The organism is Bergeyella porcorum (genome assembly GCF_042427575.1).
Lineage (GTDB): Bacteria > Bacteroidota > Bacteroidia > Flavobacteriales > Weeksellaceae > Bergeyella > Bergeyella porcorum.
This window is the reverse complement of sequence record NZ_JBHMFD010000013.1, coordinates 148,602-206,272: the sequence shown is the minus strand read 5'-3', so window position 1 is coordinate 206,272 and position 57,671 is coordinate 148,602. Positions and strand designations below refer to the sequence as shown.

At 38.7% G+C, this 57,671-nt stretch carries 43 protein-coding genes and 2 other RNA genes (2 of these 45 cut by a window edge); 22 read left to right on the top strand and 23 right to left on the bottom strand.

The genetic code is table 11. The annotated features are described in order from the left end of the window. Window positions 1-279, bottom strand: partial view of a copper resistance protein CopD gene (locus ACFFUE_RS09010; RefSeq protein WP_376834604.1) — the 5' portion only. 171 nt of this gene lie to the left of the window's left edge; 279 of the gene's 450 nt are visible here — the first part of the coding sequence; its start codon is at window positions 277-279; its stop codon lies off the left edge, out of view. Between the two features lie 266 nt (window positions 280-545). Here ACFFUE_RS09010 and rnpB point away from each other — a divergent pair. Beyond that, window positions 546-855: RNase P RNA component class A (rnpB, locus tag ACFFUE_RS09005), an RNA gene on the top strand. 63 nt (window positions 856-918) lie between these two features. On the opposite strand, the gene ACFFUE_RS09000 is transcribed toward rnpB, so the two are convergent. Continuing rightward, window positions 919-1,308, bottom strand: coding sequence for a DUF1573 domain-containing protein (locus ACFFUE_RS09000; protein ID WP_376834602.1), 390 nt, complete (start codon window positions 1,306-1,308; stop codon window positions 919-921). Window positions 1,309-1,445: 137 nt separating this feature from the next. Here ACFFUE_RS09000 and ACFFUE_RS08995 point away from each other — a divergent pair, with 137 nt between their 5' ends. Beyond that, on the top strand, window positions 1,446-4,061 hold the full coding sequence (locus ACFFUE_RS08995) for a valine--tRNA ligase (RefSeq protein WP_376834600.1): 2,616 nt from the start codon (window positions 1,446-1,448) through the stop codon (window positions 4,059-4,061). A 155-nt stretch (window positions 4,062-4,216) separates the two neighbouring features. Here the strand turns inward: ACFFUE_RS08995 and ACFFUE_RS08990 are convergent, their stop codons facing one another. From ACFFUE_RS08990 to ACFFUE_RS08975, 4 genes are all read right to left on the bottom strand, one after another. Further along, entirely contained in the window at window positions 4,217-8,677 is a 4,461-nt protein-coding gene (locus tag ACFFUE_RS08990) for a S8 family serine peptidase (protein ID WP_376834598.1), read from the bottom strand. Between the two features lie 268 nt (window positions 8,678-8,945). Further along, entirely contained in the window at window positions 8,946-13,367 is a 4,422-nt protein-coding gene (locus ACFFUE_RS08985) for a S8 family serine peptidase (RefSeq protein ID WP_376834596.1), read from the bottom strand. A 265-nt stretch (window positions 13,368-13,632) separates the two neighbouring features. Further along, the gene (locus tag ACFFUE_RS08980; protein ID WP_376834594.1) at window positions 13,633-18,081 is read right to left on the bottom strand and encodes a S8 family serine peptidase; all 4,449 of its coding nucleotides are present in this window, start codon (window positions 18,079-18,081) and stop codon (window positions 13,633-13,635) included. A 383-nt stretch (window positions 18,082-18,464) separates the two neighbouring features. Then, the gene (locus tag ACFFUE_RS08975; protein WP_376834592.1) at window positions 18,465-19,262 is read right to left on the bottom strand and encodes a hypothetical protein; all 798 of its coding nucleotides are present in this window, start codon (window positions 19,260-19,262) and stop codon (window positions 18,465-18,467) included. A gap of 625 nt (window positions 19,263-19,887) precedes the next feature. Here ACFFUE_RS08975 and ACFFUE_RS08970 point away from each other — a divergent pair. The 8 genes from ACFFUE_RS08970 (at window position 19,888) to ribA (ending at window position 26,864) form a co-directional block, all read left to right on the top strand. Next, a complete protein-coding gene (locus ACFFUE_RS08970) occupies window positions 19,888-21,315 on the top strand; it encodes a lipopolysaccharide biosynthesis protein (RefSeq protein ID WP_376834590.1) in 1,428 nt (475 codons plus the stop codon). Between the two features lie 63 nt (window positions 21,316-21,378). Further along, a complete protein-coding gene (locus ACFFUE_RS08965) occupies window positions 21,379-22,401 on the top strand; it encodes a sugar phosphate nucleotidyltransferase (RefSeq protein WP_327985033.1) in 1,023 nt (340 codons plus the stop codon). Between the two features lie 116 nt (window positions 22,402-22,517). Next, window positions 22,518-23,327 carry a lipoprotein insertase outer membrane protein LolB1 gene (gene lolB1 / locus ACFFUE_RS08960; RefSeq protein ID WP_376834587.1) on the top strand — a complete coding sequence of 270 codons (810 nt, stop codon included), beginning with the start codon at window positions 22,518-22,520 and terminating at the stop codon, window positions 23,325-23,327. Beyond that, complete coding sequence (locus ACFFUE_RS08955) at window positions 23,324-24,943, top strand: peptidoglycan DD-metalloendopeptidase family protein (protein WP_376834585.1); 1,620 nt, start codon at window positions 23,324-23,326, stop codon at window positions 24,941-24,943. Before lolB1 ends, ACFFUE_RS08955 begins: the two co-directional genes overlap by 4 nt. A gap of 38 nt (window positions 24,944-24,981) precedes the next feature. Beyond that, complete coding sequence (tatA, locus tag ACFFUE_RS08950; protein ID WP_327985030.1) at window positions 24,982-25,164, top strand: Sec-independent protein translocase subunit TatA; 183 nt, start codon at window positions 24,982-24,984, stop codon at window positions 25,162-25,164. A gap of 11 nt (window positions 25,165-25,175) precedes the next feature. Continuing rightward, window positions 25,176-25,787 (top strand): DUF4254 domain-containing protein, encoded by a 612-nt coding sequence (locus ACFFUE_RS08945; RefSeq protein ID WP_376834583.1) that lies wholly within the window; start codon window positions 25,176-25,178, stop codon window positions 25,785-25,787. A 56-nt stretch (window positions 25,788-25,843) separates the two neighbouring features. Further along, window positions 25,844-26,242, top strand: coding sequence for a hypothetical protein (locus ACFFUE_RS08940; RefSeq protein WP_327985028.1), 399 nt, complete (start codon window positions 25,844-25,846; stop codon window positions 26,240-26,242). A 13-nt stretch (window positions 26,243-26,255) separates the two neighbouring features. Continuing rightward, window positions 26,256-26,864 (top strand): GTP cyclohydrolase II, encoded by a 609-nt coding sequence (gene ribA, locus ACFFUE_RS08935; protein WP_376834581.1) that lies wholly within the window; start codon window positions 26,256-26,258, stop codon window positions 26,862-26,864. Window positions 26,865-26,889: 25 nt separating this feature from the next. Here the strand turns inward: ribA and deoD are convergent, their stop codons facing one another. Both deoD and ACFFUE_RS08925 read right to left on the bottom strand, forming a co-directional pair. Continuing rightward, window positions 26,890-27,597, bottom strand: a complete 708-nt coding sequence (gene deoD / locus ACFFUE_RS08930; RefSeq protein WP_376834579.1) for a purine-nucleoside phosphorylase — start codon at window positions 27,595-27,597, stop codon at window positions 26,890-26,892. A gap of 98 nt (window positions 27,598-27,695) precedes the next feature. Continuing rightward, window positions 27,696-28,205 carry a hypothetical protein gene (locus ACFFUE_RS08925; RefSeq protein WP_376834577.1) on the bottom strand — a complete coding sequence of 170 codons (510 nt, stop codon included), beginning with the start codon at window positions 28,203-28,205 and terminating at the stop codon, window positions 27,696-27,698. Between the two features lie 94 nt (window positions 28,206-28,299). Between ACFFUE_RS08925 and ACFFUE_RS08920 the strand changes: the two genes are divergently transcribed. Genes ACFFUE_RS08920 through ACFFUE_RS08900 form a run of 5 tightly spaced genes read left to right on the top strand, consistent with a single transcriptional unit; the run spans window position 28,300 to window position 33,199 of the window. Then, window positions 28,300-30,000, top strand: coding sequence for a glycoside hydrolase family 3 protein (locus tag ACFFUE_RS08920; RefSeq protein ID WP_376834575.1), 1,701 nt, complete (start codon window positions 28,300-28,302; stop codon window positions 29,998-30,000). Window positions 30,001-30,010: 10 nt separating this feature from the next. Further along, window positions 30,011-31,147: an N-acetyl-alpha-D-glucosaminyl L-malate synthase BshA gene (gene bshA, locus ACFFUE_RS08915; RefSeq protein ID WP_327985048.1), complete on the top strand. Its 1,137-nt coding sequence runs from the start codon at window positions 30,011-30,013 to the stop codon at window positions 31,145-31,147. 14 nt (window positions 31,148-31,161) lie between these two features. Then, window positions 31,162-32,430, top strand: coding sequence for a DUF2851 family protein (locus ACFFUE_RS08910; protein ID WP_376834572.1), 1,269 nt, complete (start codon window positions 31,162-31,164; stop codon window positions 32,428-32,430). Next, window positions 32,427-32,663, top strand: a complete 237-nt coding sequence (locus ACFFUE_RS08905) for a PspC family transcriptional regulator (RefSeq protein WP_376834570.1) — start codon at window positions 32,427-32,429, stop codon at window positions 32,661-32,663. The genes ACFFUE_RS08910 and ACFFUE_RS08905 overlap by 4 nt, the downstream gene beginning before the upstream one ends. Window positions 32,664-32,683: 20 nt before the next feature. Beyond that, window positions 32,684-33,199 (top strand): GNAT family N-acetyltransferase, encoded by a 516-nt coding sequence (locus ACFFUE_RS08900; protein WP_376834568.1) that lies wholly within the window; start codon window positions 32,684-32,686, stop codon window positions 33,197-33,199. On the opposite strand, the gene ACFFUE_RS08895 is transcribed toward ACFFUE_RS08900, so the two are convergent. Further along, a complete protein-coding gene (locus tag ACFFUE_RS08895; RefSeq protein WP_376834565.1) occupies window positions 33,196-33,984 on the bottom strand; it encodes a hypothetical protein in 789 nt (262 codons plus the stop codon). The two genes, ACFFUE_RS08900 and ACFFUE_RS08895, sit on opposite strands and share 4 nt — an antisense overlap. 199 nt (window positions 33,985-34,183) lie before the next feature. Between ACFFUE_RS08895 and ssrA the strand changes: the two genes are divergently transcribed. After that, window positions 34,184-34,585: a transfer-messenger RNA gene (ssrA, locus tag ACFFUE_RS08890) on the top strand. A 223-nt stretch (window positions 34,586-34,808) separates the two neighbouring features. Here ssrA and rny read toward each other — a convergent pair. The 4 genes from rny to rimO all read right to left on the bottom strand — a co-directional run bounded on the left by rny (window position 34,809) and on the right by rimO (window position 38,821). Further along, window positions 34,809-36,380: a ribonuclease Y gene (rny, locus tag ACFFUE_RS08885; protein WP_376834563.1), complete on the bottom strand. Its 1,572-nt coding sequence runs from the start codon at window positions 36,378-36,380 to the stop codon at window positions 34,809-34,811. 308 nt (window positions 36,381-36,688) lie between these two features. Then, window positions 36,689-36,976, bottom strand: coding sequence for a cell division protein ZapA (locus ACFFUE_RS08880; protein WP_376834562.1), 288 nt, complete (start codon window positions 36,974-36,976; stop codon window positions 36,689-36,691). Beyond that, window positions 36,976-37,278: a hypothetical protein gene (locus ACFFUE_RS08875; protein ID WP_376834559.1), complete on the bottom strand. Its 303-nt coding sequence runs from the start codon at window positions 37,276-37,278 to the stop codon at window positions 36,976-36,978. The genes ACFFUE_RS08880 and ACFFUE_RS08875 overlap by 1 nt, the downstream gene beginning before the upstream one ends. A 241-nt stretch (window positions 37,279-37,519) precedes the next feature. After that, window positions 37,520-38,821 carry a 30S ribosomal protein S12 methylthiotransferase RimO gene (gene rimO / locus ACFFUE_RS08870; RefSeq protein ID WP_376834557.1) on the bottom strand — a complete coding sequence of 434 codons (1,302 nt, stop codon included), beginning with the start codon at window positions 38,819-38,821 and terminating at the stop codon, window positions 37,520-37,522. A gap of 289 nt (window positions 38,822-39,110) precedes the next feature. Between rimO and ACFFUE_RS08865 the strand changes: the two genes are divergently transcribed. Both ACFFUE_RS08865 and ACFFUE_RS08860 read left to right on the top strand, forming a co-directional pair. Further along, window positions 39,111-41,369: an inorganic phosphate transporter gene (locus ACFFUE_RS08865; RefSeq protein WP_376834555.1), complete on the top strand. Its 2,259-nt coding sequence runs from the start codon at window positions 39,111-39,113 to the stop codon at window positions 41,367-41,369. Between the two features lie 117 nt (window positions 41,370-41,486). Beyond that, complete coding sequence (locus ACFFUE_RS08860; protein ID WP_376834553.1) at window positions 41,487-42,701, top strand: glycosyltransferase family 4 protein; 1,215 nt, start codon at window positions 41,487-41,489, stop codon at window positions 42,699-42,701. Window positions 42,702-43,087: 386 nt separating this feature from the next. On the opposite strand, the gene prmA is transcribed toward ACFFUE_RS08860, so the two are convergent. The 3 genes from prmA to ACFFUE_RS08845 form a co-directional block, all read right to left on the bottom strand. Next, window positions 43,088-43,912, bottom strand: a complete 825-nt coding sequence (gene prmA / locus ACFFUE_RS08855; RefSeq protein ID WP_376834551.1) for a 50S ribosomal protein L11 methyltransferase — start codon at window positions 43,910-43,912, stop codon at window positions 43,088-43,090. A 104-nt stretch (window positions 43,913-44,016) separates the two neighbouring features. Then, complete coding sequence (tpiA, locus tag ACFFUE_RS08850) at window positions 44,017-44,775, bottom strand: triose-phosphate isomerase (protein WP_376834549.1); 759 nt, start codon at window positions 44,773-44,775, stop codon at window positions 44,017-44,019. Between the two features lie 112 nt (window positions 44,776-44,887). Then, window positions 44,888-45,661: a T9SS type A sorting domain-containing protein gene (locus ACFFUE_RS08845; RefSeq protein WP_376834547.1), complete on the bottom strand. Its 774-nt coding sequence runs from the start codon at window positions 45,659-45,661 to the stop codon at window positions 44,888-44,890. Between the two features lie 379 nt (window positions 45,662-46,040). On the opposite strand from ACFFUE_RS08845, the gene ACFFUE_RS08840 reads away from it, so the two are divergent. Then, window positions 46,041-49,034: a DUF8818 domain-containing protein gene (locus ACFFUE_RS08840; RefSeq protein WP_376834816.1), complete on the top strand. Its 2,994-nt coding sequence runs from the start codon at window positions 46,041-46,043 to the stop codon at window positions 49,032-49,034. Window positions 49,035-49,183: 149 nt separating this feature from the next. Next, on the top strand, window positions 49,184-50,167 hold the full coding sequence (gene dusB / locus ACFFUE_RS08835; RefSeq protein ID WP_376834545.1) for a tRNA dihydrouridine synthase DusB: 984 nt from the start codon (window positions 49,184-49,186) through the stop codon (window positions 50,165-50,167). Here the strand turns inward: dusB and ACFFUE_RS08830 are convergent. Further along, complete coding sequence (locus tag ACFFUE_RS08830) at window positions 50,164-50,286, bottom strand: hypothetical protein (protein ID WP_376834543.1); 123 nt, start codon at window positions 50,284-50,286, stop codon at window positions 50,164-50,166. The two genes, dusB and ACFFUE_RS08830, sit on opposite strands and share 4 nt — an antisense overlap. Window positions 50,287-50,302: 16 nt before the next feature. Here ACFFUE_RS08830 and ACFFUE_RS08825 point away from each other — a divergent pair, with 16 nt between their 5' ends. Both ACFFUE_RS08825 and ACFFUE_RS08820 read left to right on the top strand, forming a co-directional pair. Beyond that, the gene (locus ACFFUE_RS08825) at window positions 50,303-50,479 is read left to right on the top strand and encodes a hypothetical protein (RefSeq protein ID WP_376834541.1); all 177 of its coding nucleotides are present in this window, start codon (window positions 50,303-50,305) and stop codon (window positions 50,477-50,479) included. A gap of 304 nt (window positions 50,480-50,783) precedes the next feature. Continuing rightward, entirely contained in the window at window positions 50,784-51,695 is a 912-nt protein-coding gene (locus ACFFUE_RS08820; protein WP_376834539.1) for an ABC transporter ATP-binding protein, read from the top strand. A 70-nt stretch (window positions 51,696-51,765) separates the two neighbouring features. Here ACFFUE_RS08820 and ACFFUE_RS08815 read toward each other — a convergent pair whose 3' ends face one another. From ACFFUE_RS08815 to ACFFUE_RS08790, 6 genes are all read right to left on the bottom strand, one after another. Then, the gene (locus ACFFUE_RS08815; protein WP_376834537.1) at window positions 51,766-52,437 is read right to left on the bottom strand and encodes a porin family protein; all 672 of its coding nucleotides are present in this window, start codon (window positions 52,435-52,437) and stop codon (window positions 51,766-51,768) included. A 24-nt stretch (window positions 52,438-52,461) separates the two neighbouring features. Beyond that, window positions 52,462-53,334 (bottom strand): succinate--CoA ligase subunit alpha, encoded by an 873-nt coding sequence (gene sucD / locus ACFFUE_RS08810; RefSeq protein ID WP_327984097.1) that lies wholly within the window; start codon window positions 53,332-53,334, stop codon window positions 52,462-52,464. Window positions 53,335-53,502: 168 nt separating this feature from the next. Next, window positions 53,503-54,057 (bottom strand): hypothetical protein, encoded by a 555-nt coding sequence (locus ACFFUE_RS08805; protein WP_376834535.1) that lies wholly within the window; start codon window positions 54,055-54,057, stop codon window positions 53,503-53,505. 26 nt (window positions 54,058-54,083) lie between these two features. Next, window positions 54,084-56,468 carry a TonB-dependent receptor gene (locus ACFFUE_RS08800; protein WP_376834533.1) on the bottom strand — a complete coding sequence of 795 codons (2,385 nt, stop codon included), beginning with the start codon at window positions 56,466-56,468 and terminating at the stop codon, window positions 54,084-54,086. 147 nt (window positions 56,469-56,615) lie between these two features. Then, a complete protein-coding gene (locus ACFFUE_RS08795) occupies window positions 56,616-56,957 on the bottom strand; it encodes a hypothetical protein (protein ID WP_376834531.1) in 342 nt (113 codons plus the stop codon). Window positions 56,958-57,230: 273 nt separating this feature from the next. Continuing rightward, window positions 57,231-57,671, bottom strand: partial view of a TonB-dependent receptor domain-containing protein gene (locus ACFFUE_RS08790; RefSeq protein ID WP_376834529.1) — the 3' end only. 1,572 nt of this gene lie beyond the right edge of the window; the window shows 441 of its 2,013 coding nt (coding positions 1,573-2,013); its start codon lies beyond the right edge, outside the window; it ends in the stop codon at window positions 57,231-57,233.

The window sequence follows — 57,671 nt, the reverse complement described above, 5'->3', positions numbered from 1 at the left end:
CGAAAGTTTTAGGGACACTACCGTTTCTATCGCATTGGAAAAATGAAACCATTGTTTCCAATCTACACCCATCTGATACGCCATCCATATCCCTGTGATGACCATAATGAGAAGTGCAGGCATCCCGATTTTCTCATACTTCCTTTCAAAATTGAGCAGTATTTCTGGATCTTTTTTTCGTAATACTTCGGGTAATATTCCCAATGCTAATACCAGATGACCGCCCACCCAGATGGTAGCCCCCAGCAAATGAAAAACGAGTAATAAATGATGAGACATTGTTTCCTATTTTTAAAAGAACAAATTTAGATATTTATCCTAAAAAGAAGATAGGTTAAACGCACGAAATTTATAAACTACTAATAACTAACGATTTGTATTTTCGTCACTTTCTACAAAAGTAATCAAGATTAAAATGAAATAAATTGATATTCAATATATAATTTATCAAGTGTCTTCAAAATATAATTTCGTGCGTTTAACCTAAAAAGAAGATTGGAAGATAAATTTCTAATTCAAAAAAACATTACCTTTGCATTTTTCCATAAGAAATTCGGCTTGTTGATATTCCAATTGGAGTATAGGAAAGTCCGGACACCATAGGGCAACATAGCGGATAACATCCGTCCGTAGTGATACGAGGACCAGTGCAACAGAAAGCAAGTACAGTTAGGCTGTAGTGAAATCAGGTAAACTCTATGTGGTGCAATGCTAAGTATATCATCAGTTAAGGGCGGCTCGTCCGTTGATGAGGGGTAAGCAGCTAAAGCTTTGTAGCAATACCAAGCGGAGATAAATAACAAGCGATTTGCCATTGGCAAATAACAGAATCCGGCTTATAGAATTTCTTATGGTTTTTCAGTTTAAAATAAAAACGCCCCATTATGAGGCGTTTTTTCTATTAAGTTGGGAAATAGTTTATTTTTTTGTAGCTTCTGCAGCATTAGCATCTACTTTTCCTTTGATGTGGAGAACAGCTCTTCCATTCTTAGGGTCATTAGAATAAACTTCTATCAGCTTTTGGAAATCTCCTACCAACTCGGTATTATATCCTACTTTAATTTGGGCAGATTTTCCAGGTAAGATAGGCGTTTGGCTCCATTCTGGTGTTGTACATCCACACGATGCCTGCACTCTAGAGATTACCAATGGCTTATCACCAGTATTTTTCACAGTGAAAAAACGATGTCCCTCAGAGCCTTTCTTCACAGTACCGTATTCTATTGTAGTTTTATCAAAAGAGATGGTCTGTGCAGTTGCCAAAGCAAAACTTCCTATCACAAACATTCCAGCGAATAATTTTTTCATAACTAATAAAATTTAAATTAAAATAATTCCTTTTTTGGATTAATTTTAAGGTGCAAAGTTAAAAATATTTTTGATAAACGAATTTTTAAATTTTTGTTTTCGTTATTTTTGCAAAAATAAAGCCAAAATAAAATCGTATGCAGATATCAGATAAATACAATCCTCAGGATACAGAGCAAAAATGGTACAACTTCTGGTTGGAAAACAAATTCTTCCACTCAGAGCCAGATGATAGACCGGCTTATACCATCGTAATTCCACCGCCCAATGTTACGGGAATCCTCCATATGGGACATATGCTGAATAATACCATTCAAGATGTGTTGGTTCGCCGTGCTAGGATGCAAGGGTTTAATGCCCTTTGGGTGCCTGGGACAGACCACGCTTCCATTGCAACAGAAGCCAAAGTGGTGGCAAAACTAAAATCCGAAGGGGTCAATAAATCTGATATTACCCGCGAAGAGTTCCTGAAACACGCTTGGGATTGGACACATCAATATGGTGGAACTATTTTAGAACAATTAAAAAAACTCGGTTGCTCTTGCGATTGGGACAGAACCCGCTTTACAATGGAGCCGAAATTATCGGAGCAAGTAATTAAATCTTTTGTGGATTTATACAACAAAGGTCTGATTTACAGAGGTTACAGAATGGTTAATTGGGACCCAGAAGCTAAAACCAATATCTCTGATGAAGAAGTAATTTTCAAAGAACAAAACGGAAAACTCTATTTCCTTAAATATCAAATTGAAGGTTCGGAGGAGTTTTTAACTGTTGCTACTACGCGTCCAGAGACTATTTTTGGTGATGTGGCTATTTGTGTCAATCCGAATGATGAAAGATATACCCATCTAAAAGGTAAAAAAGTGATTGTTCCGATTGTCAATCGTGCAATTCCAATTATTGAAGATGATTATGTGGATATAGAATTTGGTACAGGTGCTTTGAAAATCACGCCTGCCCACGATTTGAACGATTATGAAATCGGACAAAAGCATAATTTACCAATGATTGATGCCCTTGATGATGATGCCAATCTAAACGAACACGGATTGCATTATGCAGGGAAAAACAGATTTGAGGTAAGAAAACTTATCGCAAAAGAATTGGAAGAGAAAAATCTTTTGTTAAAAGCAGAAGATTATGTGAATAAAGTGGGAACTTCCGAGAGAACAGGAGCGGTAATTGAACCTAAAATCTCCCAGCAATGGTTCTTGAAAATGGCTGAAATTGCCAAGCCAGCCCTTGATGTGGTGATGAATGACGAGGTGAAATTCCACCCAGAGAAGTTCAAAAATACTTATAAACATTGGATGGAAAATATCCGAGATTGGAATATTTCTCGTCAATTGTGGTGGGGACAACAAATTCCTGCTTACTATTATGGCGAGGGCGAAAATGATTTCGTGGTGGCGGAAAATATTGAAAAAGCTCTTGAATTAGCAAGGCAAAAGGCTAATTGCCAATCGCTAACGGCTAATGACCTTCGTCAAGATGAAGATGCTTTGGATACTTGGTTCTCATCTTGGTTGTGGCCAATGTCGGTATTTGATGGCTTGCTAGACTCTGAAAATAAAGATATTAATTATTATTATCCAACGGCAGACCTCGTTACAGGGCCAGATATTATTTTCTTCTGGGTTGCTCGTATGATAATGGCAGGATTGGAATGGCGAGGCGAAATACCTTTTAAAAATGTGTATTTCACAGGGATTGTAAGGGATAAACAGAGAAGAAAAATGTCTAAATCTTTGGGTAACTCGCCAGACCCAATAGAATTGATTGATAAATACGGAGCAGATGGCGTAAGAGTAGGTATTCTATTGAGTTCTGCGGCAGGGAACGATTTGTTGTTTGATGAAGATTTAATGCTTCAAGGGCGAAATTTCGCTACCAAAATTTGGAATGCTTTCCGCTTGACTCAAGGTTGGAACAAAGAAAACAAACCAGCAGGAGAAGCTGAAAAACAAACAATAGAATGGTTTAGAAATCAGCTTGATAAAACAATTTTGGAAATTGAGGAGCAGTTTGAAAAGTTCAGAATTTCCGATGCCTTGCATTTGATTTATAAATTGATTTGGGATGATTTCTGCTCGTGGTATTTAGAAGCGGTAAAACCTAATTTCGGGGAAGCCATTTCGCAAGAAGTCTATGATGAAACGATGAATTTCTTTGGCGAACTGATGAAACTCTTGCATCCATTTATGCCGTTCTTAACGGAAGAATTGTGGCAAAACATCGCTGAAAGAAAAGTGACAGAAGCCCTTGTGGTAGCTCAGCAAAGAAAAGCAAAAGGTTTTGAAGAAAAAACGATTACAGATTTTGATTTTGCTAAAGAATTGATTTCAGGGGTGAGAAACTACCGTCAAAGCAAAGGAATTTCACCGAGAGAAGAGGTGGAGATTTTTACCAATGCAGAGCGTTTTGAAAACGAAGCTATTGTAAGAAAATTGGCGAATGTTTCCGAAATTCACTTCGCAGGAAAAACCGATAAGCCGAGCTTTACTTTCTTGGTGGGGGCAACGGAAGTTTCCATACCACTCAGTGAACATCTGGATTTAGCAGAAGAGAAAAAGAAAACCGAAGAGGAATTGGCATATCTAAAAGGCTTCTTGGTTTCGGTGGAGAAAAAACTAAGCAACGAAAAGTTTATCGCCAATGCCAAACCAGAAATTGTAGAAAACGAACGCAAAAAACAACGCGACGCCCAAGAAAAAATCGCTCTATTAGAAGAGAAATTGAAGGGGTTGTAATTAGCAAATCATCGTTTTTATAAAAAAGGCTGTCCGAAAAAGGATAACCTTTTGGTTTAGTCTTTCAACATTTTATCCTCACATTTAATAATTGCTAAAATCAAAAAAAGAGACAGCTTATGCCGTCTCTTTTCTCTTTCATTGATAATAATCTTTTATTTTATCATCAACTTAGCAGATTGTTTTTTACCGTTGTTATCCACTAGATTAAGGATATAAACCCCTTTTGGATATTGGGTCAGGTTCAAGTCTGCTTTGTTATCTCTAACATCTTGCTTATAGATTTGCTTACCACTCATATCGTAAACTTCTGCTTTCAGCGAAGTAACGCCAGAGCCTGCTTCTACTACAAATCTTCCATCGGATGGGTTTGGATAGATTTTCAAGCCTTCATTCTTCACATCGGATGTGGAAAGATTGGTGATATTTACTTCTACCCTCTTCGGTTCTGAAATCTTACCATCAGAATACAATGCATACACATCATAAGCATAGAGTCCGTTGGCTGTTACCACCTCATCATAGCTTTTATCCGCAACATCATTGGTTTCTTTCACTACCCCTGTATTGACTTTCTCTACTTTATAACCAACTAGTTTTGGCAAGTCTAACACTCCCATAACAACATTGGTATTAGCAGTAGCTAAAGATGGATCTTCAAAATGAGCTGCAATCTCTTGCTGAGTTACCAACTCCTGTCCCTCTTGGAACTTCACCAATGGATTATCTACCAAATTAACCCCAGATACCTTACCTGCAGCCGCGGTAGTAGTTTTATCATTATAACCTACCATGATATCATCTAGTGCCAACTCTCTTCCTGCATCTTCTGCTTTAGTTCTGTGATGGAACACTAGATAGAAATCTTTTCCTGTATAATTTTTGATATCTATTGTTCTGGTCACAAATTTTCCAATACCTTGTGTCAGCTCTGTACCTTCAAACGAATACACCTTATGCCCCGCTTTCAAGTAGTCTTCATCTATGGCTCTACCATCTTCTACCTCTACGATATAGACATCATATCTTTCTAGTCTTCTATGTCCCGCTGCAAATTTTAACACCTCTGCTCCAGATCGTATCCTAGGCGTAACGAACCAATCGTCTGAATCTATATTTTCATAATTATACCAAGATTGACTCATCAACCCGTTTCCAGAAGTGGCAAATAAACTCTGTACAGACCAAGTAGCACGCTGATCTCCTTTATTAATCACCGTAACACCAGCAGGTCTGGTTGGCGTACCCGTACCAAAGTTCTCTTCATAATCTGGATTCATCAATGGTCTTTCCCAAGTAAGTGCTACTTTATCAGTTTCCAATTGCCCTGCTAAGTCTTGCACTGGATTATAAAGCCCTTTTACGGTAATCAAATCAGCTTTTGTAACAGTTGCTGTATTCACCAAAGATTTCACTTCTAATGCGACGCTATATTTTCCTTCTTTAGCAAACTTAATATCTGGGTGAGTAGATGCAGCTGTTGTACCATTGGCAAACTCTACCCCATCGCTAGGGGTTACCGTCCATTTGAATTCCGTTGGCAAAGGATTTCCTGTAGAAGTATTGGTAAACTTCACCACTTCTCCCTCATAAATAACAGGAGAGGTATTGGTAAACCTTGCCACAGCCGCTGTATTTTTTGCTGTGATATAAGCTGTTTTGGTTTCTACTGTTTCCCCTTCTGAATTGCTCACCTTCAAGGTTACGGTATATTTTCCTTCTTTGGTGAACACCCCTTTTGGACTTTCAGAATTTTTATCAAAACCATTAGAATAGACAAAGTCTTCCGCAGCACCTCCTACTCGCTCTATCACCCACTCACGAGACAAAATAGGTTGCGATGCTGTAGTTACCACATCACCTACCAATGTTACCTCTTCAAATGTATTAGGATTAACTTTACTTGCTCTAAAATCCACCATTGGTTTTCCTTGAGCATATCGAAGATCTACATTATCCAGCAATACGGCATAAGACTCTTCCTCTGCCTGCATTTTATGATGGAATCCTAAATAAATCACCTGATCCGCATCTGGTGTAAATTCATACACATATCTTTTATAAGCCGCTGAAGGCGTTTCTACAGCGATACTACCCAGCTGATTCATTCCTGCTTTATCAGGATTATTACCCCAATAAACCGCCACTTTTTCGTTCATTGATTGGGCTCTTCCCAAATAGAATGATAATCTATAAGGTACGCCTCCTTTCACTTTTAGCGGATTAGAATACATCCAATCATCTGTTCCTTTTCCTCCTCCTGGGAAGCTTACTGCAATTGAAGTTCCTGCATAAGCCAAATTAGCATCCACATATTTCATCCAAGCTCTACCATCACCATTCACATCCTCTGCCGTCCAGCCTCTGCTTGCAAAATCCTCTTCATAACCGAAAGAAAACGACTTGTCTTGAGCCGTAACATCTACCAAATAACTGTACGCATTGATTTCATCTCTATTGTTTACACTTACTTCATCGCCATCAAACTCTACAGTTGCCACAAATTTAAAATCTACAAAAGGCTCTGTAAGATTCACATTAGCGGTTACTTTCTGTACCTCTTTAGATGCAATTTCAGATAAAGGCAACTCTCCTGAAGACACTACTTCTCCTGTTGCTACTTTAATAAATTCATACTTAACTTTAGCCCCCGTTACTGATTGAGCTCCTTTATTTTCCACTTCAATCTCTACGGGCGTTGCAGCAGTGTATTGAACATTAGGTACGGCTACTTTTATTCCTTTAAGGGCCAAATCTATATTAACACCTGCATTGACACCTGTGGCAACCAATGAATATTCTTGAGTAGTGGTTTTCTCCAAATCTACCAACAGATTACCATCTGCGTCATAAACAAACTTATTTTTTCTAAGGTCTGCTTTGTGAGACACCTCTATTTCATAAGTAGCCCCTGCTTCAGGATTTTCTATCACCACTTGCTCCACATTATCCACCACATTATTCCCTTTTACAGCAGGATTATTTGGATTTACAGGGTCTAATGTCCACGGCAAATATTCCACTCCATTTTTAGTAATTTTAATATCCAAATCATTCACCAAAGTAGGCAGTCTATTATTCAGTTCGCCATCACTTGGTAAATCTTTCGGAGCAGGATCCGTCCAAGCAACAGTCACTACAAGAGGCTCGGAACCCGACGCCACAACTTGGATTCTATCTGAATTTTTATTCCTTAGGGTTCTTTCCGAAATCAAAGCATACTGCCCGTTGGTAGAAATGGTTACCGCTGCTTTATGAGCATCAAGCAATCCCCAACCACTTTTATAATCTGGTCCTACCGCATCTCCCGCTTCATTAGCCGTTCCAATAGCTAAAGCACGCAATGTAGCTGCTTTCATAAAGGTACCATTGTTCAAGTTTTTATAATGCTCTTGAAGCAAGATTAAAGACCCTGCCACATTAGGAGATGCCATAGAGGTTCCATTAGAAGCCGCATAAGATGTAGCATTAGGCGTCACAGAAGAAACCACTCCTACCCCAATCCCAGAAAGATCTGGCTTGATTCTACCATCATCTACAGGTCCAAAGGCACTAAAACTCGCCATCTTCACATCAGAAGCAGTTTTGTAGCCATTTGCCATTTTTTCTGCAGCCCCTACAATAAGAATGTTTTTTCCTAATGCACCTTGATTCACACTATCAAACCCAAACTCCCCACCATTCTTCTGACGCGTTTTGGTAGATTCTCTCCACTCCCATTTTTGAGTATCTTCATTAAAGACCTGAACATAGTGTACACCACCCGGCTCTGGTCCCATTCCTCTTGGGTTTCCAGCTGCCTTTACGGGTAAATAATATGGAGCATTCTGTGCAATAACATCCCAATTTCTATCACTCTCTGTATATTTTCCATAGTACTTAAACTCCGTATCATCATCCGAACCTACCCAGTGCCAGCCCGTAGTCCCCGAATAGTTTCCCCAAACAAATCCTCCAAGAAATCCATAGGAGTGATTAGACACCAATGCACCATCTAAAGCCGCCTGCACCATCTCTGCTGCATCATCTGTCCAATCGTAAGCATCCAAGTTAGCCTTTGGTGCCATCCCTTTAGCCCTTGCATCTACTCCAGAAGCCACCAAAGTTCCTGCCACGTGCGTTGCGTGAGAATTAGCCCCCGCTGCCAAATCTTTCTGTTTCACTCTACCCCCAAACTCCTGATGCGATGTCAATACACCACCGCCATCCCATTCGTGAATTTTCATTCCATCCCCATCAAGATTAAAAATTCCAGCAGAGCTATTCAACTTATTGGTTCCTGTTCCTAGAGCCGCCCCTACATTTGTCGTAACATAATAAAGGGGTCTTCCCGTTTTTCTATCAAAGCCTTTCAACTGGAAGTGCTGCCCATTAGATTCCCCCGAAAACAAAAGTCCCTTCTCTTGAGCTTTTGCTTGCAACTGCTTTGTAGTAAGCGTGTTTTTTTTCAAATTCTTTTGCAACGCCTGCAATGCTTGCAAATTAGTTTCTTTCTTAATTAACTGCACTTGCTTTTCTGTCTGTGCAAAAAAGAAAGACGGCATTAGCATAAAGCCCGCTGCAATAGGCAAAGTACTATTCATTCCTAGTATTCTACCAAATGTAGATTTCTTCATATAAATGTTTGTTTAAAATTACCCAACAATATTAACCATATCTTACCATATACGCAAGATAAAAAACAAACAAAATAAAAATATTATAATAAACAAACATTTGTTTAACAAAAAGAAAATACAAAAACAATAACCTAAATTTATCATTTTATCAATAGAAAAATCACTATGCAAAACACAACATAAAACCATCTCCACATCGACCATTAAACAAAAGAAGCCGTCCATTACTGGACGACCTCCTTGTTATTGATTTAATAATAAAAACTTATTTTATCATCAATTTCGCAGATTGTTTTTTACCATTATTATCCACTAAATTAAGGATATAAACCCCTTTTGGATATTGGGTCAGGTTCAAGTCTGCTTTGCTTCCTCTGAAGTCTTGCTTATAGATTTGCTTACCACTCATATCGTAAACTTCTGCTTTCAGCGAAGTAACGCCAGAGCCCGCTTCTACTACAAATCTTCCATCGGATGGGTTTGGATAGATTTTCAAGCCTTCTTTCTTCACATCGGATGTGGAAAGATTAGCAATATCTATGGTTACGCTTACTGGTTCAGATTCTTTGCCATCAGAGTAAACGCCATAAACTTTATAAGTATATGAACCATTTTCTGAAATAGCATCGGTATGCGTTCTATTATCCACACCATCCTTAGTAACAAGAGCTACATCATTCTTCTCAATTCTATAACCTGTGAGGCGAGGGATATCTATGAATCCAAATGGCTGAATGACTTCCGAAGTCATTACTTTAGGTTTAGAAAACTCTTCAGATGTCACCACTCTTTCCTTTGTTTTGATGATAGACTTATAATCCTCATACTGCGTAGCATCAACCTGTTTTCCTGAATTAGACTTTGGTAATGTATTATCATACCCTATTTCTAGTTCATCAATAATCAAAGCAGAACCATCATCAGAAGCTTTAGTTCTATGGTGGAATGCAATAAAGAAATCTTTATTGGTATGGTCTTTTATATTAAACTCTTGAAGCGTATAGGTTTTAATAGTGCCTTGTGCTTCATTAGTCAGAAATTTATATCCTGCTTTGAGTTGTTCCACTGTAGGGGTTTCACCAGATTCTGGAGCTTCTACCACATAGAAATCATATCGCTCTGGATATGGCACTCTCATCATAAACCTTAATACTTCAGCTCCTGCTCTCATCTTAGGTGTTATCAACCAATCATCTGCATCGAAGGGCCCACCATAAAACCAAGATAACGATGCGATTGCCTTTCCTTTGTAACCTGCCCCTAGTGGCACCCAAGTATAACCATCTCTGTTTTCATTAATAACTGTCCATCCACTAGCATTAGCATCTGTTTCAAAACTTTCCTGATACAGAATGTTCATAATAGGTCTTTCCCAAGTTAAATGAACCTCTTTAGAAGCATTGTCAAGTGAATATTTCAAATCTCTTGCTTCATTATAGATTCTATTTACTGTGATATAATTCTCTCTTATTATGGAATGGGTATTCTGTTCAGATTTTACTTCCAACGCTACCGAATAAGTTCCCATCTTATTAAATTTCACTTTTGGATGAAGAGATGCATCTGTAGAATCTACAAACTCAACACCTTCACTTGGCGTAATAGTCCACTTAAATTCAGTAGGCAATGGATTCCCCGTAGAGGTGTTTCTAAAGGCAATCTGTTCTCCTTCAAAAATAGAAGTAACGGCGGCATTAAAGCCAGCTCTAGCAGCAACATTTTTCGCTGTAATATAGGCCTCTTTCACCGCTTCAGCTTCACCTTTAGCATTAGTCACTTTCAGTATCACTTTATAAGTCCCTTCTGCTGTAAATCTTACTTTTGGATTTTCTGAAGCAGCAGATGTATTTTCTTTAAACTCAAATGTTGCGGGTTCAATAATCCATTGACGAGACAATACTGGCTGAGTAGAAGCTACCAAAGTTTTATCTTGAAAAGATACGGTTTCATAAGTATTAGGATTTACTTTACTTGCTGCGAAATCTACCACTGGCTTCATCTCTGCGTGTTGCACCACTACTTCGTCCAATGCCACAGCATAAGTTTCTATATCTGCCGCCGCCAAGTGATTAAATCCTATATAAACGGTCTGATCACTAGGTACTGTAAATTCAAAATGATTCTGGGTATATTGATTAAAATCTGCTACTTCTATCCTTTGTCCTATTGGATTAGTCATCGCAGTAACTTTAGGCTCAGTTCCCCAGAACAGTTGAACCCCTTCTTCCAACTCTTGGAATTTTCGGGTATGAAGCACCACTCTATATAATGCTCCACCTTTAAGTTTAATTGGATTAGAAAACAACCAGTCATTTGTTCCCTTTACACCGCCAGCCAAATTGATAGCGAAATTGGTTCCTTTGTAAGCTAATCCAGAAGACTCATATTTTCTCCAAGTACTGCCATCTGCATCCACATCTTCTGATTGCCATCCATTTTTTGTAAAATCATCTTCAAAACCAAAGGTATGCGTTGTTTCGTCTGGTCTAAGGTCTGCCACAATACCATACACCAAAGCTTCTTCTTTATCATTAACAGCCACCTCATCTCCTGACAATAGGACCTGTGCCACAATTTTGTAATTAACAAAAGAACGGCTCAAATCCAATGTTTTCTCGATCTTCAGAACACCTCCTGCAGGAATGTCAGTTAAATTTTCTGAACCCGAAGTTACCGATATCCCCGTATCTACATTGATTAATTCATAATTCAACACGCCACCTGATGTGGATTCTACACCTTTATTTTCAATCTCAAATTCCACTGGTGTCTGTGAACCATATTCTGCTAATTCAGCTTTTACATTGATTTTCTTAACTGTTAGGTCTTGCTTTACTCCTGCATTAACTCCCGTTACTACCAAAGAATAATCTTGAGTTGTGGTATTTTCTAAATCAATTTGCAAATCACCATTAGCATCAGTAATCAGTTTATTTTTTCTCAGATTACCTTTGTGTCCTACTACAATTTCATACACTGCTCCTGCCTCTGGACTTTCTATCACGATTTGCTCTACATTATCCACCGTATTATCCCCTTTCTCCGCTGCATTAGCAGGATGCTCAGGGTTTAGTTTCCAAGGCAAAAACTCTTCCCCGTTTTTTCTTACTCGCACATCTAGGTCATTCACCAATGTAGCTAATCTTTCATTCAAGGTATCTTCTGATGGTAAATCCTTAGGCGCTGGGTCTGTCCAAGCAATGGTTACCACCAAAGGTTCTGAACCAGAAGCCGTAACAGAAATTTTATCTTGCGTTGAATTTCTAAGGGTTTTCTCTGAAATCAACGCATATTTTCCATTGGTAGATATTGCCGTTGCTGCTTTGTAGGCGTTTAACAAGCCCCAACCACTTTTATAATCTGGTCCTGGAGCATCGCCAGCTTCATTGGCAGTAGCAATGGCCAAAGCTTTCAGCGTAGCCGCTTTCATAAAAGCTCCATTATTCAGATTTTTATAATGCTCTTGTAGTAATAATAAGGAACCCGTAACATTAGGAGATGCCATAGAAGTACCACCCATAGTGGTATAAGCCGCCACCCCTCCTGTATTGGTAGAATAGATGCCCACACCAATCCCCGAAATATCAGGTTTGATTCTACCGTCATCTACCGGACCGAAGGCACTAAAACTTGCCATCTTCACATCGGAAGATTTCTGGTAGCCACCATTGATTTTTTCAGCTGCTCCTACCACCAAAATATTTTTACCCAATCCTCCTTGATTCACACTATCAAATCCAAATTCGCCTCCATTTTTTTGTCTATTCTTAGTAGATGATTTCCACTCCCATTTTTGAGTACTTTCATTATAAACCTGTACATAATGTGTTTCTCCTGGCTCTGGTCCATCACCTCTTGGATTTCCAGCAGCTTTTACGGGTAAATAAAATGGTGCATTCTGTGCAATAACATCCCATTCTCTATCGCTTTGGGTATATTTACCATAGAGTTTATATTCTGTATCTTCATCACTTCCTATCCAATGCCAACCCGTCATCCCAGAGTAATCTCCCCATACAAATCCACTTAGATAACCATAAGAATGGTTAGATAATATAGCTCCGTCCATTGCAGCAGAGACCATTTCCGTTTCATCATCTGTCCAATCATAGGTATCCAAAAGTGCTTTAGGAGCCATACCTTTGGCTTTAGCATCCACCCCAGACGCTACCATTGTCCCTGCCACGTGTGTAGCGTGAGAACTATTGCTAGATGGCTTATCTTTCTGCACTACCCTTCCTCCAAATTCTCTGTGAGCCACATTAACAGCACCACCATCCCACTCGTGAACTTTCATCCCCTCTCCATCAAGATTGAAAATTCCAGCAGAGCTGTTCAGTTTATTGGTTGCAGTACCTAATGCTGCTCCCGCATTGGTGGTAATGTAATAGATAGGTTTTCCTGTTTTTCTATCGAAGCCCTTCAACTGAAAATACTGCCCCTTGGATTCTCCTGAGAATAATAGCCCCTTTTCTTTTGCTTTTAATTGCAACTGTTTCGTAGTAAGAGTATTTTTCTTTTTATTGGCTTGAAACACCTTTAAAGCCTGAAAATCTGTCTCTTTTTTTATTGCTTGAAGTTGCTTCTCCGTTTGAGCAAAGAAAAAAGACGGCATCAGCATAAAACCTGCTGCAATGGGTAAAAGCCCGTTTCCCAACAAAGCTTTAACTTTCGTAGATTTCTTCATATAAATGTTTATTTAAATTTCTGTTACAATTTTATGAATTATTTTTTTACCATACAATATAAAACTTTACAAAAACAATCGATTTTAAACATTTTAAACGATTGTTTAGTTAAAATACAATAAAATTAACAGTAAAAAATTTCGATTATCACAAAATAAAAATAACAAAAAGAAACAGCATAAAACCATCTACACATCGACCATTAAACAAAAGAAGCCGTCCCCTATTGGACGACTTCCTTGTTATTGATTTAATAATAAAAACTTATTTTATCATCAATTTCGCAGATTGTTTTTTACCGTTGTTATCCACTAAATTAAGGATATAAACCCCTTTTGGATATTGGGTCAGGTTCAAGTCTGCTTTGCTTCCTCTGAAGTCTTGCTTGTAGATTTGCTTACCGCTCATATCGTAAACTTCTGCTTTCAGCGAAGTAACGCCAGAACCTGCTTCTACTACAAATCTTCCATCGGATGGGTTTGGATAGATTTTCAAGCCTTCATTCTTCACATCGGATGTGGAAAGATTGGTAACATTTACCTCTACTCTCTTCGGTTCTGAAACCTTACCATCAGAATATAATGCATACACATCATAAGCATAGAGTCCGTTAGCTGTTACCACCTCATCATAGCGTTTATCCGCAACATCATTGGTTTCTTTCACCACACCCGTATTGACTTTCTCTACTTTATAACCAGTAAGCCTTGGCAAGTTAAGAACCGCCATAGTTGTTTTATGATGGCTTGAAACCTCAGATGGAGCTGCTATATGAGCCGCTACATCCTTATAGGACACTAATTCTTTAGCTTCCTGAAGTTTCATAAGAACATTCTTCTCAGTTTTTCTAACTTCCTCGGTAGTCTTGCCTGTAGCCACTTCATTATCGTATCCTACAAGTATATCATCAATAGCCAACTCATATCCTTCATCTTCTTTTTTAGTTCTGTGATGAAATGCTAAATAGAAATCTTTACCTGTATAGTCTTTAATATCTATTTTTCTTTTCACAAAGCTTCCGAAGCTTCCCGTGAGCTCTTTTCCATCGAAGCTATAAACTTTGTGCCCAGTTTTCAGATATTCTGGAGTTATTTCTCTACCTTCTTCTGCCTCTACGATGTAAACATCATATCTTTCAAATCTTCTATGTGCTACCGAGTAAGTCAATAACTCTGCTCCTGAGCGTATTCTAGGCGATACAAACCAATCATCCGTATCAATATGATCAAAGAGATACCAAGATTGATTCATTAGTCCGTTTCCTGTGGTACTAAATAAACTCTGAACCACCCAGGTAGATCGCTCATCTCCACCATTGATAATTGTAACACCTTCTGGTGCTACCGCTACACCAGTTCCAAAGTTTTCTTCATAATCAGGATTCATCAATGGTCTCTCCCAAGTTAAAGACACTTTATCTTCACTGAATGCACCTTCAATATTTTTAACTGCATTGTGAACACCTCTTACAGTAACAAGATTTTCTCTTCTAACTTTTGCGGTATTTACTTTAGAAGTCGCCTCCAATTCCACAGTGTACTGACCTGCTTGAGTAAACTTAACTTCCGCATCCCTAGTAGCAGATGTAGTACCATTAACAAACTCAACACCTTCACTTGGAGTGATTGTCCATTTGAATTCCGTTGGCATTGGATTACCTATAGAAGTATTCCTAAACTTCACCACTTCCCCTTCATAAATAGTAGGAAGAGTATTGGTAAATCTTGCTACTGCTGGCGTGTTTTTAGCTACTATATAACCATTTTTAGTTTCTACAGTTTCTCCTTGCGAATTAGTTGCTTTTAAAGTAATGTTATAAGCTCCTTCTTTATTAAATATTATTTTAGGATTAGCTGAATTTTTATCAGTTCCCTCAACAAAATCAAATGTAGAAGGCTCTACAACCCACTCCTGAGAAATAACAGGCTGAGAAGCAGTTGTAACTATATCACCTACCAAATCTACCATTTCAAAAGTATTAGGATTAACTTTACTTGCTCGGAAATCTACCATCGGCTTTCCTTTAGCATAGCGCAAATCCAGATTATCTATCGCTACAGCATATGAAATTTTATCTGCATCTACTTTATTATGAAAACCTAAATAAATGATACCATCCGTCTGAGGCACAAATTCGTACACATAGCGTTTATAATCTCCTGGCTCGGTAGGTATTTCTATTTTTTCAAACAAATTGGTCATCGCTTCTTTATTCGGACTAGTACCCCAATATGCTGAAACATTTTCATCTAATGGCTGAAATTTACTAGCAAAGAAAGACACTCGGTATGTTTCACCACCTTTAACCTTAAATGGATTAGAATACATCCAATCATCAGTTCCTGCTGTTTCTCCAGGAAAATTAAGAGCAAATGAGTTACCAGCATAAGACAATGCTGGATCTGTATATCTCATCCAAGTTTTTCCATCTCCATTCACATCTTCAGAAGTAAAACCTCTTGTTGGTAAATTTTGTTCAAAACCATAAGAGAATGCTTTATCTGGTGAAGTAACATCTACTAAATAACTATGAATAGTGATTTCATCCCTATTATTCACATCTATTTCATCACCTTCAACCTCTACTGTTGCCACAAACTTAAAATCCACAAAAGACTCTGTAAGATCTACCTTTACCTGAAGTGTTTTTGTTGTTCTAGCTTCTATTGAGTCTATAGCAAGATTTCCCGAAGAGACCACTCCTCCTGTACTAGCATTGATAAATTCATACTTTACAACAGCTCCAGATAGCGACTCCATACCTTTGTTTTCAACTTCAATCAACACTGGTGTTTCCGATGTATATTCCACATTCGGCACTGGAACTTTTATAGATTTAATGCCTAAATCTTTCCCCACCCCTTCATCAACACCTGTAATCACTAAAGAGTATTCTTGTATTGTAGTTTTTTCTAAATCAACCTGCATTGTTCCATCTGCATTATAGATAATCTTATTCTTTTTAAGATCGCCTTTATGAGAAATTTCAATCTCATAAGTAGCTCCCGCCTCCGGCTCTTCTATCACTACCTGCTCCACATTATCCACGGCATTATTACCTTTAGTAGCGGCATTATTCGGATTAGCAGGGTCTAGCTTCCACGGTAAATATTCCGCACCATCTTTAGTAATTTTGATATCAAGATCATTTACTAAGGTGGCAAGTCTATTATTCAATTCTTGTTCACTCGGCAAATCTTTAGGTGCTGGATCTGTCCACGCTAGAGTTACCACAAGCGGTTCAGAACCAGATGCTACAACCTTCATCTTATCTACCGCTGTATTTCTCAATGTTTTTTCTGATATTAAAGCGTATTTACCATTGGTAGAAATAGTTACAGCCGCTTTATGAGCATTTAACAATCCCCAACCACTTTTATAATCTGGTCCAGGAGCATCCCCAGCTTCATTAGCCGTTCCAATAACTAATGCTCTAAGTGTAGCAGCTTTCATAAAAGCACCATTGTTCAAATTTTTATAATGCTCTTGAAGCAAGATTAAAGACCCTGTCACATTTGGAGATGCCATAGATGTACCACTCAAAGATGCATACGAATTATCATAAGGTGTTGCCGATGAAATGAGCCCAACTCCAATTCCCGTAATATCAGGCTTAATTCTACCATCATCTACGGGACCAAACCCGCTAAAACTAGCCATCTTCACATCTGTTGCAGCCTTATACCCATTGGTCATTTTTTCTGCAGCTCCAACAATGAGTATATTTTTTCCTAAAGCACCGTGATTAATAGTATCAAACCCTAACTCTCCTCCATTTTTCTGGCGAGGTTTGGTAGATTCTTTCCATTCCCATTTTTTTGTTTCTTCATTATATATCTGAACATAGTAAACTTCACCTGGCTCAGGACCTGCTCCTCTTGGATTTCCAGCCGCTTTTACGGGAAGATAATATGGAGCATTTTGAGCTATAACATCCCAATCTCTGTCACTATCTGTATATTTTCCATAATATTTATATTCCGTATCATCATCAGAACCTACCCAATGCCAGCCCGTGAGACCTGAATAACCTCCCCAAACAAATCCGCTGACAAATCCATAAGAGTGATTAGAAACCAAAGCCCCATCTATAGCAGCCTCTGTCATTTCTATAGTGTCATCCGTCCAATCATACGCATCCAAATTAGCTTTAGGTGCCATCCCCTTCGCTCTAGGATCTACTCCAGCCGCAATCATTGTTCCTGCCACATGGGTAGCATGTCCATTAGCTCCTTGTGCTTGATCTTTTTGAGTAACCCTATTACCAAACTCTTGATGAGTTTTCAAAACAGCCCCACCATCCCATTCGTGAACTTTCATCCCCTCTCCATCAAGATTAAAAATCCCAGCCGAACTATTGAGCTTATTAGTTCCCGTTCCCATTGACGCTCCAACATTGGTGGTCACATAGTAAAGTGGTCTCCCTGTTTTCTTATCAAATCCTTTCAACTGAAAAAACTGCCCATTAGATTCACCAGAATACAATAATCCTTTCTCTTCTGCTTTCGCCTTAAGCTGTTTTGTAGTAAGGGTGCTTTTTCTCAACCCCTTCTGCAACTGCTGCAATCCTTGAACATTCGTTTCTTTCTTGATAACTTGAATCTGCTTCTCAGTCTGAGCAAATACAAATGTTGGCATCAGCATAAAGCCTGCTGCAATTGGCAACAAACCTCTCATATTGAGATTTCGTTTTACCAAAGTAGATTTCTTCATAACAAATTAAAATTTAAAATTCACCCAGCAATATTAACAACTAAAAACCAAACAAACAAGACATTTTTATAAAAAATATTTAAAAAATTACATAATTAAACAAACATTTAATTTATATTTAAACAAAAGTTTAACTATAAATTAAACAACCACAAGCAATATATCAAACCTCCCCCTCCAAATTTAACACCAACTTAAAAGACAAAAAAAGTCGTCTTACAATTAATTGTAAGACGACTTCTTATATTTATTTGTAATACCTTCTAGATATTCTATTCATAAGATTCTCCCCTCCGTATAGCTAACTTGTGAGACAAGTTTTTTTACATCTTTTATGAGGATCTCAAAAAATCCCTACACCTGAGAGAGACTTACCCCCCCCCTTATTGGTACTGATAATAAGTTTCTCCTTCGCCACTTATCCCCCAGTTTTTCACCATTAGTACGCCGGCTGTCTTCATTGATTCTAAACCTACAACCAACGATACTTTATAGTACTTTCCTTTTTTGAATGTTTGTTGTAAGCGTTCTGAATAGGAAGGAGTCATCCCAACTCTATGATAGTTACCTGAAATTGCTTTGTTGATATTAGAAAAAGAAGTCATATAGATAGTCTTTGTATAATTTACTGTACTATTAGCCACAGGAGTACCATTCTTATCTGTTTCCTGATATTTTAAATAAAATCTAAAACTCCCTCTATCTGTATCAGTAATATCTCTTGGTGTTATCTCAAACCATGTATTCCAACTAATTTTAGTAAGGACATTAGTATTCGCTATATCAGGTACTTCAATAAATAATTCTGAATTAGGAATTTCCCAACAATTTGCAGGCAGAGTTTCATCAGCAGTAATTTGATTAGCTTCAGGTAGAGTACGTTCAATATCTGACCTTGTATTAAAAGCAGACTCATAAAGATTCCATCTTCTTCTCGACACTAGTTGTCTAGACAAAGTCCCATCTTCTTGAGCTACTACATTATAAAGAAAGCCTTGTACTTCCTTATTATTGTGGAGCTCTTTTTCTGGCAAGTCTCTCACACGAACCATACCATTTACATCTAATGTTCTTGTTGGATCTTCTGTATTGATCCCCACATTCCTTGTCTGTGCATAAGACATCATAGAAAAACTCAGCAAAGACAATAATCCTAATTTTAATAAATTCTTTTTCATCATATTTTAATTTTTGCGCGCAAAGATAGTAAAAAAATAATACAACTTTATCTTTTTTTAGATTAGATACACAAAAAATACAAAACATTGATAATAAATAATTTACACTTCACAAACTCAATCAAGGCTAAATTCCCCATACGCTGATATTCAATATATATTTGCAAAATGTCTTCATTTGGCATCTTTTGTCATTAATTTACCTTTACATTGTCCTTCGTTGGCATTTCCTGTCACTTTCTGTCCCTTCTTGTCCTATATTTTAGGTAGTTTCTTCGGGAGTTCTTCGGGAATCCTTCCCAAATCTTCCCAAAAAACGCGATTTTTGGGAAGAATTCCGCAAGGAGACTGCAAGAAGAGTGAGAGAAAGCTCTTCCCAATATTATTTCAAAGTGTAGTAAATTTTATTCTATTACTTTGTAAGTAAGTTAAACCAACACTACTGTTTGATAATAATTTATAGATTTCAAGCGTTCCGTTTATCATTTTTAAAAACCACACCTCATTATAAACCCAAAACCCAATAGCAACTCTATTCATTATAGACTTATAAAACATTTTCCTTTCTTTATTTCCACTCTCCACATTATTTCAAAATCTATGTTTACCTTTGCAAAAAATAGCTACATTGAAAAAACTTCTAGGAGAAACCATCATCTATGGTATCGGAGCCATTTTACCAAGGGTTATTACCTTTTTGCTCAATCCATTTTACATTCACTTCATCAGTGCAGAATCTTTTGCGGTGTTTACCAATCTTTATGCGTGGATTGCTTACATCAATATCATTCTCACCTTCGGATTTGAAACCTCTTTCTTTAGATTTTCTGCCGATGAAAATGAACGAGAAAAAAACTTCAACACCTCTTTTTGGTTCGTATTTGGCGTAGCTGCCACCTTCCTACTGATGGTTGTTCTATTCAACAATCCTATCGCTATGCTGATGCAGTACGGCAATCACCCAGAGTTTATCCTTTGGCTTGCCATCATTGCATTTTTAGACGCCATCTGTATGATTCCTTTTGCGTGGCTAAGGTTTCACAACAAGCCCGTCATTTACTCTGCCATTCGCGTTAGTTCCATCTTAGTTCAGACTTTGGTCGTGTTGGCATTATTCCTTTTCATACCGAAAGACACCGCTTTAAAACTAGGACTGAAAGACCAAGTTGCCTATCCATTCATCAGCAACCTATTGGGAAGTCTTGCCGCATTGCTAATGCTACTCCCTATTATTTTAAAGGTAAAATTTCAGTTTAGCAAACCCCTCTTCATCAAAATGCTAAAATACTCTTGGCCGATAATGGTCGCAGGGTTTGCCTTTCAAATCAATGAAAACTGGGACAAGCTGGTTCAGATATACACCATACCACAAGTAGATGCAGGTGCCTACGGCGGATGCTATAAACTAGCGGTACTGATGACCCTCTTCGTTACCGCCTACCGAATGGGAATAGAGCCTTTTTTCTTCAAACAAATGAACAATGAAAACGCCAAACAGACCTATGCCAAAGTTACCGAATACTTTACTCTATTTGCATCAGTAGCAGCACTAGGCATTATTACCAATCTGGAATGGCTCAAGCGACTTTTCATCACCGATAGTTCTTTCTGGATTGCCATAGACATTGTACCCATCATTGTCATTGCCAATTTATTTTTCGGGATTTATTATAACCTCTCCACTTGGTATAAGGTAACCGATAAAACCTATTATGGACTCATCATTTCGTGGATTGGAGCGGCATTAACCATCGTTTTACATTTCCTATTTTTAGAAAAATATGGTTTTATGGTTTCGGCGTGGGTTACCTTCGTGGCATATTTTATAATGATGATACTGTCCTACTTTCTGGGACAGCAGCATTACCCTATTCCCTATAAAGTGAAGAAAATTTCAATATTTTTAATCTTATTGATGGCTTTCAGCTATATTTCTGTAGAGGTTTTGGATTCTCATATCGTGTGGAGCAATGTCCTTTTAGTATCTTATTTGATGCTAATGATTTACGGCGAAAGAACACTGATATTAAGCAAAATTAGCCGCATATCTAAGTAAATTTTGTAAATTTGCTTCCGTTAAAATAAATTAAATTTAATAACTATATAAAAAAACACATCAATGAAAATCATTGTACCTATGGCGGGAAGAGGTTCCAGACTTAGACCGCATACTCTTACCGTACCAAAACCCCTTATCCCTATTGCTGGGAAGCCCATCGTGCAAAGATTGGTAGAAGATATAGCCAAGGTAGCGGGCGAACCTATTGAAGAAATTGCTTTTATCATAGGCGATTTCGGAGACGAAGTGAAGGAATCCCTCATTGCTATCGCTGAAAAATTAGGAGCTAAAGGGAGCATCTATACACAAGATGAGCCATTAGGAACGGCTCACGCCATCAAGTGTGCAGAGCCTTCTATGCAAGGTGATGTAGTAGTAGCATTTGCCGATACACTATTCCGTGCAGATTTTCATTTAGACAAAAATTCCGATGGGGTAATCTGGGTAAAAAAAGTAGAAGACCCATCAGCATTTGGCGTAGTGAAATTGGATGACTATGGCTTCATTACAGATTTTGTAGAAAAACCAAAAGAATTTGTTTCAGACCTCGCTATTATCGGGATTTATTATTTCAAATCTGCGGAAAAATTGATGGATGAAATCAATTACATAATGGATAACAACATTATGGTAAGTGGAGAATATCAGCTCACCACCGCTCTGGATAATCTCCGCGAAAAAGGTGCGAAGTTCTCTCTTGGCAAGGTGGACGATTGGATGGACTGTGGTAATAAAAACGCTACAGTAGAAACCAATGGTAAGATTCTAGAATATGAAAAAGCTGAATTTAGCCAGCATCCGTCCTCTGCAAAGATTGAAAACTCACTCATCATTCAGCCTTGCTTTATAGGAGAAGATGTAGAGGTGGTAAACTCTAAAATAGGACCTTATGTTTCCTTGGGTAATGGTACCAAAGTGATTAATTCTAACATCGAAAACTCACTCATCCAAGAGAAAACCGTTATCAACCACGGCAACCTTAGCAACTCTATGATTGGGAGCAATGCCCAATACTTCGGTGTTTCTAGAGAGATTTCATTGGGAGATTATTCCGTTTTGGATTTCTTCTCAAAGGAGCAATAAAAATAATGGTTTACAATAGTTTATCATTAACAATTGATATTTAACAATTCAAAACACACAAACCAGATTTGTGTGTTTTGGCTTTAATATTGCAGAGCATCATTTAAAATCTAGATATGAAACTATACATTAGTACCGCATTGGTTGTCGCTACACTATGGTCTTGCCACACACAAAAGCCCGTAGTACAAAAGCCCGTAGTACAGAAACCCGTAGATATTAAAACACCTGTTAGCCATCACGCTTTATTCACAGAGCTGAAGAAAAAATCACAATTTAGTCAAGTGAAAATCAACAGCAAGATTGATGCTCAGACAGGCAATTTTATTCCCACCATAGACGCTACCATCTACATAGAAAACAATCAGAAAGTATGGATGAATCTATCCGCACTATTCCTCAATGTTGCTAGAGGTATCGCTACCCCAGAAGGCATCAAAGGCTATGAAAAATGGAATAAAACCTATATTGAATCAGATTTTTCCTACTTGAATCAATTGCTGAATGTTAACTTCATCAATTATAACGCTTTCCAAAATCTTTTGGTGGGTAAAACCTTTGTCCCAATTAATGAACAAGATTTTATCCTTACCCAGACATTACAAGGCTACAACTTGGTTTCCTCTAAAAATCAAAAGGTAACTGTAGATAAAAAGACCACAGAATATAAAATTAGTTTGGATTACGCTTCCAATTTTGATTTAAATAAAGTATTATTGCAAGAAATTAATAACAACAATAGCTTAGAAGTACAGTACAACCAATGGAATTCTTTCGGGAACGAGCGATTTCCTCAAAATGTTAAAATAGTTATAAAAGGAGAAAAAAATAGTCAAATATTAATAGAAAACACGAAATTTGACTTTTCAACAATGCCAACACCTTACACTGTACCCAACGGCTACTCTAAAGTAAATATTAAATGACGAACAAAAGAGTTTATTTATTCTTAGCAACGATATCTTTTTGCCTTGGCTTTGGGCAGAGCAAAACCCAGCTCCAACAGCAAAACAATGAGCTGAAAAAACAGATTGCTGCCATTAATCAAAAATTGGCAAAAACCAAAAACGAAGCAAAACTTTCCGTGGCTTACCTCTCCGATGTGCAAAAGAAAATCGCCCTTAGAGAGAAGGTATATAACAATACCCAGAAAGAAAAAAAACTCATAGAAGACGATATCTATCTGAAACAGCTTGAAATCAATCGTCAGAAAAAAGAATTGGCAATCTTAAGGAAAAACTACGCCGATGTCCTTGTGAAAGCCTATAAAAACAAAGGTGTACAAAACAAAGTTACCTTCATCCTCTCTTCTGGCAACCTTGGTGAAGCCATCAGAAGGGTGCAATACCTTAAAAATTACTCCGATTATCAGGATAAAAAAGCCGCAGAAATAATGGGAGCCGCAGAAAAGCTCCAGAAAAACATTGCTTCTAGAGAAAAATCTGTAAGTGAAAAAAATACCGTTTTGGCTTCCCAAAAGAAAGAACTTTCTACCATAGAGGCGGAAAGAAAACAAAAGGAAATCTTACTAGAAAACTTTAAGAAAAACGAAGCCCAGCTTACCGCAGAGCTTAAACAAAAACAAACCGAATCCAAAAACCTTGAAGCCAAGCTAAGAGCCATCATCGCAGAGGAAATTCGCTTAGCTAAAGCCAAAGAGGAAGCCGAAAGAAAAGCCAGAGAAGAAAAAGAACGATTGGCAAGAATAGCAGCAGAAAAGGAAAAAGCAAGGATAGAAGCTGAAAATAGAGCCCGTATTGCTGCTGCCGCAGAAGCCAAACGAAAAGCCGATGAAGAAGCAAGAAAACTAAAAGAAATCGCCGATAGAAAAGCAGCAGAAGAAGCCGAAAAAGCGAGGTTGGCTGCAGAGGCTGAAGCTAAAAGATTAGTCGCGGCTAAAGAAGCCGCAGAAGCCCAGCGAGCTGAAGATGCAAGGAAAATAGCAGAAGCGGAAAAGGCAGAAGCCAGAAGGTTAGCCGCTGCTAAAGAAGCTGCAGAAGCTGCCGCTAAAGCCAAAGCTGCCGCTGACAGAGCTGCAGAAGCCAAAAAAGCAGAAGCTGAATTAGCGAAACGCAATGAAGACGCTAAAAAAGCCGCAGAAGCCAAGACAATGTCTGCCTATGGTGTAGGAACTACCGCTGCAGGAAACTTTGCCGCCAACCGAGGCAACCTTTCAATGCCAGCATACGGGACTATTACCCACCGATTTGGAAGACAACCTCACCCTGTATTCAAAAACATTGTAGAAGAAAACAATGGCATCAAAATCGCAGTAGCAAAGGGAACCGTTGCCAAGTGCATCTACCCTGGTGAGGTATCCAAAGTTTTCGTAGATGGAGGCAGCAAAACCGTAGTGGTACGCCACGGCAGTTACTTTAGCATTTACTCTAATCTGGAAAGCACTTCCGTATCTCCTAATCAGAAAGTGGTAGCAGGCACTCCTATAGGAACTGTAGGTGCAGATTTTGATGGTTCCTATACTTTAGATTTCCAAATTTGGAATGGTACTACGCCAGTGGATCCACTCGGTTGGGTAAGATAAAAAAAAAACATTACATTTGCATTTAAAATTATATCAAAATGGGACTAGGTTTTAAAGAAATACTGATATTAGCCATCATCGTGATTCTCCTTTTCGGAGCAAAGAAAATTCCTGAACTGATGCGTGGCGTAGGCTCTGGCATCAAAGAATTTAAAGATGCTGTAAAAGAAGAAGATAAAGAAAAACAAAACGATAAAAACAATCCTTCTACTACAAACTAAGCGTTAGATTTATGACTTTTACAGACTTGGCTTGGGGTATTTTTAATACCTCAATAGAAGACTATCACCTTACAGATGATGTAGATGCAACGGAACCTATTCGCTATGATGATGGGAGTTTGGAACGACTTTTGTATTCAAAGAATTGGATTGATACCGTTCAATGGCATTTGGAAGACATCATTAGAGATGAGAATATTCATCCCGAAGAAGCCTTAAAAATCAAAAGAAGAATTGATTCCTCTAATCAGAAGAGAACCGATTTGGTAGAATTCATCGATAGTTGGTTCTTACAAAAGTACCAACACATTACTCCGAAAAGTGATGCTAAAATCAATACCGAGACACCCGCTTGGGCTGTGGATAGATTGTCTATTTTAGCATTGAAGATTTATCATATGGCTTTAGAAGCCAATAGAGATACCGCGAGTGAGGAACATAGGATGAAGTGCCAAGAGAAGTTAGATGTTCTATTGGAGCAGAAAAAAGATTTATGCCAATCTATAGACCAGCTTCTTGCAGATATAGAGAATGGGAATGTTAAGATAAAAGTTTATAAACAGATGAAGATGTATAATGACGAAAGTCTTAACCCAATCCTATATAGAAAGGAAATAAAATGAGTTTTGTTTTAAGGGTTATTATTATTTGTACGATATTTTTCTCTTGCTCATCAGAGATGTCCACACTTTCTCCGATGAGTAGTGGTTTTATGGCAACCACTACCACACAGAGCCCAGCTCTTTCAAACAAGTTTAAAAATAAGACAACTGAGGTTTTTTATGCATCAGAATTACTCTCTCAGATTTCTACTTTTCCAAAATTTCAAAATTCTGATTTGAATCAAGAGGTTTCGTTGCTAAAAAATAATATATCCGAATATGTCTATGCTGTACAAAATCATAACCTTATAAGACAAGAAGAGTATCTGTATCGGATAGAGAAATCTTATAAAAAAATACAAAGTATAAGAAAAACGCTTTCTCCAAAAGATGATGAAATTATCAATAGACATCTTGTGAGAATTAAGAGTAATCTGTATCAATTACAATCAATAAAACGGGATTCTTTAAAGTAAAACCTATATTTCAATGGTAAAACAGCAAGCAGAAGCCAATGTTCCCACCGATTTTGGCATCTTTCGTATGGTGGCATTCTCGGAAGTAGAAACCGATTGGATGCCGCACATTGTCCTCATTGCTCAAGGAACTGATTTTTCTAAAACCGTTAATGTAAGATTTCATTCAGAATGTATCACTGGGGAAGTTTTTCATTCTAGAAAATGTGAGTGTGGACAGCAGCTGGACTACGCTATGAAATATATCCAAGACAATGGAGGTATCATTATCTATCTAAGACAAGAAGGCAGAAATATTGGTATCATCAATAAACTGAAAGCTTACGCCCTACAAGAAAACGGATTGAACACTGTGCAAGCCAACCTACAACTAGGGCTTCCCGCTGACGATAGAGATTTTTCCGTAGCCATAGAAATTTTAAAATCTCTAGGTATTAAAGAAATCAATCTGCTCACCAACAATCCTGATAAAATGAAATATGTGGAAGAAAGTGGCATTAAACTCAATGCTAGAATTCCTCTTCAAATAGATGCTACGGAAGAAAGCAAAGACTATTTACAAGTAAAAAAATCATACTTTGGACATCTTTTAGAGGATAAAGAAAATCAAGAGCCTGTGTAGAAACAGGCTCTTTTTTATTCTCATTTTACAATTTAATTGCAGATTCTAATGCTAATTTTATCATCACATTCAGGGCGTTTTGCCTTTCATCTGCAGAAATAAATTCCCCTGTTGGGATAATATCCGAAACTGTAAGAATGGTGGCAGCATTCTTTCCTAGATGTCTTGCATTAGCAAACAAAGCAAACGCTTCCATCTCCACCGCAAGACAATGGTGTTTCTCAGCAATCTCTGGTACTGCGGGGTTCTTTCTATAAAAAATATCGCTGGTATGGATATTGGTGGCTATAGTTTTCAAAGACAAACCCTTAGCTGTCTCATTAATCACCTGAAAGGCATTCCCCTGATGGGGCATCAGCTCCTCTTCCATCTCCCAAGCGTATTGGGCATAGGTACTTTCGCTGGCTGCATTCTCTACATTCAGAATATCAAAAAGCTGTAAGTCTGTACTATAAGCACCACAAGTTCCTATTCTGATGATGGTATCTACCTCGTATTCTGTAAACAACTCATAAGAATAAATACCAATACTTGGAGTTCCCATTCCACTAGCTCCCACAGAAATGGTTTTCCCTCGGTATTCCCCTGTATAATAGTAAATTCCTCTGGTTTGGCTTACCAAACGAGGGTTTTGTAAAAAATTTTCTGCAATGTATTTGGCTCTTAATGGGTCGCCTGGCTGCAAAACCACTTTTGCTATATCGCCTTTTTTAGCACTAATGTGTACGCTCATTGTATTATTATTTTAAACTCAAACAAAGATAAGGCTTTAATACCATTAAAAAAAGCCTGCCCATAAAGCAGACTTTCAATTAAAATAACTTGGAAAAATTAAAGTTTAGTAACTTTTTCTTCTTTAAGGTTGTAAAGCTTTGCCACTTCCTCATAGTTAGAATAGTCCACCTTCACTTTTGCACCTAAAGATGCTGGCACGAAAACCACTCTAAATGTTTGATTTGTAAGATAAGCCGGTGTAGTGGAAATATCATAATTGCCCCCTGCTTTTAATTGCAAATCATAGCGGGTAAAATCATAATCGTAATCCAATTCCCCTTCGGTAAGGTAAAGCGTTCTTGGTATCAGTTGCCAAACATTTGCCCCATCATCCACCCCGCTCAAGCGATATACCAAAATAACATCCGTAGTAGGCAATGCACTATTGAAGGTTTTATTTACTACATAAAGACCATCAGCATTTTTTTGAAAGGTTTCGGTGATGTCATACACCACGGGATAGGTATCATTATCTTGCTGTACCACTACATCTCTATCGTTATCCGAACAACTAACAGCAACAAATCCAATTGCTGCTAAGGCTAAAAGAGAAACTATTTTTTTCATTTTCTTATCATTTTTTATTTTACATACCAAAACAAATACCAAAGATTATGAATTAAAAATTGTATTTTTGTTTTGCTATAAATTATAAACATCAATGAAAGCTAAAATATTATCCATCATAGCATTTTTTATTTTCGGTATCTTTGAAATTTCCGCTCAGTATGTGCCGAAAAATTTTACTTTGCAAGAAAATACCAAAGCTACGCAATGGGTAGAAAGCACTTACAATCAATTGTCTATGGATGAAAAACTAGGACAGCTCTTCATCGTAGCACTTTATACCAACAAAGGTGAGGAACATATAGAGCAAGTAAGGCAATTGGTAAAAAAAGAACAATTAGGTGGTCTGATTTTGATGCAAGACAACCCCGAACGACACATTCAATTGGTGAATGAATTTCAAGGCTATTCTAAAACGCCTATGCTCATAGGAATGGATGCTGAATGGGGACTCTTTCAAAGAATTGCCGTAGCCAAAAAATTTCCTTGGGCAATGACTTTAGGTGCTATTCAGGATAAAAAACTCATCCACACAATGGCTGCAAAAATAGCAGAAGATGCTAAAAGAATGGGGGTTAATTGGGATTTTGCTCCTGTGGTAGATGTGAATACCAACCCCAAAAATCCCATCATTGGCAATAGAAGTTTTGGGTCAGAGGTGGGCAATGTTACTGCATCAGCATTAGCCTATTCCGAAGGATTACAGCACAATAATATCTTAGCAGCCATTAAGCATTTCCCAGGACACGGTGATACGGATGTAGATTCTCATCTGGATTTACCTGTGGTTTCTCACAACCTAAAAAGACTCAATAGTGTAGAATTGGCTCCCTTCAAAGCTTTGATGAATAAAGGCATTGGCGGTGTAATGGTGGCTCATCTGTATGTGCCCGCATTAGAGCCACAGAAAGGCATTCCTGCATCCATTTCCAAAAGTGTCATCACAGATTTACTGAAAGGGCAACTGGGCTACAAAGGGCTCATCATTACCGATGCTCTCAATATGGGGGCTGTAGCCAAACGCTATCAACCTGGGGAATTAGACGCCTTAGCTTTCAAAGCAGGCAATGATATTATGCTCTTCTCTGAAGGTGTGAAAGAAGGAAAACGCTTGATACGACAAGCCATTGAGCAAGGCGACATTCCAGAATATCGTGTGGAGGAAAGTGTGAAAAAAATCCTTTTGACCAAATATTACCTAGGACTAAATGAGTATCAGCCACGCTCAACGGAAAACATCGCCCAAGAACTTAATAATGAAAGCCATACAGCAATTGTGCAAACAATGTACGCCAATGCTTTGACTTTGATAAAAAACAAAAGAAAGCTACTTCCACTGAAGACCTCAGAAACTTATTATTACATTCCATTAGAAGAAGCTCCATACCACACTTTTTTGGAAGAGCTTCAGAAACAACATCGTATTATTTTAAAATCCGAGGAAGAAATAGCTTCAATTCCTAAAAATGCAAAAGTCATTGTAGGAGTTCACAAGGACAATTCTACCGCTTATAAACCTTATAAAATTTCAGAAAAAAGCAAGGCTATTTTGGCTCAGTTGAAAAACAAACATCAGGTAATTTTATCGGTTTTTGGAAGTCCTTACGCTTTACAAGATATTGATTTAAAAAAGATTCCAATCGTATTGGTTGCCTATGAAAATAATGATGATGCGATGACTACCACCGCCAAAGCCCTACAAGGGCAAAGTAAAATACACGGCAAACTTCCCGTGGAGGTCAATCGTAAAATTAAAAATGGTATGGGCGTTACGCTAAAGCCTAGCCAACCCTAAAATTATGAAAATGAAAATAGGAATCCTATGCTATCCTACCTATGGTGGTAGTGGCATTGTAGCAACAGAACTCGGAATGTCCCTTGCCAATAAAGGCTACGAGGTGCATTTCATCTCCAATAACCTCCCTGCAAGATTGGACATCACCAATCCGAATATCTTTTTCCATAAGGTAAATGTGCAAACCTATCCGCTCTTCCAGTATCAGCCTTATGATATTGCCCTTAGTTCTATGATTTACAGAGTGGTAAATCTCTATCAGCTGGATTTGCTCCACGCTCACTATGCCATTCCCTATGCCTATGCTGCATTTACCGCCAAGCAAATGCTGAAAGAAGAGGGCAAAGATATTCCATTGGTAACCACCTTACACGGTACCGATATCACCTTGGTAGGGCAACACCCCAGCTATAAACACGCTGTGGAATTTTCCATTAACCAAAGTGATAAAGTAACCTCCGTCTCCGAAAGTCTAAAAGCCGATACTTTAAAATTTTTCAATATCAAAAAAGAAATCCAAGTTATCACCAATTTTATTGATAATAAAGACTTTAGCTCCGATGGAATATGTCACAGAAGCCAATTGGCTGAAGAGGATGAAAAAATCCTTATCCACGTTTCCAACCTTCGCCCCGTGAAAAGAATAGAAGATGTGCTTGCCATTTTTAAAACGGTAGAGAGCAAGGTAAAATCTCGCCTCATCATCATTGGTGAAGGTCCAGATATGGAAAAAATCAATCAGTTTTTAGAAGACAATCCTTCCCTGATTGGAAAAATACGCCTTTTGGGAAAGGTCAATGACTTGTACAAAGTCCTTTGCATTGCAGATGTATTTCTGCTCCCATCGGAGCAAGAAAGTTTTGGATTGGCAGCTTTGGAAGCAATGGCAGCCTCCACACCCGTAATATCCTCTAATGCGGGGGGTATTCCAGAAGTGAATCTGCAAGGCATCACAGGATATCTGGCAGAGATAGGCAATGTAGAAGCAATGGCAAACTACACCATTAAACTACTGAGTAATGAGGAACTTCTTGCTCAAATGAAAAAAAATGCTAAGGAACAAGCCTTGAAATTTGACTTGAAAAACATCATTCCTATCTATGAAAAAATGTATGAAGATACACTGAATGACTTCCGAAAAGAATAGAAAAATGTAAAAAAATGACCGAACAACTCATTCAATACCTTTGGAATTTCAAATGCTTTAATAGTTTTAACTTTAAAGACACCAATGGAAATGCCTTAGAGATTTTGGATTTTGGAACTTGGAATCACCAAGCTGGTCCAGATTTTCTGATGGCAAAAATAAAAATGAATGGGTTGATTTTGGTAGGCAATATAGAAATCCATCTTAAATCTTCGGATTGGTTGGCACATCATCATTCCCACAATCCTGATTATAGCAATATCATCCTCCACGCTGTTTTCCAGCACGATAAAGAGATTGATGTTCTTAGCAAAAACAATATTCCAACGCTTGAACTGAAACATTATATTGACGATTCTACTCTATCTCGCTATGAAACCCTTTCTAAAAAAAGCAGTTTCATTCCGTGTGAAAATCTCTTTGAGCCACAGCATATCCCATTTCAGTTTACGGAAGAACTGATGCTGGCAAAACTCAATGAAAAATCCATAGAAATAGAACAGAGCCTTGCTCAGCATAAAAACAACTACGAAGCTGTACTCTTCCACTATATGGCTTATGCTTTTGGACTGAAAATCAATGCGGCTATTTTTAAGCAAATGGCTGAAAGTGTGGATTTTTCTATCATCAATAAAACCAAACAAAATCTACTCCAATTGGAAGCTCTTTTACTGGGAATCGCGGGTTGGCTAGGCTCTTCTAATGATGAAATGACGGCACTTTGGAAACGCGAATTTGATTTTCTCCAAGCCAAATTTCAACTTTCTATTGTGCCAGTTCGTCCCAAATTTTTAAGATTGCGTCCCCCTAATTTTCCTACCATTCGGCTATCTCAGTTGGCAAACCTGTATCATTCACATCCCAATTTGTTCTCCAAAATTATTGATGCCCAAAACATTAAAGATTTGATGAATATTTTTTCATCAGTTTCCGCTTCAGAATATTGGGATCATCGCTATAATTTCGGGGAAGCCTCTACCATCAAAAAGCCCAAACTGCTATCCAAAAGTTTTATAGAAATCCTGATTCTCAATTGCATTTTGCCCATCAAATACACCTATCATAAACATCACGATGCTGAAATTGCAGATGAAATTTTGGAGCTGTATAGGCAACTTCCTCCTGAAAGCAATAGCATTACCCAACAATGGAAAGGGCTTCAGATGCCCATCAGCAACGCATTGGATAGCCAAGCATCCCTTTGGCTGCATAAAACTTTCTGCGAAAGAAAAAAATGTTTAAATTGCGGAATTGGTTTCAACCTTTTAAAACAGAAAAAATGAAAGAACCTAAAATCATTTCAGACATTCGCCATAAAGCAGAACGCCAATGGTTTGGCACCCTTACCAGAATGGGAACCAAACTGGGCATCCCCGTTACCAAACTTCGGGTATTTTTCATCTATTCCACCTTTGCTACGGCAGGATTTTTCTTTTTGTTTTATCTGATGCTATCATTCTCTCTTTGGGTAAAAGACATCTTCATCACCAGAAGACCTAGCGTTTTTGATTTATAATTTTAATCCACTGAAAAACAATGCGTTTTATTGAAATCCCCACAAAGAACGATTCCCGTACCCATTTGATTTTCAATGCTTATTGTAATGCTTTTCCTGCTGATGAGAGAAGAGATGCTACACAGTTTCAGCAACTTTTTGAAGAAGAAAAAGCTAAAATCATCGCCATTGAATACGAAACCAATATGGTGGGATATCTCATCATTTGGGAATTAAACCACTGTTGTTTTTTGGAACATTTTGAAATTCTCCCTTCTTTCCGTAGTCAGAAGCTAGGAAGCCAAGTCTTAGATTTATTGAAACAACAGTATCATAAAATTGTTTTAGAATCCGAGCCAGCCCACCTTGATGAAATTGCAAAAAAACGCATTGCTTTCTACGAGAGGAATGGTTTTAGCGTTCTAAACGCTGAATACATACAGCCTGCCTACGACTCAAACAAAAACGCCATCAATCTTTGGTTACTCGCTAATTTCCCAATAGAAAACACAAGCGAAATCATTAAAAAAATACACGAAAAAGTATATCATATTTAAGGATTTTTCATTTTTACCTTTGTATCCAAAAACTCCGTAAGTTCCATTTTCAGATAGCCTTCAATGGTCGCAATATTGAAATTGCTATGAAAACTTTTCGCCAGATGATGTTTTTTATCGGTATAGATGATGAACATTTCTAGTTGATACTCGTCCAGACCTTTGGCATAAAAATATTCTTTATTGATGGAAGATTTCACGCGGTCGTAAAATGTCTGTCGGTCTACAAAATCAAAATTTTTAGGTGGTGCAGCCGACTTCTTTATCTGCTTGAAAATGGAACTAACAAGCGGTATGATAGGCAATTGCCCCGCATTATAGTTCGGTGCTAAAACCAAGGTGGAAGGCATCGGATTTTTTGGAAATCCCTTTTCTGGCTTATGTTTCAGAGACATTGCAATGGTGTTTTTAAGGTCTGAAACCTTGGCGGAAGGCTCTAAAATTTTGGTGTCTTTTTTCAAATCTCCCGTGAGTTTCATCTCTATTTTCACTTCTTCTATTTCGTGAAAGCTGGGTTTTAGCTCCACTTTAATATCATCCAATGAGGTTATTTTCAACTGGGTTCTATCGTAACCTTTTTTCACAAATCGGAGTTCATCTCCCACCGAAACCACTAAGCTAAAACGCCCCTCTCTATCAGAGTAAACCTGCTCTTGGCTTCGCATATTCATCACCAAAACAGCATTAGCGGGCGTGGCATCATCTATCAAAACGATACCTGAAATTTGCTGAGCCAAAGCTTTATTAAAAATAAAGAAACAGCACGATAGTAGAATCCATTTCATAGGCTATTATTTTTGTGATAAAATTAAAATTTTGAATCCTTGCTATGGCTTTATAGCTTAGTTTCTCCACGAAATTTATAATAGATTAACTTTTTTTAATGGTTTTTGGCGTTTTAAACCTATTATTTTTGTTAAAGAATAATATTTTGATGCAATTTGGAATGATTTTTTCTTATCTTTGCAACCTTACTACAACATTGGGGCTGACCGGTTTCGACAGCAAGACCAATGGGTAAGTAAGCATGCAGAGAACCGTAGCGCGATCTCTTTAATCCCTTGCTACAAAGTTTTAACTGGCAACGAAGAGTATGCTCTTGCTGCTTAGTCTGAAGTATAGTAGGACAGGCGTTTTTCCCGAAGTATAGTAAGGAAACAAGATGTCTCACCAGAGTTCTGTTCTGCGACGCTGGAGTCTGAGGCATAGGAAATGCGGAAATAAGCCTTGGCTAGCTTTGAGCTAAGGTCGAAAATCTAAAAAAGCTAAGTTGTAGATTGGGTGTTTGTTCTCTGTCTGCAAACGAAAATTAAAAACAAAATAAGCATGTAGAAAGCTTGCGTATTGCTTGTTTGGACGAGGGTTCGAATCCCTCCAGCTCCACCAATAATACTAATTAACAATTAGTTACAACGAAGAGGGACTAAATTAGGGACTATCAATTTAGTTCCTTTTTGTTTTCAGTATTTCTAATAATAAGAATTATGCTACACTCAGAAAAAGAATTTGAAGTAAAAAAATAGAAGCATTAAATTATAATCTCTCTTTTAGAAACAAAAAGTGGCTTGCTAATAAAGCAAACCACTTTCATATTTTATTTTAAGGTGAGTTATCTCGCGATATTCACGGCTCTGGTTTCTCGGATTACCGTTACCCTTACTTGCCCTGGATAGGTGAGTTCATTCTGGATTTTCTCCGAAATGTCGTAAGATAATTGTGCTGATTGCTCATCATTTACCTTGCCACTTTCCACCATCACGCGAAGCTCTCTACCTGCCTGAATGGCATACGCACTAGATACCCCATCAAAGCTCAATGCAGCGGCTTCTAAGTCTTTCAATCTTTGGATATAAGACTCTAGCATTTGGCGTCTTGCCCCTGGTCTAGCCCCAGAAATACCATCTGCCACTTGGATAATTGGTGAGAGTAGAGAGGTCATTTCAATCTCATCGTGGTGGGCTCCAATGGCATTGATAACCTCTGGATGCTCTCCATATTTTTCTGCCCATTGCATACCGAGAAGGGCGTGTGGCAATTCGGATTCTTGCTCTGGTACTTTTCCTATATCGTGGAGTAAACCAGCTCTCTTGGCTAGCTTAACATTGAGCCCGAGCTCTGCCGCCATTGTTGCAGCAATATTTGCCACCTCACGGGAGTGTTGCAAGAGGTTTTGCCCATAAGATGAACGGTATTTCATTCGTCCTACGATTTTCAGTAGCTCTGGATGTAGCCCGTGGATGCCCAAATCAATAATGGTTCTTTTTCCTACTTCTATAATTTCCTCCTCAATTTGTTTTCTGGTTTTTTCTACCACTTCCTCTATCCTTGCAGGGTGAATTCTACCATCGGTTACCAAGCGGTGCAGGGACAATCTAGCAATTTCTCTACGCACAGGGTCGAAACAAGAGAGAAGGATAGCTTCTGGAGTATCGTCAACAATGATTTCTACACCTGTTGCGGCTTCTAATGCACGGATATTTCTACCTTCTCTACCGATGATACGCCCTTTGATTTCATCAGATTCAATATTAAATACCGATACCGAATTTTCTATTGCTTGCTCAGTTCCAATCCTTTGAATAGTCTGAATTACAATCTTTCTAGCCTCGTTTTTAGCATTCATCTGAGCTTCCTCCATAATGCTTTGTACATGAGCTTGAGCCCTAGTTTTAGCTTCGGCTTTCATTGCTTCCACCAATTCTGCTTTGGCTTCCTCTGCGGTATAGCCAGAGATTTTTTCAAGGATTTCTACTTTTTGATTGGTAATCGTTTCGAGTTCGTGTTGTTTTTTCTCTAAGATTTCCGTTTTTTTGGCATAATCGGCAATTTGCTTGTCCAAATCTTTTTCAAGTTTGCCCGTTTTGCTTAGTTCATCATTCAGTTTGTGTTCTTTGTCTTTGATTCTTTTTTCAGCATCATTCATTTTCTTCTCACGAGCCTGAATATCTGCATCGTGCTGAGCTTTTAGCTCTAAGAATTTTTCTTTTGCTTGAAGTTGTTTCTCTTTCTTGATGCTTTCTGCCTGTACAGAGGCTTTTTCTATAAGATTATCGGCGTTTTTCTTAGCATCGTCCAATATGAATTTTGCCTTGGAGTTCAGTGAACTTTTGGAAAAAAACATTCCCAAAACAGCTCCTATCATCACGCCTAATATTCCTAAAATAATTGCGGTTGTTGTCATATATTCTATCTTCTTTTTTTCTTTCTTTATGTGTTAGAATGTACCAGATTGTTCATCAATCATACATTCCTACCGTAGTCTTTCCCCTTTTCTCTTTCTTCCTTTGTCTTTTCAATAAAAAAAACCTACAACAATTCTGAGATTGAGAGTAAACTCCTAATCAACACGATTTGAACTGATTTCTACGGTCTGTAATCCACGCAAGGTGGCACGCCATTCCGCAGACATTTGCTCGGTAATTGTTTAGCGTTGAGTTTACCTGTAATGTGTTAGAACTATTGTAGGCAATATGATGTATGGTGGGAAAATTATTTTTCCCAATCTTCCAAAAGTTGCTGCAATTGCTTTACGCGGTCATTGGAAGCATTGATATTTCTTTCATTATTCAAAGCAAAAACTTCTGCATTGGTTCCCAGCTTCAAGGCACACATCGCCAAGGCATCTTGCTTATCTCGGATGTCAAAATTGGCTTCAAAATCCTTTATCATTGCCTCAATCTGCTTTCCCACTTTCCTCAGCGTTTCTTCCTCAGCAGCGGGTACATTGAGAGGGTAGGTTCTACCAGCGATATTGATTGTAATTCTTCTTATATCCATCACAAGCCGCTATTTTGAAGTTGGGCAATACACGCATCTACCTCTTTTATCAATCGGTTGATATGGTTTTTCATCAGCCGATTATGCTCTGGGTTGCCAGATATTGCAGATTGAAGTTTTATATTTTTTTGCTCTTCTACTAATTCCTGATTTTTTTTTCTTTCCACATCGTACTTCTGCTTCATTGCTTCAAAGTCTTGGGATAGGCTTAGATATTCCTCTTTTAGGTTCTGATATTCTTTTTTGAGCATCAGAATCTTCTTTTCCAATTGAGAAAAATTGCTATCGAGTTCTTTGAGCATTTCAGGCTTAATTCTAACTTATGCAAAAATATAAAAAATTAATTTGAAAAAAGTGAAAATGGCGTTTTAATTTTATATTAAAATCAATAAAAAAAGATGAAACGCATACGAATCATCTTTAAATCATTTGTTTTCAAAGTATTAAAACATTACAATTAAATCTTTTACTCAGCTCATTACTTAGTTCAAAATTGCGGAGTAGATTTCCAGTAAAACTTTTTTTCTACTGCATCATCAGAGTTTACACCAATTCGCCATACAAATCAAACTCCTCGGCTGAGGTGATTTTCACATTGGCAAACTCTCCGATAGAGATATAGGTGTTCTCGGCTGGTATCAGTACGGTGTTGTCTACATCGGGTGAGTCAAACTCGGTACGTCCTACGAAATAGTTGCCTTCTTTTCTGTCGAATATACAACGGAATACCTTCCCTATTTTTTCTTGATTTTTCTCCCACGAAATTTGCGATTGCAATGCCATAATCTCTTCTACACGGGCTTCTTTTACCTCTTGTGGCACATCATCTTCTAAGTCGTAAGCCGTGGTATTTTCTTCGTGTGAATAGGTAAAGCATCCCAAGCGATCAAAGCGTTGCTCACTTACCCAGTCTTTTAATTCTTGAAAACGCTCTTCGGTTTCGCCTGGATAACCTACTATCAAAGTGGTACGAATGGCCATATCGGGTACTTTTTCACGGAATTTTGCTAAAAGTGCATCGGTTTTTTCGTGTGTAGTACCTCTTTTCATCGATTTTAGAATCTCTGTATTGATGTGTTGCAACGGAATATCGATATAGTTGCACACCTTAGGCTCTTCTTTGATGATTTCTAAAACATCTTCTGGAAATCCTGTAGGGAAGGCGTAATGCAATCTTATCCACTCGATGCCATCTACCTTTACAAGGGCTTTTAGCAAATCGCCTAAAGCTCTTCTTTTGTAAATATCCAAACCGTAGTAAGTAAGGTCTTGAGCAATGAGAATGAGCTCCTTCGTGCCGCTTTTGGCTAATTTTTCGGCTTCTTTCACTAGGTTTTCAATCGGTTGAGAAATATGCCCACCACGCATCAACGGGATGGCACAAAACGAACACGGACGGTCGCATCCTTCTGAAATCTTTAGATAAGCATAGTGTTTGGGCGTGGTGGTCAATCGCTCGCCTACCAGCTCGTGCTTATAGTCTGCACCGAGGTGCTTGAGCAAAATAGGCAAATCCCGCGTGCCGAAATATTGGTCTACATCAGGTATTTCCTTTATCAAATCTGGTTTGTATCGCTCGGATAGGCATCCGGTAACAAATACCTTTTCTATCTCGCCGCGTTTTTTAGCCTCTACGGCATCTAATATGGTGTTGACAGATTCTTCTTTAGCATTGTCGATAAATCCGCAGGTATTAATCACGACAATATCTCCACGCTTTTCGTGTACTACTTCTTTGCCATTGGCTTTGAGTTGCCCCATAAGTACTTCGGAGTCGTAAACATTTTTAGAACATCCTAAAGTAATCACATTGATTTTTTTCTTTCCTGTGGATTTTGTACGCATAATATTTAGATTTAAATGAAGGATTTTCTCCTAATAATTTTGAATCGGCAAATTTAGGAAAATAGTTTGTGTTTTAGAGCTTATTAAAATTTTATATAGACTAAACGCACGAAATTATAATTTAAGAGTGTTGATTCTAAAATCGGAGAACCCTTCAAGTCTCAATATAACCTACAATGCCTAAACATTAACTCTTTTTTACATCCTCACACTTCTTAGATTAACTTTTATTAACATTCATAAAACTATCCCTATAATCTTGTAAATTTGAAGAAAACTAAATTACAGTATGGACTTTTTTATTTTCGTGATAGGGATTTTGCTCCTTTTGGCAGCAATAGACCTCATTGTAGGTGTTAGTAACGATGCGGTTAATTTTCTTAACTCCGCTATTGGCTCTCGGGTGGCTTCGTACCGCACCATCATTCTCATTGCCGTAGCAGGGATTATCATCGGTTCGGTATTTTCCAGCGGTATTATGGAGATTGCAAGAAAGGGGGTGTTCTATCCTCAGCATTTCACTTTTGAAGTTATTCTCATTGTTTTTCTTGCGGTAATGCTCACGGATATTGTTCTTTTGGACATATTCAATAGTTTGGGATTGCCCACCTCTACCACCGTTTCCATTATTTTTGAGCTTTTAGGGTCTTCTCTAATGGCGGGAATTCTTTTTTCCATCGCAAAAAATGAAAGCATCAATGATATTTGGAAATACATCAATTTTGAAAGCACCCATAATATTGTTTCGGGGATATTCCTCTCCGTGCTTATCGCCTTTACGGCAGGGGCAATGGTGCAGTATTTTTGCAGATTATTGTTTACCTTTCAAATCGAAGATAAACTAAACAAAATAGGAGCACCATTTTCTGGAGCGGGGATTACCTCTATTGTTTATTTCCTATTGATTAAAGGGCTGAAAGGTACTACCATTCTCACCAAAGAAACTTCTCAATGGATTGTGGACAATACTTGGGCAATTCTATGTGCTATTTTTGTGGTTTCTACCCTCATCTTACTGGTGCTGCAAAGAACGATGAAAGTAAACCCAATGAAAATAGTGGTATTGGCGGGGACCTTCTCTTTGGCAATGGCATTTGCTGGGAACGACTTGGTCAATTTCATCGGTGTGCCTATTACGGGGTTATTGGCTTATCAAAACTGGTCGGCATCGGGGATTCCAGCTAATGAATATTATATGGATTATCTGGTGGGAAATGATGTGATAGTACCCAACTATATGCTTCTGATTTCTGGGGTTATTATGGGACTTACGATTTGGTTCAGTGCAAAAGCCAAAAAAGTAACCGAAACCGAAGTAAGCCTTGGAAGACAAGATGAGGGCGATGAGCGTTTTAAACCCAATGCTGTTTCCCGAAGCATTGTCAACTCTTCTCTTACTTTTAGTAAAATATTTGGTATTATCATTCCTACATCGCTTACCCAGCGATACAATACGAGTTTTGAAAAGAAAAAACTGAAAGAAGCTACCATTACGCAAGACGCTCCCGCTTTTGATTTGCTGAGAGCTTCGGTTAATTTGGTTATTGCATCTATTATCATCGCTTGGGCAACCTCCAATAAACTACCTCTTTCTACTACTTATGTGTCATTTATGGTGGCAATGGGTAGCTCCCTAGCAGATAAGGCGTGGGGCAGAGAGAGTGCCGTGTATCGTGTTGCTGGGGTACTTTCGGTAATTGGTGGATGGTTCATCACCGCATTGATAGCCTTTTCGGTATCTTCCATTTTTGCTTTAATTCTTTACAAAGGAGGGCAAACGGGTACTATTATCCTTACCACAATAGTTTTTGCGTATCTCATTGTTTCTCACATTAGATTTAGCCAAAAGGAAAAGAAATCTAAAAAGAATAAAGACCGTCTGAAAGTCTTGGAAAACGAAGATATGAATACCGTACAAAAATACCAATCTCTGGTAAGTGGTGCCGTATCCGAAATAGCTACAAGCTATAATATGATTCTGAATGGACTCATCAGTGGGGATATTGCAAAATTGGAATTGGCAAACAAAACCCTTTTAGATTTGGAAGAGCATAGCTATAACCTCAGAAACAACAGCATCCGATATCTGAAATCTCTACAAATGAATGATAAGCAAACGGCACAGGCAATCGTTTTGAGTAGTGATTTCATCCAAGACCTTACCCAATCTACAAAGTTCCTAAGTGATGAGGCATTGTTCTACATCAAAAACCTTCACACCATTACCGATAAGGATTTTTTGAAAGATTTGGAAAAACTCAATCATAAAATGGAGTATTTCTTCAATCTGATATTGGTTTCCCTAGAACAGACAGAACACGAGGATTTTGAAAACATTCGCAAAGAACGCAATAAGGTGAGAAGTTTCATTAATGACAATTTGGATTTACAAATTTTCAACATCAATAAAGAGAAACCAAGTACCAAAGAAGGCGTATTGCAGACCAATGTATTCTTGCAAAGTAGGGACATCCAAGCGGTACTTACCCGAATTTCTAAAATGTACCTGAAACTCTACGAAGAAAGAATGCCGAAAACCATCAAATAATTCCCAAAAAAACATCAGCAAAACTTTACCAAGGAAAGACAACTTTGGTAAAGTTTTTTTCATTATCCCGAGAGAAGCGTTCATCTGCATATCTTCGGAAAAGTTTATTTTTGTGGTATGAATCACGCCATTATCATTGGAACTGTGTTTCCAGAACCCAACTCCACCGCTGCGGGCACCAGAATGCTCCAGCTCATCAAGCTTCTGCAAGACCATCACTATCAGATTACCTTTTTCTCCACAGCCAATCCATCTGATTTCAGTTTTGACTTAGCTACGCTTAATGTTCAGATGAAGCATACACTGCTCAATGACGCTTCCTTTGATAAGGATATCCAAAATATCAATCCCCAATTGGTGATTTTTGACCGATTCACCATCGAAGAACAATTTGGATGGAGGGTTTCCAAGGCTTGCCCCGATGCCATCACCATTTTAGACACCGAAGATTTGCACTTTCTGCGGAAGGCAAGGGAAAACGCCTATAAACAACGAAGAGAATTAATCCCTACCGATTTGATTTCCGAGGTGTTCAAACGAGAATTGGCATCCATCCACCGTTGTGACCTTTCCCTCATCATTTCCGAGTATGAAATGAACCTTCTCACATCACAATTTAAAATCAATCCCGATATTCTGTTTTATCTCCCCTTATTTTCAGAAAATTCCTCCTCCAAACTTCCCTTCGCTGAAAGAAAACATTTCATCAGCATCGGCAATTTCCTCCACGAACCCAATTGGCAAACGGTATTAAAACTGAAAGAGCTGTGGCAAAGCATTCACAAAGCCCTTCCACAAGCCGAGCTGCACATCTACGGTGCCTATCCTCCACCGAAAGCCCTACAACTGCACAATGAGAGGGAGAAATTCCTCATCAAGGGAAGAGCCGAAAGCGTGGAAGAGGTTTTCTCCAAGGCGAGAGTCCTCCTTGCTCCTATCCCGTTTGGTGCTGGCATCAAGGGAAAACTATTAGATGCTATGCAATATGGGCTTCCCAGCGTAACCTCTACCATTGGGGCAGAAGGAATGCACAACCAGCTAAACTGGAATGGCTATATAGAAGATGAAATGCCCAATTTCACCGAAAAAGCCATCTTACTCTATTCCGATGAAAATCTATGGAACACCGCACAGAGTAAAGGCTTTAGCATCATCAAAAAGCGTTTCCTAAAAGACAATTTTAGTAAGTCTTTTTCAGAGAAAATCTATCATTTGAGAAACCAACTGCCCGCCCATCGGTTAAACAACTTTTGGGGACAAATATTGCAGCATCATACCCTGCAAAGCTCCAAATATATGGGAAAATGGATTGAAGAAAAGAATAAAAAATAACTTCAAATCCTCCTAAAATGAAATCCTTACATCTAAAATAAACAAGAAGACCTCTCAAATGAACAGGAAGACAACTCAAATGAGTAAGAAGACAACTCAAATGAACGAGAAGACAACTCAAATGAGCAAGAAGACAACTCAAATGAACGAGAAGACAACTCAAATGAGCAAGAAGACAACTCAAATGAACAAGAAGACCTCTCAAATAAACAAGAAGACAACTCAAATGAACGAGAAGACAACTCAAATGAGCAAGAAGACAACTTAAATGAGTAAGAAGACAACTCAAATGAACGAGAAGACAACTCAAATGAGCAAGAAGACAACTTAAATGAGTAAGAAGACAACTCAAATGAGCAAGAAGACCTCTCAAATAAACAACCTTCTTACTCCAAAAGCAAACTCATCCATTCTTCGCGTTGTTGCTTGTTTTTAAGGGTTAATCCGTGCTTGTGGCAAACCTCCAAAATATCCTCCACATCAAAGAAACACAACCCTGAAAGCAACAACTGCCCACCTTTATTCAGCACCGAAACATAAGTTGGAATATCAGAAATAAGAATATTACGATTGATATTCGCCAAAATAATATCAAACTTTTCAGAACCTAAATTCTCCGCAGTCCCCTGGGCAATATCCAGCTCTACGCCATTTCTGACAGCATTTTCTTGGGAATTTTCCACCGACCACTCATCAATATCTATCGCCACAGTACGCCCCGCACCTCTTTGTTTAGCAAAAATTGCCAAAACTGAAGTGCCACATCCCATATCCAAAACCGTTTTATCCTGAAAATCCATCTCCAGCATTTGCTGTATCATCAGATGCGTAGTAGGATGATGCCCCGTCCCAAAAGACATCTTAGGCTGAATGATAATCTCGTGCAAGTGGGGCTGTGCCTCGTGAAACTCGGCTCTTATCAGCACTTTATCTTCTACATTAATGGGCGAGAAGTTTTTTTCCCACTCTTCATTCCAGTTGATATTAGGCATCTCTTGGTAAGAATACGCAATCTGAACTTCCTCGTTATTAAAAACATAAAGCGACTTCATAGCCTCTTCATCAAAGAGTTCCTTTTGGATATAGCCTAAAATCCCATCGTGTTCTTCCGTAAAACTATCAAATCCTACCTCTATCAGCTCTGCCATTAGGATTTCGCTCCAAGGCTGTACCGGATTGATTTTAAAACTGAATTCTAAATAATTTTGCATAGGGCAAAGGTAAGTTTTTTCAAGTCAAGATTTAGAATTGAGGAAAAAAATCCATCAAAAAAAAGCGAGCAAAATTTCGCTCGCTTTTGGGTTGTTATGATAGCTTAATTAAACGCTTCAATAATCTTAGAGAAGTCTTCCACCTTTAAGGCTGCACCTCCTATGAGACCGCCATCAATGTCAGGTTGAGAAAAAATCTCTTTTGCATTTTCTGGCTTCACAGAGCCACCATAGAGAATGGAGACCTCATCTGCCACCTCTTTGCCGTATTTCGCTGCGATAAGTCCGCGGATATGAGCGTGGATTTCCTGGGCTTGCTCTGGCGTAGCTGTCTCTCCTGTTCCAATCGCCCAAACTGGCTCATAAGCAATCACTACTTTTTTTATCTCCTCCGCAGAAAGCGTAAAAAGAGCCGTTTCCGTTTGGTTTTTCACCACTTCCAGATGTTGATTGGCTTTTCTTTGTTCCAATGTTTCTCCGTTGCAGTAGATAGGCGTCAATCCTTTATCTAATGCTGCTTTTACTTTTCTGTTGCAATGAGAATCCGTTTCTCCGTGGTATTGTCTTCTCTCAGAATGCCCGATGATAGCACCATTAGCACCTACAGAAGCAATCATATCCACAGAAATTTCCCCCGTGTAGGCACCACTCTGATGCTCGCTTACATCTTGGGTATAAATTTCTATTTTACTTCCTTTAGCCATCTCTACAGCTGATGCGGTAAATAGTGCTGGTGGAGCAATGTATACCTCGCAATTGGTAGTATTGGCATCAAGATAATTTTTCAGTTCTTCTACTAAAGCTTTTGCAGACTGGGCATCTTTGTTCATTTTCCAGTTTCCTGCTACGATATTTTTTCTCATAAAAATGTTAATTAAAAACTCTTAAAATTCCCTTCAAAGGTAGTAAATAAAAAAAGACCTTCAAAGTTTTTCACTCCGAAAGTCTTTTCAATAGTTATATTATGGCTTCAAATTATTTTTTAACAACTTTCTTGCTAAATTTAGCACCACCGTTATCTACCACTACAATATACACGCCTTTTACTAGACCTTGCATATTGACAGTATCATTGTTTGAAACTCTGTTAGAAGATACCAATTTCCCTTCAGCAGAATATACATTCAATGTCACTCTTTCAGAGGTTTGTACTCTAAGAACATCATCCACCACAGTATTAAATTTTACTGTGTTTTCTAATGTTTTAGCATCTGCTACACTTAAAGTTCCTTTTTCATAAACAGAGAAACTATCAAATGATGACACCCCTGTTCTATAAGCCCTTACTGCTACATCTAATGATGTAGCACCTGTACCTGCTGGCATTTCTACAGTATGAAAAGTCCATTCTGAAGCTAAAGGTAAATATTTATTATTCGTTCTGAAAGGGTCCGTATCAGCCTTAGGCGTAGTATAAACAGCGTTTCCAGCATTGTTTTTGTAAACACTCCAAAGTCTAGTACTACTATCAGAACCCGCCTTATACCAAAAAGAAATCACATAAGTCTTTCCTTCTGTAACAGGTACATTCTGATAAAATCCAGTAGTAGCAGAAGGCGTGTCATAAGTAGCATAGTTAGCACCAGACTGCGCTCCATCTGTGGCAATAGTTGGTGCTGTATAACTAGAAGTTGTTCCAGCAGCCCAAGGAGCTAATCCACTCTCAAAACCTGGGTTAGTAAGGAGTTCTTGTGCATTTGCAGTCAAACCAAGAGCGATTGCCGCCACCAAAGAATAAAATTTCTTCATAATCTTAAATTTTAATTGTTAAACTTATTTCGCTTACAAAGATAAGAACTCTTATTTTTTTTCACAAGTTTATATAATATGAGATATATTAAGTTTTGTTAATTTTCGTTATGTAACTTTGCGACACATTTTTTTTGAGGTGAAATTTTATTGGTTCAAAGGTTGGTTTATTCTTACGCTCTTGCTTTCTCTTTTGGGAAAAGCACAGATATTTTCGTGGAAAAACCCTCATCTCTCCAAAGACTCCTTAGATAAAGACAGCCTTATCGCTTCTAAAATCAATAAAGCGGTTTTTCTAAGAGACACCTTGGATTTCATCAGTTTGCATAATAAGCCCATTACAGACGAACGGGTTTTAGCTAAAAACGATAAACAAAAAATGCTGGGCGACCTGCATTCTAAAGGTTCCATCATCCGAGGCGTTACCTTCGGCAACCAGCAAGGCTCTGCCGTTCGCAGTTCTATGGATATGCAAATCTCTGGAAAGCTATCGCCAGACATCAGTATTTTAGCTTCTATATCAGATCACAATCTGCCCATTCAAGCCGATGGTTATACCCAAACATTGGAAGAGTTTGACAAAATCTACATTCAACTCAACATCAAAAAACATTCAATTCTCCGAGCTGGGCATCTGGATTTAAACGATGATAAAACCTACTTCGGAAGGTTCCAAAGGCGAAGTATGGGGCTGCAGTTTCAGACCACTCTGGGAGAGAAAAACACCACCTTTGTAGATGTTTCAGCAGGGGTGGCACGCAGTGAATTTCATAGGATAAGATTCCAAGGGGTGGAAGGCAACCAAGGCCCTTACCGCCTCAATGGTAAAAATGGTGAACAGTTTATCACCATTCTATCAGGTTCGGAGCAGGTGTTTATCGATGGCGTTCTGATGAAACGGGGCGAAAACCTAGATTACACCATCAATTACAACACGGGAGAGATTTCATTCACCAGTTTTAGACCTATTTACAAGCAGAATTTTATTACCATTTCGTATAACTATACCAACCGAAACTATTCCCGATTTTTGGTAACGGGCAACCTGCAACATCGCCGCGAGCGTCTGAATATCGGGCTAAATTGGTTTTTAGAAAGTGATAATAAAAATATGCCCATTGCCATCAACCTCAGCAAAGAAGATGAGCAAATATTGGCGAATGCTGGCAATAATCCTAATCTAATGCTGGCACCATCAGAAATTCTTACAGCGTACGATGTCAATAAGATTCTGTACCGAAAAGTAACTTCGCCCAATGGCGATTTCTATGAATTTTCCACAGACCAAAATGAAACGCTATACCAAGTAAGTTTTACCTACCTAGGACAAGGGCAAGGCGATTACAGACTAACGCAATCTACCAACAATGGACGAGTATTTGAATATGTAGGCAGTGGCTTGGGAGACTATTCCCCATTGAGGAAACTGTCTTCTCCTCAGAAATCGCAAGTGATATCTTCCAACATAGAATACCGCCTAAACGAAGGCAAAATAGGGGCGGATATTTCCCTGAGCAACTACGACATCAACCTTTTTTCATCCAAAGACAATGCCCAAAACATCGGCTATGCAGGGCGGATTTTCGGAACTAAAACTTTCAAAAACCACCAATGGAAAGGCACGCCAAGTTTTGAATATCAGTACATCCACCGCCAGTTTCATATTTTGGACAGAATTAATGATGTAGAATTTGCCAGAGATTTTAATTTACTTCAGGAATTTAACCATCGAACGCAAAATCGTTTCACTTTTAGTTTTTTAAATCAGTGGAGCGAACGGGCATTTCTCAATTACAAACTGAATTTTCTCAGCGAAGAGCAGTTCTACAAAGGTTTTAAAAACGATTTAGACTTTGGCTGGAAAAAAGGAAAACTAAACACCTCTGGGAAACTATCTTACCTTAATACCAAAGGCAATACCGAAGACACCAAATTTATCCGCGGAAACCTTACCAACGAATGGCAAAGACCTAAAGGCAGCTGGGCAATAGGCGGAAGTATGGAACACAATGAAAGACTCTACAATAGCACTCAGCAGTATGATGTTTCTAGCTTTAGTTGGAAGGAAATGTTTGTACAGAAAACCATTGGCGACTCCACCCGAACCCAACTGATGACTAAACTATACTATCGTGATAATGATTCCATCCGCAATAATCAAATGGCGAATATGAACCACATCTTAGGTTTCGTAGCTCAAAGCCAAATGATTAAAACCGAAAAAACACAGCTCAGTGCCTTGCTTCATTATCGTAAATTTTTCTACGAAAACCAAGAAACGCAAAACAATCAGGATTTTGTGGTGGGAAATCTCGTATATCAGCAGCAATTATTTCGTAATGGGCTGCGTTTCCAAGGGTTTTATGAACTCGGAAACGGGCAAGAAGCTCAGCGAGAGTTTCAGTACCTACGCGTAACCGATGGACAAGGCGTCTATAAATGGACAGACTACAATGGTGACGGCATCCAGCAATTGGACGAGTTTGAAGTTGCCGAATATATGGACTTAGCCCAATACATCAGAGTATATACCAATACGGTACGCTACCTCCCTTCTAATAAAAACAAACTTCAGCTGGCATTATTCATCAATCCTTCCGTTGTACTGAGCTCAGACAATGGTTTTCTGAAACGATGGAATTTTAACCTCTCCCTACTCTCGCAAAACTCATATCTGAAAGGCGAAAAAGTTTTAGCCTTCAACCCTTTTGAAAAAAACGAACATCAGATTTTGAAAAACCAATCCATTTTGGCTTCCGCTCAGTTCAATGCCTCAGAGCAATCGGGATGGAATGGCAATTACCGCTTCACAGCTACGGACAACCTCATCAATGCCAATTTCAGCAATGAGGAAAGCTCCAGAAAAGCTCATTTTATCAACATCGGCTACCGAATGACCTCTGCCTTACGCACCGATTGGCAAAACACCCTCTCGGAGGTGAAAAATTCCTCCCAAATGTTTACCACCAGAAACTATCACCTGAGCATCTTTGAGACCCGCCCGAAAGTAACTTATCAGCTAAGCCCCGCCATACAAGCGGAGTTTTCATCAGCGTTCCGCAATAAGAATAGAACCGATGGCGAGGAACAGCTCCAAGCCTTAGAACTCACAGGCAACCTGCAATGGGAAAGACAAAAAACCTCCATTAGGGGTAGTTTTTCCTTTATCAACAATCAGTTTACTGGAAATAATTTCTCCATCGTGGGCAATCAAATGCTGGACGGGCTAAGACCAGGGAAAAACCAAGTGTGGAGCTTATTTTTACAGCAAAACCTAAGCTCATTCCTCATCTTGAACATCAACTACGAGGGCAGAAACTCGGGCGAACGCACCATACACATCGGTTCCGTTCAATTAAAAGCTAGTTTTTAGAGGTATCATTCAAAATCCCTTGAAATGATTTCAAATATCTAAAATTATCTTTTCTATATCCACTTTTTTATCTCTTTCAACGCCATTGATACCTCACATTTTCAATCCTAAAATCCTCTAATTCTTTAATCTTTCAATATCTTTGCCGTATGGTAAAAATTGGAAACATAGAATTGCCAGATTTTCCGCTGTTACTAGCACCTATGGAAGATGTGAGCGACCCACCCTTTCGCCGATTGTGCAAGATGCACGGGGCAGACCTAATGTACTCGGAGTTTATCTCGTCCGAAGGACTGATACGAGACGCCATCAAATCCCGAAAAAAGCTAGACATCTTTGATTATGAAAGACCCGTGGGGATTCAAATCTTTGGCGGGGATGAAGAAGCAATGGCAATGTCTGCAAAAATCGTAGAAACGGTAGAACCCGACTTGGTAGACATCAATTTTGGATGCCCCGTGAAGAAAGTCGTTTGCAAAGGGGCTGGTGCTGGCGTCCTAAAAGATATAGACCTAATGGTACTCCTTACCAAAGCCGTGGTGCAATCTACACATCTCCCTGTAACGGTAAAAACCCGCCTTGGCTGGGATACCGATAGCATTAATATAGACGAAGTAGCAGAACGCCTGCAAGAAGTAGGCATCAAAGCCCTTACTATACACGCTAGAACCCGCTCACAAATGTATAAAGGGGAAGCAGATTGGGAACATATCTCCAGAGTTAAGAGCAATCCGAATATAGAAATCCCTATCTTTGGCAATGGCGATGTAGATTCTCCAGAAAAAGCCTTAGAATACCGCCAAAAATACCAATGCGATGGCATTATGATAGGCAGAGGAGCCATAGGATATCCTTGGGTCTTCAATGAAATAAAACATTTTTTCCAAACAGGAGAACTACTGCCCAAACCTACACTAGAAGACCGCCTAAATGCCGTACGCCAGCACGCAGAATGGAGTACCGAATGGAAAGGTGAGCGTGTAGGGCTTATAGAAATGCGACAGCATTATAGCAACTACTTCCGTGGAGTGCCTCATTTCAAGGAATACCGAAAACAATTCTTAGAAATCTTCACTTTGGAGGAGATGGATGCCCTTATCGACAAAATAAAGTCTGCAGATTTTAATTTTTAACGCTTAGACTTCTTATCAGAGTTATCAGAACTCCTATTGCGGTAAGAAGTACCCCACCTCTGTCCCATAGAAATCTTATTTTGCCTAATGGAAATGATATTCAGGCAAAAAGTAATCATATTTGGGTATATAAAAATGATATTTGGGCATTTAGAAATGATATTCAGGCGTACAGAAATAACATTCGGGCGTGCAGAAATGATATTCGGGCGTACAGAAATGGCATTCGGACATAAAAAAATGGCATTCGGGCATATAAAAATGATATTTGGTCGTGTAGAAATGGCATTCAGGCGTGCAGAAATCAATTAATTGTGCTGTTGCTTCATTTCTACGAATGGTTTATCAATTTAATTATGCAAATAATAAAAATCATTTAACGGGAATATCAAGAAAATTGGCATTGAGAAGAAAAATCACCGACCTTTTATCTTAAAAATATGGCTTTTATCCATTTATCTCTCCCCTAAAAAGAAGACCTTGCCCCGCACGGAAATAAAAAATAACCAAAAGGCAAACTATTTTAGTGTTTGGACTTAAAATCTTAATTTCAAACCCAAAAACAGAGCCAGTAAACCTAAAAATTTGTAATTTAGACCCCAAAATAGTGAATAAAATGCTAAAAGCTGAACATATACAGAAAACCTATAATGCTGGGAAGAAAATTGCCCTGCAAGATTTTAGTATAGAAGTACCCCAAGGCTCTATCTATGGGCTATTAGGCCCTAATGGTGCTGGGAAAACCTCGTTTATTAGGATTATTAACCAAATCACCAAGCCTGATGCTGGAGAAATCTTCATCAATGGGGAAAAACTAAGTCCGCATCACATCAAAACCATAGGCTATATGCCCGAAGAACGAGGCTTGTATAAAAATATGACGGTGGGCGACCAGCTCCTTTACTTCGGAGAACTGAAAGGTATGAGCCATAACGATGCCTTGCAGCAGGCGAAATATTGGTTTGAGCAGTTGAACATAGACCAATGGTGGAAAAAGAAAATCTCTGAGCTCTCCAAAGGAATGGCACAGAAGATTCAGTTTGTAGTAACGGTATTGCACCGCCCCAAACTGCTGATTTTAGATGAACCGTTCTCTGGCTTTGACCCCGTGAATGCCAACCTCATCAAAGACCAAATCATCCGTCTGAAAAATGAAGGCACCACCATCATCCTCTCTACCCATAGGATGGAAAGTGTGGAGGAAATGTGTGACTATGTGGCACTTATCAACAACGCTAAGAAGGTATTAGACGGCAAAGTCTTTGAGGTGCGAGAGCAGTTTAAGAAAAATATTTTCTCCATCACTTTGGCGAATACCGATATGGCGATGTTTGAAAACTTTAAGGCGAGGAAGGGCATCAGCACATTCCAATATCAAAACGGATTGCTCTCCTTTGAAATTCAAAACGACAACGACCAAAAAACTCTGCTCCAAGAGCTTTTGGAACTGGGCAATATCCGCACCTTTAATGAGAAAATCCCAAGTATGAACGAGGTTTTCATCAAAGCAGTGGAAGGCAACGCATAAATCATAAAAAAAAACGAGAAGCACCGAAGTACTTCTCGTTTTTATTTAGTTTTTATATCTAATCTTAGTTTTAATCAAAGATATAAGTAAGACCTACACCCATTACCTGTGTAGATTTCTTTTTCTCTGCATTCGGATCTCCTGTATAAGACTCCGCCATATTAGGATAAGTATTAGAGATGCCTAAATCATATCTTGCAGTAAGTTCTAGTTTTCTCTTATAGCTATATCCCAAGCCTATTCCTACACCAAAATTAAAGCCTGCAGCCTTTCCATTGAGCCCTGGTCTTGCGGCATCGCCTTCTATTTTATAAACATCTCTGGAAGGGTTGGTTACTTTTTGATTAACCAAGAAATTAAACCTTGGCCCTACCATACCGAAGAATTCAGACTCTGCTTCAGAGAAGTAACCTTTGAAATAGATAGGTACACTGATGTAGTTATCAACATACATTGCATTGTATCCTCTACTCGTAGGAGCTAAACCTTTTTCTTTCCCAGATTCTCCTCCACCATAGTAAACCACCTCTGGCTGGATGTAAAATTGGTCATTTCTATCCACAGGAATCAAAGCCATTACCCCCGCTTGGAATGTATGTCTAGGCCCTGATGGATTGTGAGCATTTTGCACTCGGGAATAATTGTATCCTCCTAATACCCCGAAACGCGTAGAGCTAAAATCCACCTGTGCAGATAGCGATAATGAGGCTAATATTGAAACTCCTAATAGTATTTTTTTCATTCTTGTATTACTTGTGTTTATTAATTATCCTAGAATTTTAGCAACAGTAGCACCTATATCTGCTGGAGAATCTACTACATTGATTCCATTCTCTCTCATAATAGCCATTTTAGCTTGTGCGGTATCTTCAGCACCACCTACAATAGCCCCAGCGTGTCCCATTGTTCTCCCTTTTGGAGCGGTTTGCCCAGCGATGAATCCTACTACTGGTTTTGTAGAGCCACTTGCCTTATACCATCTTGCTGCTTCTGCTTCTAAGGAACCACCGATTTCTCCAATCATCACTACTGCATCAGTCTCTGGGTCGTTGATGAATAATTCCAAAGCTTCTTTGGTAGTCGTTCCAATGATTGGGTCTCCACCAATACCAATAGCCGTAGATACACCATATCCTGCTCTCACCACTTGGTCTGCTGCTTCGTAAGTTAAAGTTCCAGATTTAGAAACGATCCCTACTTTTCCTTTTTTGAATACAAATCCTGGCATAATACCAATTTTCGCTTCCTCAGAAGTGATGATTCCTGGGCAGTTTGGCCCAATCAAACGGCAGTCTTTATCTGCGATATAATCTTTTACTTTCACCATATCAGCAACTGGGATTCCTTCCGTAATGGCCACAATTACCTTAATTCCCGCGTCTGCTGCTTCCATAATAGCATCTGCTGCAAACGCTGGCGGTACGAAAATAATAGAAACATTAGCTCCTGCTTTCTCTACTGCGTCTGCCACAGTATTGAATACAGGCTTCCCAAGATGCTCTGTTCCACCTTTACCTGGAGTTACACCTCCCACTACATTGGTACCATATTCAATCATTTGCCCTGCGTGGAAAGTTCCTTCGTTACCTGTAAAACCTTGTACGATTACTTTAGAATCTTTGTTTACTAATACTGACATATCTGTTTTGTTTTAATTAAAATTTTAATTGGTGCGAATTTAAGATTTTTTTTTCAAATCTGCTTTACTTTATTGGGAATATTTTGAAACTCAAAAGAAGTAAACCTGCTACACCAAAAAGAGATGCCCAAAATGGACATCTCTTCTATTATAATCATTCATTAGGAATTATTCTATGGTGATTAGAGCATTGAGGTCTGTCTCTCCACCTGTTACACTTCCTTGTTGATTGGTTTCTGAAGGACTATTTTGATTCACCGTAGTTGGCTTATGATAAAGCTTAATGTTCACTTTTGCACTTGACGGAGCTGTTGCCACTGTCCAAACGGTTTTCACTCCCAGTTTGTTACCATCTGTTCTTACTTCATCTGTAGCAGCTCGGGTTACATTGACCTCTACCCCTGCAAATTCGTAGGTGATAAAATGTTCATCTTTATCCGCTACTATTTCACTAAGTATGCTATCATAATGGTCATCGTGAGCGTGGAAAAAATCCAAAGACACATTGTAGATTTTTCCGTTTTCTAAAACGATGTCTCCATCTGCTACCCCGCCGATATAGCTGATAACTTGCTCTGCACCTGAGCCCTGCTCTACCAATCTTACTGTCATTTTTTCAACACCTTCGTGCTCGTGGATATCCTCTGGCGTATCATTATCTCTACAAGAGAATACCAATAACGAAGCGAACAACACTAAGAATAGTTTAAATAAATTTTTCATTGTTTTAAAGATTTTTTTGTTAATGATTAAAATTTGTAATTAAAAGTTAGAATTAAATTTCTACCTAATTCTGGTGCGAAAAACCTCAATCGGTTGAGATAATCGCGGTATTCTGTATTAAAAATATTATTGATTTTGAAATTAACACTCAGGTTTTGGAGCAAATCTACCCCAGCACCTGCGTGAAAAACACTATACCCTGCTGGCGGCGTACTGACATCTAAGGTCTTGGTAACCACGCTTCCATTTTCTATCATCGTGAGTCCGATGTTTCGTATCGGATAGCGGTTTTGTTTCAGCACGGTTTCATTTTCTAATCTTATATACAACTTAGACTTAGGAATCACTGTCCATTCTATTGCATTTTTAAACTGAGCAGGCATCATTAAAATCAATGGTTCGTGATGTTTTACATCATCACCTCGCAAAGTGCTAAACCGCGAGTTCCATTTCATATTCTGATGGATTTTCAGTTCTACATCTGCATCTAATCCCCAAATCCTTGCTCTGGTCTGCTGATAATTCCATATCATAAAAACCCCTCGGTTGGTATTCTCTACCCCCACAGGCAATTGATTGATGAAATTATCCGAAAACATTATATAAGGATTCACCTCCCATTGCAATCCTGCTAAAACATCTAGCTCTGCCTTTACCGACAATGTTGCTTGGTAAACCTCTTCCTTTCTTAGGCTAAGGTCGCCTTGCTCTATGATGGAAGCCGAATGATGCAAGCCATCTGCAAAGAGCTCCGCTGCATTGGGTGTCCTACTGGCACGCGAAAGATTGAGTTTCACATTCCAATGCTGAGAGGGCTGATAGGCAACCCCTGCATTGAGGGAAATATTATGAAAATTGAACACGGGTCTGGTGAGGATTCTACTACCACTTCTACTCACCTCAAACTGAGGAAATATGGTAGCATAACGCCTTTCCCAATCGGTGTTATCATAATATTTATACGCATCGTAACGATTAAAATCATAGCGTATGCCAGCTTCGGTTTTCCAACGAGCATTGGGCTGATAGCTCAATACGGAATAAACCCCAGCATCATACCGCTTATAGTCGGGAATCAAACGCCGTACTTCGGTAGCGGGATTGGGAAAATTATTCTGAAATGTTCCCAAAATACCACTTTCCAATTGCCATTGTTCCCGTTCTATAAGGTGTTCTAGCTTTGCCTGATGCGTGGTAAGCCTTAAATCCATTGAGGCTTTACCATTGAGTTCCCCTCTTCTGATATCGTACTCTTTACGGTGGTTATCCTGAAACGCATATTGGAACGACAGTTTCCCCAAGCTGAAGAAACGCTTATAGGCTTCTATTTTTGCCAGATGATGGCTTACCTCTTGTTTAGGATTATTGATTTTATACGAAAAATTATCCCAATAAGCCGAAGCACCTCCCATCATAGCATTGTAAAAGTCCTCTGGACCTCCCAGATGCGAGCCCGTGAAAATTCCAAAATTCTGATTAACACCGCTATAACTCACTTCAAATCCCTGAGTAAATGCACGATGCCCAAAGGAAAAATGAAACGAATTTTCCTCTGCCCCTGTATTTTGCAAGGTATGTTTTGGAATTGCCAAATCGCCCAACTTCTGATAAGTTCCCATTGTTTTTACAAACCAACGGTTCTCCCAAGTTTTAGCGAGATTTACCCCCAGTTTAGCTCCTCGTCCATTGGAAATCTCAGAAAGAGAGATGCCTCCCACAAGGGAATCTCGTGCTGGGAACAGCTTCGGTTCTAAAACAATAACGCCGCCCACAGCATCGCCACTGTACTTCAGCACCCCCGAACCTTTGATAACGCTAATGCGTTCAAAAGCCGTAGGTTCTACACTAGGTGCGTGTTCTACTCCCCATTCTTGCTCCGCCATCTTCACCCCATCATTGATGATGGAAACCCTGCTGCCGTATAGTCCGTGGATAATGGGCTTGGTGATGTTATTCCCTGTCTTCATAGAAGATACTCCAGAGGCGTTGGACAAAAAATTGCCCAAGTTTTCCGTTGCATTTCTATCCATCCATTTTCTATCCAAAGTGATAATAACCACACTTCCCGAAGGCTTTTTAGTTCCTCGCAAAGCAACCGTTTCTATTTCCTCTATATGATGCTCCAATGAGATGTTCAGATAAAGGTCTTTGTCCACTTTTAACTCTTGGGAAAAATCATCGCACGCCGAGTGAGACACCACCAGCGTGTACTGCCCCGCTTCCACAGATGGCAATACAAATTGCCCTTTTTCATCTGATAGCGTAGTACGGTTTCCTAATTTTACTTTTGCATTTTTCAGCAATGTTTTATCGTGAAAATCCTGAACCACCCCATAGATTTTAAAGGTATTTTGTGCAGACAAGATGGTAATTCCTAATATTAAGAATAGGAAATTGAGCGTTAATTTCATTTAATATAATTAATAACAGAAATTATTCTGAAAAAGAAAAATTCAGAATGATGGATTAATAGTGAGGTATAATACCCTCCTTTAGCTTTGATAGCCCTACTTCCCCTTGTGCAAAGCCATAGGGAAACGTCTCTATCAAAGCGAAAACTAAGCTACCTGAGGCGGGCCTCTGAGCCTGAAATAAGTTTTCTCTGATGATGATTTCTTTGAAAGATACGGCGTTTTTTCTTCGCTTTGCCCTTGTAACATCAGGGCTTTGAACTCAAACGATGAAGGCAAGGTAAGTGCTTTGATGGAAACAAAATGACACACCAAACAGTCCTGTGCATCTGCCCAATCTGCTGATGGTGTGTATTGCTTTTCAAAACCGCTCTTCCCCGAAAAGCCGTGAGAATGATGATGAAACTTTGCAGAACCTAATGCTACAAAGAGATACACCGATACCATCAGTGCTGCACTTAGTTTTCGTAAAGTTTCATTTTTAAACATTGGGGCAAAGATAATGATTAATTTTTTTTACCAAAAATAGCATTGCTCCCTACCTTATGGAAAACTCTTCCGTATGTTTTGAGAAAAACTCCCGTATGTTTTGGAAAAAACTTCAGTATGTTTTGGAGAAAACTTCAGTATGTTTTGAAGAAAACTCTCGGGAGATTTTAAATCCCGCTTCTGATGGGCTATCGCAGCCGTTATAGATGATGCTCTATACAATAAGAGAAAACCACCTCAGATATTGAAGTGGTTTTCTTGGTTTCTCATTATTTAGAATGTATAAGAAAAGCTTAATGCAAAATTTCGCCCAGGGGCTAAAATCCTTTGGTTCTTATCCATTGATAGCGTTCTGCTTAGATGTTCTGCATAGGCTCTATTAAGCAGATTGTAAACCTTGGCTGTGATGGAAGCGTTTTTAAAGATTTCGTACCGAGTGTCTATATCTATGGTGTAGAAATCGGGGGTTTTCATCTCTCCAAATCCTTGGTTTATTCGGTTTTGAGGAGCTACATACCTCAGCTTAGCCTCTATAGTAATGGGGCTAAAATCTGCCAATAGATTCCATCTAAAATCCAATGGTGCTATTTCGGGCAGAGGCTGTTGGGTTTCTATATCCTCTGCATAGGTATATGCCATTGCCCAATGGGTTCTCAGCTTGGGTATTACCTGCCAACTAAGACTGGCTTCCACACCTGCTTTCAGAGCCTTGTC

Bases quoted from the DNA above. Each gene is read 5' to 3' on its own strand.
- ACFFUE_RS09000 (WP_376834602.1), bottom strand. From the start codon at position 1,308: ATGAAAAAATTATTCGCTGGAATGTTTGTGATAGGAAGTTTTGCTTTG.
- ACFFUE_RS08995 (WP_376834600.1), top strand. From the start codon at position 1,446: ATGCAGATATCAGATAAATACAATCCTCAGGATACAGAGCAAAAATGG.
- ACFFUE_RS08990 (WP_376834598.1), bottom strand. From the start codon at position 8,677: ATGAAGAAATCTACATTTGGTAGAATACTAGGAATGAATAGTACTTTG.
- ACFFUE_RS08985 (WP_376834596.1), bottom strand. From the start codon at position 13,367: ATGAAGAAATCTACGAAAGTTAAAGCTTTGTTGGGAAACGGGCTTTTA.
- ACFFUE_RS08980 (WP_376834594.1), bottom strand. From the start codon at position 18,081: ATGAAGAAATCTACTTTGGTAAAACGAAATCTCAATATGAGAGGTTTG.
- ACFFUE_RS08975 (WP_376834592.1), bottom strand. From the start codon at position 19,262: ATGATGAAAAAGAATTTATTAAAATTAGGATTATTGTCTTTGCTGAGT.
- ACFFUE_RS08965 (WP_327985033.1), top strand. From the start codon at position 21,379: ATGAAAATCATTGTACCTATGGCGGGAAGAGGTTCCAGACTTAGACCG.
- lolB1 (WP_376834587.1), top strand. From the start codon at position 22,518: ATGAAACTATACATTAGTACCGCATTGGTTGTCGCTACACTATGGTCT.
- ACFFUE_RS08955 (WP_376834585.1), top strand. From the start codon at position 23,324: ATGACGAACAAAAGAGTTTATTTATTCTTAGCAACGATATCTTTTTGC.
- tatA (WP_327985030.1), top strand. From the start codon at position 24,982: ATGGGACTAGGTTTTAAAGAAATACTGATATTAGCCATCATCGTGATT.
- ACFFUE_RS08945 (WP_376834583.1), top strand. From the start codon at position 25,176: ATGACTTTTACAGACTTGGCTTGGGGTATTTTTAATACCTCAATAGAA.
- ACFFUE_RS08940 (WP_327985028.1), top strand. From the start codon at position 25,844: ATGTCCACACTTTCTCCGATGAGTAGTGGTTTTATGGCAACCACTACC.
- ribA (WP_376834581.1), top strand. From the start codon at position 26,256: ATGGTAAAACAGCAAGCAGAAGCCAATGTTCCCACCGATTTTGGCATC.
- deoD (WP_376834579.1), bottom strand. From the start codon at position 27,597: ATGAGCGTACACATTAGTGCTAAAAAAGGCGATATAGCAAAAGTGGTT.
- ACFFUE_RS08925 (WP_376834577.1), bottom strand. From the start codon at position 28,205: ATGAAAAAAATAGTTTCTCTTTTAGCCTTAGCAGCAATTGGATTTGTT.
- ACFFUE_RS08920 (WP_376834575.1), top strand. From the start codon at position 28,300: ATGAAAGCTAAAATATTATCCATCATAGCATTTTTTATTTTCGGTATC.
- bshA (WP_327985048.1), top strand. From the start codon at position 30,011: ATGAAAATAGGAATCCTATGCTATCCTACCTATGGTGGTAGTGGCATT.
- ACFFUE_RS08910 (WP_376834572.1), top strand. From the start codon at position 31,162: ATGACCGAACAACTCATTCAATACCTTTGGAATTTCAAATGCTTTAAT.
- ACFFUE_RS08905 (WP_376834570.1), top strand. From the start codon at position 32,427: ATGAAAGAACCTAAAATCATTTCAGACATTCGCCATAAAGCAGAACGC.
- ACFFUE_RS08900 (WP_376834568.1), top strand. From the start codon at position 32,684: ATGCGTTTTATTGAAATCCCCACAAAGAACGATTCCCGTACCCATTTG.
- ACFFUE_RS08895 (WP_376834565.1), bottom strand. From the start codon at position 33,984: ATGAAATGGATTCTACTATCGTGCTGTTTCTTTATTTTTAATAAAGCT.
- rny (WP_376834563.1), bottom strand. From the start codon at position 36,380: ATGACAACAACCGCAATTATTTTAGGAATATTAGGCGTGATGATAGGA.
- ACFFUE_RS08880 (WP_376834562.1), bottom strand. From the start codon at position 36,976: ATGGATATAAGAAGAATTACAATCAATATCGCTGGTAGAACCTACCCT.
- ACFFUE_RS08875 (WP_376834559.1), bottom strand. From the start codon at position 37,278: ATGCTCAAAGAACTCGATAGCAATTTTTCTCAATTGGAAAAGAAGATT.
- rimO (WP_376834557.1), bottom strand. From the start codon at position 38,821: ATGCGTACAAAATCCACAGGAAAGAAAAAAATCAATGTGATTACTTTA.
- ACFFUE_RS08865 (WP_376834555.1), top strand. From the start codon at position 39,111: ATGGACTTTTTTATTTTCGTGATAGGGATTTTGCTCCTTTTGGCAGCA.
- ACFFUE_RS08860 (WP_376834553.1), top strand. From the start codon at position 41,487: ATGAATCACGCCATTATCATTGGAACTGTGTTTCCAGAACCCAACTCC.
- prmA (WP_376834551.1), bottom strand. From the start codon at position 43,912: ATGCAAAATTATTTAGAATTCAGTTTTAAAATCAATCCGGTACAGCCT.
- tpiA (WP_376834549.1), bottom strand. From the start codon at position 44,775: ATGAGAAAAAATATCGTAGCAGGAAACTGGAAAATGAACAAAGATGCC.
- ACFFUE_RS08845 (WP_376834547.1), bottom strand. From the start codon at position 45,661: ATGAAGAAATTTTATTCTTTGGTGGCGGCAATCGCTCTTGGTTTGACT.
- ACFFUE_RS08840 (WP_376834816.1), top strand. From the start codon at position 46,041: ATGCTGGGCGACCTGCATTCTAAAGGTTCCATCATCCGAGGCGTTACC.
- dusB (WP_376834545.1), top strand. From the start codon at position 49,184: ATGGTAAAAATTGGAAACATAGAATTGCCAGATTTTCCGCTGTTACTA.
- ACFFUE_RS08830 (WP_376834543.1), bottom strand. From the start codon at position 50,286: ATGATTACTTTTTGCCTGAATATCATTTCCATTAGGCAAAATAAGATT.
- ACFFUE_RS08825 (WP_376834541.1), top strand. From the start codon at position 50,303: ATGATATTTGGGCATTTAGAAATGATATTCAGGCGTACAGAAATAACA.
- ACFFUE_RS08820 (WP_376834539.1), top strand. From the start codon at position 50,784: ATGCTAAAAGCTGAACATATACAGAAAACCTATAATGCTGGGAAGAAA.
- ACFFUE_RS08815 (WP_376834537.1), bottom strand. From the start codon at position 52,437: ATGAAAAAAATACTATTAGGAGTTTCAATATTAGCCTCATTATCGCTA.
- sucD (WP_327984097.1), bottom strand. From the start codon at position 53,334: ATGTCAGTATTAGTAAACAAAGATTCTAAAGTAATCGTACAAGGTTTT.
- ACFFUE_RS08805 (WP_376834535.1), bottom strand. From the start codon at position 54,057: ATGAAAAATTTATTTAAACTATTCTTAGTGTTGTTCGCTTCGTTATTG.
- ACFFUE_RS08800 (WP_376834533.1), bottom strand. From the start codon at position 56,468: ATGAAATTAACGCTCAATTTCCTATTCTTAATATTAGGAATTACCATC.
- ACFFUE_RS08795 (WP_376834531.1), bottom strand. From the start codon at position 56,957: ATGTTTAAAAATGAAACTTTACGAAAACTAAGTGCAGCACTGATGGTA.